This window comes from Oscillibacter sp., assembly GCF_031978065.1.
Taxonomy (GTDB): domain Bacteria; phylum Bacillota; class Clostridia; order Oscillospirales; family Oscillospiraceae; genus Oscillibacter.
Window position 1 is genome coordinate 1 of the sequence record NZ_DALZCH010000012.1, and the last position, 49,492, is coordinate 49,492.

General features: G+C 57.3%; 39 protein-coding genes. 4 read left to right on the top strand and 35 right to left on the bottom strand.

Features of this window, described 5'->3' with window-relative positions; translation table 11 throughout:
- The 6 genes from RTK01_RS03230 to RTK01_RS03255 form a co-directional block, all read right to left on the bottom strand.
- A partial coding sequence (locus tag RTK01_RS03230) for a peptidase U32 family protein (RefSeq protein ID WP_312279599.1) occupies window positions 1–480 on the bottom strand: 480 nt, incomplete at its 3' end.
- On the bottom strand, window positions 467–1,639 hold the full coding sequence (gene mltG / locus RTK01_RS03235) for an endolytic transglycosylase MltG (protein ID WP_312279600.1): 1,173 nt from the start codon (window positions 1,637–1,639) through the stop codon (window positions 467–469). The genes mltG and RTK01_RS03230, both read right to left, overlap by 14 nt.
- Before the next feature lie 342 nt (window positions 1,640–1,981).
- Window positions 1,982–2,647 (bottom strand): thymidylate kinase, encoded by a 666-nt coding sequence (locus RTK01_RS03240; RefSeq protein WP_312279601.1) that lies wholly within the window; start codon window positions 2,645–2,647, stop codon window positions 1,982–1,984.
- Complete coding sequence (locus RTK01_RS03245; protein WP_397352232.1) at window positions 2,644–3,390, bottom strand: WecB/TagA/CpsF family glycosyltransferase; 747 nt, start codon at window positions 3,388–3,390, stop codon at window positions 2,644–2,646. The genes RTK01_RS03240 and RTK01_RS03245 overlap by 4 nt, the downstream gene beginning before the upstream one ends.
- A 155-nt stretch (window positions 3,391–3,545) precedes the next feature.
- Window positions 3,546–4,637 (bottom strand): helix-turn-helix domain-containing protein, encoded by a 1,092-nt coding sequence (locus RTK01_RS03250; protein ID WP_312279602.1) that lies wholly within the window; start codon window positions 4,635–4,637, stop codon window positions 3,546–3,548.
- Window positions 4,638–4,781: 144 nt separating this feature from the next.
- A complete protein-coding gene (locus tag RTK01_RS03255; protein ID WP_312279632.1) occupies window positions 4,782–5,510 on the bottom strand; it encodes a pseudouridine synthase in 729 nt (242 codons plus the stop codon).
- A 165-nt stretch (window positions 5,511–5,675) separates the two neighbouring features.
- Between RTK01_RS03255 and RTK01_RS03260 the strand changes: the two genes are divergently transcribed.
- Window positions 5,676–6,137, top strand: coding sequence for a DUF4830 domain-containing protein (locus RTK01_RS03260; RefSeq protein ID WP_294854515.1), 462 nt, complete (start codon window positions 5,676–5,678; stop codon window positions 6,135–6,137).
- 101 nt (window positions 6,138–6,238) lie between these two features.
- Here RTK01_RS03260 and lpdA read toward each other — a convergent pair whose 3' ends face one another.
- The 7 genes from lpdA to RTK01_RS03295 all read right to left on the bottom strand — a co-directional run bounded on the left by lpdA (window position 6,239) and on the right by RTK01_RS03295 (window position 14,693).
- The gene (gene lpdA / locus RTK01_RS03265) at window positions 6,239–7,990 is read right to left on the bottom strand and encodes a dihydrolipoyl dehydrogenase (RefSeq protein ID WP_312279603.1); all 1,752 of its coding nucleotides are present in this window, start codon (window positions 7,988–7,990) and stop codon (window positions 6,239–6,241) included.
- Between the two features lie 209 nt (window positions 7,991–8,199).
- Entirely contained in the window at window positions 8,200–9,540 is a 1,341-nt protein-coding gene (locus RTK01_RS03270) for a dihydrolipoamide acetyltransferase family protein (RefSeq protein WP_312279604.1), read from the bottom strand.
- A 25-nt stretch (window positions 9,541–9,565) separates the two neighbouring features.
- Window positions 9,566–10,540, bottom strand: coding sequence for an alpha-ketoacid dehydrogenase subunit beta (locus RTK01_RS03275; protein ID WP_312279605.1), 975 nt, complete (start codon window positions 10,538–10,540; stop codon window positions 9,566–9,568).
- A gap of 21 nt (window positions 10,541–10,561) precedes the next feature.
- Window positions 10,562–11,554 (bottom strand): thiamine pyrophosphate-dependent dehydrogenase E1 component subunit alpha, encoded by a 993-nt coding sequence (locus RTK01_RS03280; protein WP_294854520.1) that lies wholly within the window; start codon window positions 11,552–11,554, stop codon window positions 10,562–10,564.
- Window positions 11,555–11,744: 190 nt separating this feature from the next.
- Window positions 11,745–12,788 (bottom strand): DctP family TRAP transporter solute-binding subunit, encoded by a 1,044-nt coding sequence (locus RTK01_RS03285; protein ID WP_312279606.1) that lies wholly within the window; start codon window positions 12,786–12,788, stop codon window positions 11,745–11,747.
- A 76-nt stretch (window positions 12,789–12,864) separates the two neighbouring features.
- Window positions 12,865–14,175, bottom strand: coding sequence for a TRAP transporter large permease (locus RTK01_RS03290; RefSeq protein WP_312279607.1), 1,311 nt, complete (start codon window positions 14,173–14,175; stop codon window positions 12,865–12,867).
- Entirely contained in the window at window positions 14,175–14,693 is a 519-nt protein-coding gene (locus tag RTK01_RS03295) for a TRAP transporter small permease (protein ID WP_312279608.1), read from the bottom strand. Before RTK01_RS03295 ends, RTK01_RS03290 begins: the two co-directional genes overlap by 1 nt.
- Window positions 14,694–15,075: 382 nt before the next feature.
- Here RTK01_RS03295 and RTK01_RS03300 point away from each other — a divergent pair, with 382 nt between their 5' ends.
- Entirely contained in the window at window positions 15,076–15,789 is a 714-nt protein-coding gene (locus RTK01_RS03300; protein ID WP_312279609.1) for a hypothetical protein, read from the top strand.
- A 34-nt stretch (window positions 15,790–15,823) separates the two neighbouring features.
- Here RTK01_RS03300 and RTK01_RS03305 read toward each other — a convergent pair whose 3' ends face one another.
- From RTK01_RS03305 to RTK01_RS03335, 7 genes are all read right to left on the bottom strand, one after another.
- Window positions 15,824–16,330 carry an E3 binding domain-containing protein gene (locus tag RTK01_RS03305; protein WP_312279610.1) on the bottom strand — a complete coding sequence of 169 codons (507 nt, stop codon included), beginning with the start codon at window positions 16,328–16,330 and terminating at the stop codon, window positions 15,824–15,826.
- Between the two features lie 10 nt (window positions 16,331–16,340).
- Window positions 16,341–17,315, bottom strand: coding sequence for an alpha-ketoacid dehydrogenase subunit beta (locus RTK01_RS03310; RefSeq protein WP_312279611.1), 975 nt, complete (start codon window positions 17,313–17,315; stop codon window positions 16,341–16,343).
- Window positions 17,312–18,310: a thiamine pyrophosphate-dependent dehydrogenase E1 component subunit alpha gene (locus RTK01_RS03315; protein WP_312279612.1), complete on the bottom strand. Its 999-nt coding sequence runs from the start codon at window positions 18,308–18,310 to the stop codon at window positions 17,312–17,314. The genes RTK01_RS03310 and RTK01_RS03315 overlap by 4 nt, the downstream gene beginning before the upstream one ends.
- A gap of 15 nt (window positions 18,311–18,325) precedes the next feature.
- The gene (locus tag RTK01_RS03320) at window positions 18,326–19,333 is read right to left on the bottom strand and encodes a lipoate--protein ligase (protein WP_312279613.1); all 1,008 of its coding nucleotides are present in this window, start codon (window positions 19,331–19,333) and stop codon (window positions 18,326–18,328) included.
- 186 nt (window positions 19,334–19,519) lie between these two features.
- Window positions 19,520–20,212, bottom strand: a complete 693-nt coding sequence (locus tag RTK01_RS03325) for a FadR/GntR family transcriptional regulator (protein ID WP_294854536.1) — start codon at window positions 20,210–20,212, stop codon at window positions 19,520–19,522.
- A 164-nt stretch (window positions 20,213–20,376) separates the two neighbouring features.
- On the bottom strand, window positions 20,377–21,111 hold the full coding sequence (locus RTK01_RS03330) for an SdpI family protein (protein WP_312279614.1): 735 nt from the start codon (window positions 21,109–21,111) through the stop codon (window positions 20,377–20,379).
- Between the two features lie 176 nt (window positions 21,112–21,287).
- Entirely contained in the window at window positions 21,288–22,271 is a 984-nt protein-coding gene (locus RTK01_RS03335; RefSeq protein ID WP_312279615.1) for a DMT family transporter, read from the bottom strand.
- A gap of 217 nt (window positions 22,272–22,488) precedes the next feature.
- Here RTK01_RS03335 and RTK01_RS03340 point away from each other — a divergent pair, with 217 nt between their 5' ends.
- A complete protein-coding gene (locus tag RTK01_RS03340) occupies window positions 22,489–23,127 on the top strand; it encodes an HAD family phosphatase (RefSeq protein WP_312279616.1) in 639 nt (212 codons plus the stop codon).
- Window positions 23,128–23,247: 120 nt separating this feature from the next.
- Here the strand turns inward: RTK01_RS03340 and RTK01_RS03345 are convergent, their stop codons facing one another.
- Both RTK01_RS03345 and RTK01_RS03350 read right to left on the bottom strand, forming a co-directional pair.
- Window positions 23,248–24,126 (bottom strand): MBL fold metallo-hydrolase, encoded by an 879-nt coding sequence (locus RTK01_RS03345; RefSeq protein ID WP_312279617.1) that lies wholly within the window; start codon window positions 24,124–24,126, stop codon window positions 23,248–23,250.
- On the bottom strand, window positions 24,119–24,706 hold the full coding sequence (locus RTK01_RS03350; protein ID WP_312279618.1) for a CDP-alcohol phosphatidyltransferase family protein: 588 nt from the start codon (window positions 24,704–24,706) through the stop codon (window positions 24,119–24,121). Before RTK01_RS03350 ends, RTK01_RS03345 begins: the two co-directional genes overlap by 8 nt.
- Before the next feature lie 190 nt (window positions 24,707–24,896).
- Here RTK01_RS03350 and RTK01_RS03355 point away from each other — a divergent pair, with 190 nt between their 5' ends.
- Window positions 24,897–27,452 (top strand): UvrD-helicase domain-containing protein, encoded by a 2,556-nt coding sequence (locus RTK01_RS03355; RefSeq protein WP_312279619.1) that lies wholly within the window; start codon window positions 24,897–24,899, stop codon window positions 27,450–27,452.
- 74 nt (window positions 27,453–27,526) lie between these two features.
- Here the strand turns inward: RTK01_RS03355 and RTK01_RS03360 are convergent, their stop codons facing one another.
- The 13 genes from RTK01_RS03360 to RTK01_RS03420 all read right to left on the bottom strand — a co-directional run bounded on the left by RTK01_RS03360 (window position 27,527) and on the right by RTK01_RS03420 (window position 49,359).
- Window positions 27,527–29,269, bottom strand: a complete 1,743-nt coding sequence (locus RTK01_RS03360; protein WP_312279620.1) for an NFACT RNA binding domain-containing protein — start codon at window positions 29,267–29,269, stop codon at window positions 27,527–27,529.
- Between the two features lies 1 nt (window position 29,270).
- On the bottom strand, window positions 29,271–29,678 hold the full coding sequence (locus RTK01_RS03365; RefSeq protein ID WP_294854552.1) for a Mini-ribonuclease 3: 408 nt from the start codon (window positions 29,676–29,678) through the stop codon (window positions 29,271–29,273).
- A 286-nt stretch (window positions 29,679–29,964) separates the two neighbouring features.
- Complete coding sequence (locus RTK01_RS03370) at window positions 29,965–31,596, bottom strand: GH25 family lysozyme (protein ID WP_312279621.1); 1,632 nt, start codon at window positions 31,594–31,596, stop codon at window positions 29,965–29,967.
- Between the two features lie 357 nt (window positions 31,597–31,953).
- Window positions 31,954–34,212, bottom strand: a complete 2,259-nt coding sequence (locus tag RTK01_RS03375) for an S-layer homology domain-containing protein (RefSeq protein ID WP_312279622.1) — start codon at window positions 34,210–34,212, stop codon at window positions 31,954–31,956.
- Between the two features lie 17 nt (window positions 34,213–34,229).
- Window positions 34,230–35,513 carry an ABC transporter permease gene (locus RTK01_RS03380; protein WP_312279623.1) on the bottom strand — a complete coding sequence of 428 codons (1,284 nt, stop codon included), beginning with the start codon at window positions 35,511–35,513 and terminating at the stop codon, window positions 34,230–34,232.
- A complete protein-coding gene (locus tag RTK01_RS03385) occupies window positions 35,510–36,205 on the bottom strand; it encodes an ABC transporter ATP-binding protein (RefSeq protein WP_312279624.1) in 696 nt (231 codons plus the stop codon). The genes RTK01_RS03380 and RTK01_RS03385 overlap by 4 nt, the downstream gene beginning before the upstream one ends.
- A 5-nt stretch (window positions 36,206–36,210) precedes the next feature.
- Complete coding sequence (locus tag RTK01_RS03390; RefSeq protein WP_312279625.1) at window positions 36,211–37,923, bottom strand: HlyD family efflux transporter periplasmic adaptor subunit; 1,713 nt, start codon at window positions 37,921–37,923, stop codon at window positions 36,211–36,213.
- 277 nt (window positions 37,924–38,200) lie between these two features.
- A complete protein-coding gene (locus RTK01_RS03395) occupies window positions 38,201–40,216 on the bottom strand; it encodes a TRAP transporter permease (protein WP_397352242.1) in 2,016 nt (671 codons plus the stop codon).
- Window positions 40,217–40,310: 94 nt separating this feature from the next.
- The gene (locus tag RTK01_RS03400; RefSeq protein ID WP_312279626.1) at window positions 40,311–41,336 is read right to left on the bottom strand and encodes a TAXI family TRAP transporter solute-binding subunit; all 1,026 of its coding nucleotides are present in this window, start codon (window positions 41,334–41,336) and stop codon (window positions 40,311–40,313) included.
- 356 nt (window positions 41,337–41,692) lie between these two features.
- Complete coding sequence (locus RTK01_RS03405; protein WP_312279627.1) at window positions 41,693–45,106, bottom strand: pyruvate carboxylase; 3,414 nt, start codon at window positions 45,104–45,106, stop codon at window positions 41,693–41,695.
- A 286-nt stretch (window positions 45,107–45,392) separates the two neighbouring features.
- The gene (gene thrS, locus RTK01_RS03410) at window positions 45,393–47,156 is read right to left on the bottom strand and encodes a threonine--tRNA ligase (RefSeq protein WP_312279628.1); all 1,764 of its coding nucleotides are present in this window, start codon (window positions 47,154–47,156) and stop codon (window positions 45,393–45,395) included.
- A 369-nt stretch (window positions 47,157–47,525) separates the two neighbouring features.
- Window positions 47,526–48,215, bottom strand: coding sequence for a tRNA (N6-threonylcarbamoyladenosine(37)-N6)-methyltransferase TrmO (gene tsaA / locus RTK01_RS03415; RefSeq protein ID WP_312279629.1), 690 nt, complete (start codon window positions 48,213–48,215; stop codon window positions 47,526–47,528).
- A 73-nt stretch (window positions 48,216–48,288) separates the two neighbouring features.
- Window positions 48,289–49,359, bottom strand: coding sequence for a hypothetical protein (locus RTK01_RS03420; RefSeq protein ID WP_312279630.1), 1,071 nt, complete (start codon window positions 49,357–49,359; stop codon window positions 48,289–48,291).
- Between the last annotated feature and the right edge of the window lie 133 nt (window positions 49,360–49,492).

Here is a 49,492-nt window from a genome sequence, read left to right on the forward strand (position 1 = left end):
CGGCGTTTTTGCCCGGATTTCCCGGACTTCCTCCAAGCTCAGCTCCCGGGCCAGAATCACCCGCTTTGCGCCCAGATCGTGCCACGCCCGGGCGCTTTCATAGTTGGCGATACCAGCCTGTGTAGAGACGTGCCGTTGGCAAAGGGGGGCATATTTTCCCGCCAACGCAAACACCCCCATATCCGCCGCAATCAGCGCGTCCACCCCGGCGCTCTGGAGCGTTTCCAGATGCGCCGGGAGACTGGCAACCTCGTCATTGTGGGGCACGGTGTTCACCGTGCAGTGGACCTTCACGCCCCGGCTGTGGGCGTATTCCACCGCGTCGGGAAGCTCTTCGTCCGAAAAATTCCCGGCAAAAGAGCGCATTCCAAAACTGGTACCCGCCAGATATACCGCGTCCGCCCCGTAGGCCACAGCCATTTTTAGCCGCTCCATATCCCCTGCGGGGCAAAGCAGCTCAGGAAGCTTAATTTCCGACATACTGATCGCTGTTGATAAACTGGTTGTGCTCCTGAAGGGTGGCGGAGAAAAAGTGCGTTCTGTCCTTGCCCAATGCGTAGAAATAATAGCCGGTAGTTTCGGGGCTCAGTGCCGCCTGCAAAGATTTCAGGCCCGGGTTTGCGATGGGCGTGGGCGGCAGGCCTGCGTATTTGTACAGATTGTATGGAGAATCCACCTTTTTGTCGTCATTCGTAATGACGCCCTCATGATCCGGGATGGCATACAGCAGCGACGCGTCCACCTGAAGCATTTTATAGGTTCCGTGACTCCCGGTATCCGCCAGCCGGTTGTAAATGACGGAGGCAATGGTGGCCTGATCACCGCCAGCCGTTTCCTTTTCAATGAGGGATGCGATGGTGACAATTTCCTTGAGACTGTGACCCGAGGCTTCCACCTGCGCCATCATATCCTCGTCCATCTTCGCGGAGAAGTTGGAAATCAGGCGGCGCAGGGCGCTTTCGGGCTTCTCGTTCACGTAGAAATCATAGGTGTCCGGGAACAGATATCCCTCCAGCCGGGAAAGCTCCTTGGAGGTGTTGTCGATAAAATCATAATTGAATGTGCCGTTCTGTGCGGCCTCGGTGAGGGCCGCTTCCGTGTTAACACGGTTTTTGACCAGCAGAGCAATAATCTGCCGGACGGTGTACCCCTCGGGAATGGTGACGCGGACGGTGTCCGTGTTCATGCCGCCGGAGGAGTTGTGCATGGCGTTGATCAGCGCCATGTAATCCATCTCGGTACTCAGCTCATAGTTGCCAATACCAATTTTTTCGTTGGCGTCGGCAAATCCGCCGAAAAGCCGGAAGAACCACTTGTACTGAATGAGCCCCGCGTCCTTGAGCTTGTTGGAAACGGTTTTCAAATTGTCGTCCGCCGTGATTTCAACAGTGGTAGTGACATCCGGCTTGCTGAAGGCGCAAAAATCATTCACCAGCAGCCAGCCAAGGCCCGCCACCAGCACAGAAGTCAGCAACACAAACAACGCATATTTCCACCCGCTGAGAAACCGCCTGCGGCGGCGACGGCGGCGAGGACCTTCTCCCCGCTCTCCATGACCGGAAGACGACGGACGGCCGCCTTCCCGGCGAACCTGCTTCGCATCCCAGCTTGCGGTTTCCTGATTGTTATATTCGGACATAACCTGTCATACCTCCTGTGATTTTGCCGCGTTTAGAAAATTTTAATGGCCAAGTCTCCCTTTTGCAAACCCGTGCATAGACTATCACAAAGACTTTAAGTGAGGTGACAAATCCATGTGCTTTAACTCGGGGAATGGCAACAACTCCTGCTGGTGGATCATCATTATCGTTCTTCTCTTCTGCTGCTGCGGGAACGGATTCAATGGAAACAGTTGCGGAAACAGTTGCGGAAACAGTTGCGGAAACAACTGCGGCTGCAACGACAACTGCTGCTGATCCACCTCCACGGGCAGACGGGACGCACTGCGTCCCGTTTTCCCAGCACGTAAAGAGGACAAGCTTTACAGATATTTCTCCATCTTACTCCATACCTCTTCGTGAATTTCCTCCACGGAGCGAATCTGGCCCTCTCTGGCGCAGTTCACCACCGTCCAGTCAAGGTCCCGGGCAATCTTGCGGGCATTCTCCCGGCATTCTTGCAGATATGCGTCGTCCTGCTCATGGATGTCTGCCTTGATCCCCGTGCTGCGCTCCCTTTGACGGAGCATCTGTTCCGAAAGTTCCGTAGGCAAATCCAGATAGAGCACCAGATCGGGCCTTGGCAGACCCAGACGGCAATACTCCAAATCAAACAGCCAGTTTAAAAAGTCCGTCCGCTCGGCGGGCGGAAGTTTCGACGCCTGATGCACCGCGTTGGAGGTGGTGTACCGGTTGGCAAGAATCAGCCCTCCGGCCTCGTAGGCCGCGCCCCAGTCCTGCTTATAGGAGGCGTACCGATCCACCGCAAACAGCGCAGAAGCAGCACAGGCGCTGACATCGCCGGGGTTTTTCCCAAGCGCCCCATCTAAATACAGTCTGGCAGGCTCGGCAAAGGGGTTTCCGTACCGGGGAAAGTCAATCTCCAAAAAAGGTACGCCCATTTTTTTCAGTCTTTCTCCCAGCAGCCGGGCCTGTGTGGCTTTGCCGGACCCGTCGGTCCCCTCAAACACAATCAGCTTTCCGTTCATTTCCGCCGTCTCCTTTCTGCGCGCACATGAATCAGAAACAGAGGCAGCTTCATCATGCGCCCAAGGCGGCGGGGTTCTTTGCACAGTCTGTAAAACCACTCCAGCCCGTGGCGGGACCAAAATTCCGGGGCGCGCTCCACCCGGCCCGCAAATACGTCCAGACTTCCTCCCAGGCCGCACAGCAGACGTGCTCCTGTGGTCTCTCCGTTTTTCGCCATCCACATCTCCTGCTTCGGCGCGCCAAGGCACACAAACACACAGTCCGCACCACTAAGGCGGATAGCGTCCACCACAGGTGCGTCCTCTTTAAAATACCCGTCGTGGGTCCCGGCAATTCTCAGGCCGGGATAGCGGGCCGCAAGGCGGGTCCCCGCCTCCTCCGCAACCCCCGGCTTCGCCCCCAGCAGGTAGAGAGACTTCCCCTCCTCCGCCAGTTTCCCCATCAAACGCTCTGCAAATTCAATCCCCGGCGTTTTTTCCTTCAGGGGAGTCCCCAGCATCGCCGCACCCTTAATGACGCCGATGCCGTCCGGCAAAACCAGCGCCGCGCCGTTCACGACGCTTAGAGCCGTCGGGTCCTCCCGGCAAAGCTCTATAATTTCGGGGTTGGGAGTCGCGACATAATGCGCTCCCTCCGTATTCAAAAGGCGCTGCCCTTCCGCCACGGCCTCCGCCATGGTCACATTGTCAAAGCCCACGCCCAGCACATCAATCCGCATGGAAACACCTCGTACATTTTTCACACTCATACAGCTCTGTATTATATCATATCCGGGGACCTTTGTCCAACGCAAAAATTCCTGAATTTGTCCGCGCTTTCCACTGGGACAGCGGGCAAAACGCACCTCGCCACAGAAAAAAAGAGCGGACGCAGCGTCCGCTCTTTTTACTATTTCAATCAGGCGTCGATGCCCCGGGAGGTCAGGTATTTCTTGACCATCAGTGCCACCTTAAAGGTGATGGCGTCGTCAAATTCCCGAAGGTCCAGCCCCGTAAGCTTTTTGATTTTCTCCAGCCGGTACACCAACGTGTTGCGGTGGACAAACAGCTTTCTGGCGGTTTCGGAGACGTTGAGGTTGTTTTCAAAGAACTTGTGGATGGTGAACAGTGTCTCCTTATCCAGCGCATCGATAGGATTTTTCTTGAATACTTCCTGTAAGAACATCTCACACAGTGTGGTGGGAAGCTGATAAATCAGACGGCCAATGCCAAGGTTTTCATAATTGATGACGTATTTCTCCGTGTCAAAGACCTTGCCCACCTCAATGGCGATCTGCGCCTCCTTATAGGACTTGGCCAAATCACGCAGATGAGTTGCCACGGTGCCGATGCCCACCACGGCAGAGGGCTCGCCGGTTACCTGAAGTGCCTCTTCAATGGAAGCCGCAATCTTGTTCAACTCGCGGACGCCGGCCCCCTCAGGAAGCTGGCAGATCAAAACCACGTTCCCTTCGCCCACAGAGAGAACAAAATCGTTCTGCCGGTCGGGATACAGGGTTTGAATCGCGTCCGTGGGGACGGACTCGGTCTTTTTCAGGGAACGAATGACAAACACGCCCCGGGCCACGTCACTGGAAACCCGCAGCTCCTTGGCACGCATATAAATGTCGCCCAGCATGATGTTGTCGGTGATAATATCCTTAATAAAGGAACCGCGGTCGTGCTTTTCCTCGTAATAGGACTTGGCGGAATTCAGCGCCACAGCGGCAAGAGCGCAGACTGTTTTGCTGATTTCGTTGTCGCCGAAGGCAAACGCGGCATAGTCAAACTGCGCCCCCCAGCCGTTCAGCGCCTTGAACGTCTTTCCGGAGGAAACCACCATGCTCCCCCCTGCGGTATTGATCGCGGGGACAAACTCCGCCCACCGCTGCCCGATCATGGAAAGCTCGCTGCACGCGATGACGATTCCCTCTCCGTCGATCACGCCCACCGTCCGGTCCGCGTTCTCCTTGAGCTGCAGGACTACATTCTGAAAAATTCTTCCCGACATTGCCGGCCCTCCTAGCGCACATTCTGCGTTTTTCTTTGTGCATTTTGTCAATGCCCATATTATATCGACATTTTTGTGAAAATGCAAGACTTTTTTTCTTTTTTCAACAAAATTTTAGACGGCTTTTTGTGTGATATTCAGCTTTCAACTGATTCCGCTTTCGCCGTTTTGTAACATCTGCCGCTCCCCCTCTGTCAGAAGGCGAAAGCCGCCGGAGTCCAGCGCCGCATCCAGAGTCAATTTGCCCATGGACAGCCGTTTGAGATACAGCACAGGCTTTCCCCGAAACGCCAGCATACGCTTCACCTGATGAAACTTTCCCTCCCGAAGCGTCACAAGACACTCGCTCGTATCTCCCGCCGACAGAATTTCAAGACCCGCAGGCAGGCAAACAAGGCCGTCTTCCAGTGTCATGCCCGACTCGAACGCACGGCTGTCCGCTTCCTCCAGACTCCCAGCCGTTCTTGCGTAATACACTTTGTCCACATGATATTTCGGGGAGAGGAGCCGATGGGCGGTCTGCCCGTCGTTTGTCAGCAAAAGCAGACCCTCTGTGTCCTTGTCCAGCCGCCCCACCGGAAACATATCCAGCCTTTGCAGCTCGGTTGGCAGAAGGTCCAAAACGGTTTGGCCCCGCCCGTCCTCCGTTGCGGAGAGAACGCCCGCAGGCTTGTTTAGCATCACCCATATGTATCGGGACAGCACAACAGGCTCCCCATCCACCGCCAGAACCGCAGTCTCCGGGTCGTACTTCGTCTCTGGCGAGGGCGCGGGCGCACCGTCTGCCAAAACCCGTCCCTGCTTCACCAGCAACTTTACCTCACGCCGGGACCATTTCCCGGTTCCAGAAAGCAGCTTGTCCAGTCTCTGCATTTCCACGGCTCACTCCCCTCTTTCCATTGCGATTGTCCTTAATTTTAGCATATCCCAGCGGCGAATGGAATAAGGAAATGACGGAAGGGTAGGAGAGTTTGTCCGAAGTGTCATGGTTTTGCGCGCGGCTGCTTGCGGCGCGCGGGGAGAAAGGGATGGTTGTTTATGTTCATCTGGACGGCGCATCTGCGAAAGAAACGGGTGCTTGCGGCAGTGGTGCTGCTTGCCGCGCTGGCAATTCTGCTGGTGGTGCTCGGCGGTATTTTCCGCAGTCCGGCGGAGAACGGCGCCGCGCGGCTGGACACGGAGGAGGCCCGCAACGGCTACTTAAAGGAGCTGGGCTGGGAGGTTTCCCCCGACCCGGTATCCACCCTGCAAATCCGCATTCCGGACCCCCTGACAGAGGATTACGAGGCTTATAACGATCTTCAACGGGAGCAGGGCTTTGATTTGGCGGAGCTGAAGGGCCAACAGGTCACCCGCTATACATACAGCGTTCTAAATTATCCGGGGCATCCTGATGGCGTGCAGGTAAATCTGTATCTCTGCGAGGGGCTTCCGGCGGCGGGGGACATCATTGTCACCGGGGCAAATGGTTTTCAGGCGGGTTTGGACTTTCCTGAATAAGCGCTCTTTAAATTTCCCGCTCCGAGCCAAAAAAATTCCACATGCCGCCGCCCGCCGTAATTTTACGGCGGGCGGCATCGTTTTTTAAGAGGGGTACGCGCTTAATTTTTGGTATGGATTGCTCGCTTTTCCACGTTCAAAGCCGCCTCGCGCATTGTTTCCGTGACGGTGGGATGACTGTGAATCGTGGAGATCAGCTCCTCCACCGTGGCCTCCAGCCGCAGGGCCAACGCACCCTCGGCAATGAGGTCCGTGGCCCGGGGCCCGATGATGTGCATACCCAAAATCTCGCCGTGTTTCTCATCGGCGATGATCTTCACCAAACCCTCTCCATCGTTGAGAATCAGAGCCTTTCCGTTGGCGCTCATGGGGAATTTGCCAACCTTATAAGCAATGCCCTTCGCCTTGCACTGTTCTTCCGTGAGGCCCACTCCGGCAGCCTCCGGCTCCATATACACGCAGGTAGGATTGGTCTTCTCGTCGTACACCGCCGGCACGCCGCAGATATTTTCCGCAGCCACCTCGCCCATGGCGGAGGCGGTGTGGGCAAGCTGGGCATAGCCCATCACACAGTCGCCGATGGCATACACGCCGGGAACGCTGGTTTCCATCTTCTCATTGACGATGATGCGGCCCCGGTCGTTGTTCAGCCCGGCGGCCTCCAGATTGAGCGACGCGGTGTTGGCGCGGCGGCCGATTGCCACCAAAACCTTCTCTGCTTCAAAGCTGACGGTTTCGCCCACCTTATTTTTGCAGACGACCTTCGCACCCACAGGAGATGCTTCCACAGCCTGCACGGGGCACTCCAAATGGAACTCCATGCCCACCTTCTTCATGTGAGCCACGCCGATTTCCGTAAGGTCGCCGTCCAGCATGGGCAGCATGTGGTCCAGCGCTTCCACCACCGTGATTTTCGTGCCAAAGGCGGAGTAGGCACAGGCCAGCTCCAGTCCGATCACGCCGCCTCCGATCACCACCATGCTCTCCGGCAGCTTCTCAAGACTCAGTGCGCCGGTGGAGTCGATGCAGTTGGGGTTCTCCTTCAATCCGGGGATGGGCGGCGCGAAGTTGACGGAGCCGGTGGCCACGATGATCGCGTCGGCAGTCATGGTTTCGGAAGACCCGTCAGCCTTTTTCACCAACAGGGTCTTGGGTGCGGTGAAGGTAGCCTCGCCGTCAAGCTTTGTCACCTTATTCAGCTTCAGAAGACCCGCCACGCCGGAGGTTAGTTTCTTGGAAATATCATTTTTGTGGGAAATCACCTGTGGAAAGTCCACTGTAACGCTATCAACCTTTACACCAATTTCCGCTCCCTGCTCCTTAATCTGAGAGATCAGCTCCGCACTGTGGAGCAGACACTTGGTGGGGATACAGCCGATGTTCAGGCATGTGCCGCCCAAATGCTCCCGCTCGATGAGCGTGACCTTTGCGCCCAACTGCGCGGCCCGGATGGCGGCAACATAGCCGCCGGGGCCGCCTCCCACCACGAAAACGGTCTTCGCGCCAACCGTCGGTGCAGCTGCCACCGGAGTGGATGCGGGTGCGGCAGCAGTGGGTTTCGCTGCGGGGGCAGCGGATGCGGTGGCTGCTTTGCCCGGGGCGGGAACCGCTTCGCCGGGCTGGCCGATGTAGGCCACCACGGTCTTGCAGGCCACCGTCTCTCCCTCACCCACCATAATTTTCAGAAGCGTGCCGTTGGTGTCGCACTCCACGTCGTTGGTCAGCTTGTCCGTGGCCACGGAGTACAGAATGTCCCCCGCTTTTACGGCGTCACCCTCTTTTTTCTTCCACTCCTCGATGGTGCCCTCGGTCATCGTCAGGCCCATTTTCGGCATCAGAACTTCAATTGCCATAATAAATGTCCTTCTTTCTTCAATCAGGCAGGGGGCCCGGCCTCAGCCAGGCCCCCCTGATTTCTCCGCCTTGCGGAAAACTAACTCAAAATATCTTTGTCAGGACATGCGCCTGACAAAGATACATAATTCCAGCCGCCTTGGGCGGCGTTCACCAGTGGCCGGTGTCACTGGTGTGGGGGAATCTAAAGGGGGACGAAGTCCCCTCTTTACACCAGAAGCATATACGGATTTTCCAGCAGCTCGCAGAGGCGCTGGAGGAATTTGGAGGCCATCACGCCGTCCACCACCCGGTGGTCGGCGGTAAGGCACAGGTTCATCATGGGACGAATCACAATTTCCCCATCCCGCACCACCGGGGTATCTACCATGTCGCACACGCCCAGAATCGCAAGCTCCGGCTGGTTGATGATGGGGGAGAAATTGGTGATTCCATAGGGCCCCAGCGAGGAAATGGTAAACGTTCCGCCGGTCATGTCCTCCATCGAAAGCTTGCCATCCCGCGTGGCGGCAATCAGGCCCTCCGTCTCTTGCGCGATCTCCGCCAGAGACTTGGCCTCAGCGCTCTTCACGTTGGGGACGATCAACCCCGTGCCCTTGGCAACGGCAAGGCCAATATTCACATGGGTGTGGTGGGTCAGCATGTTGTCCGCAAAGCTGGAGTTGATATCCGGGAACTCCGTCAGGGCCTTGGCAGCCACCTTCATCAGAATGTGGTTGTAGGTCAGCTTGATTCCCCGCTCCTTCAACCCGTCCTTCAGCTTGGCGCGCAACTCCTTCATGGCGGTGGCGTCCACCGGATGCGTATAGGTCACGCGGGGAGAGGTTAGCCACGAGACGGTCATATTGGCGGCAATGCTGCGGCGCAGCGGGTCCACCTTCTTGGGGGCTTCGTCGTTGCTGCCCTGCACACCCACAGGCACATTCCGTGTCTCGGCGACAGCCTTTCCGGCGGCGGCCAGCACGTCGGCCTTCATCACCCGTCCGTCCGCATCCAGACCGGACAAATCCACGCCCAGCTCCGCCGCCAGCTTTGCGGCCATGGGGCTGGTCTTTGGACCTGCGGCGAAGGACTCCACATCCCTTGCCACCACAGTCCCCTTGGGGCCGGTGGCGGAAATCCGGGACAGGTCATAGCCCTTCTCCTTTGCCAGCTTTCGGGCGTAAGGCGTTGCCAAAACAAAGCCGCCGGGAGTGCGTTCCGCGGTCTGCGCAGTGGCCTGCGGCGCCTCCGAAGATACTGCGGGCGCAGCGGGTACCGCAGCAGCAGACGGGGCCGCAGAGGCGGCGGGTGCGCCGAGAACAGCCTCACCCTGTGCGCCGATCCATGCGATAACGGTTTTGCACTCCACGGTTTCGCCCTCGCCAAAGAGAATCTTCAGAAGGGTTCCGGTTGTGTCGGCTTCCACGTCGTTGGTCAGCTTATCCGTAGCCACGGAGAACAGGATATCGCCCGCCTGAACGGCGTCGCCCTCCTTCTTCTTCCACTCTTCAATGGTGCCCTCGGTCATGGTCAGACCCATTTTAGGCATCAATACTTCAGTTGCCATATTTGAAAATCTCCTTTTTCAGGCATTAAAACATGCCCTTGATGCCCTTGTACAGGTCCTCCGGATACACGCGCACCATCTTCTCCAGCGTGGGAGCGAAGGGAATGGGGCAGAACGGAGCGCCGTACCGCAGAATGGGCGCGTCCAGGTATTCCATTGCCTCCTCGGCCACGGTGGCGGAAATCTCCGCGCCAAAGCCGCCCTGCTTCACCGCCTCGTGAACCACGCACAGACGGTGAGTCTTCTTCACGGAGTTCAGCACCGTCTCCTTGTCCCAAGGGGACAGGGTGATGAGGTCGATGACCTCGGCCTTAATGCCGTCCTTCGCCAAAAGGTCCGCAGCGCCCCGGGCGTTTTTCATGCCGATGGAGTAGGACACGATGGTCACGTCGCTGCCCTCCCGCTCCACGCGGGCCTTGCCCAGCGTATAGGGCACCTGCTCCGCAAGCTCAGGCAGCTTGCCCTTTTCCTTATAGAGAATCTTATTCTCAAAATAGATGACGGGATCGTCGCTCTCAATGGCGGCAATCAGCACCATCTTTGCGTCATAGGGGTTGGAGGGAGCGACCACCTTGATGCCGGGGATGTGGGGGAACCAAGCCTCCACGCACTGGGAATGCTGAGCCGCGCCCTGAAAGGTCATGCCGTCCGGCGCGCGGAGCACCAGAGGAACCTTGGCCTGACCGCCGAACATATAGCGGGCCTTGGCCATCTGGTTGAACACCTCGTCCATGGCAACGCCGACGAAGTCGGCAAAGTGCATATCCACCACGGGCCGTGCTCCGGCCAAAGCCGCGCCCACGCCGCCGCCGATGATGAACGTCTCGGAGATGGGGGTATCGATAATCCGGCCGGGGAACTTTTCGGGCAGGCCCTTGAACTGACCGAAGATGCCGCCTTGGCGGGCGAGATCCTCGCCCATTACAAAGATTTTGTCATCCTTTTCCATAGTCTCGGCCATTGCTTCGCAGGTGGCCTGAGAAAACGTTAATTCACGCATTGTTGTCATCCTCCTCAGTTCTTAGTCCACGTAGACGTATTTCATAAACTCGCCGGAATCGGGATACTCGGACTCCATGGCAAATTTCTTGGCTGCCTTGATTTTCTCAACGCAGTCCGCGTCCACGGCTTCGCATTCCTTGGCGGTCATCAGCTTCAGCTTCTCAGCTTTCTTGCGGAACATTTGGAGAGGATCGGTGTCGTGGAAAATTTTCTGGGTTTCCTCTCTCGTGCGGTACATCTCGGGGTCGCCCACGAAATGGCCCTCGATACGGTAGGTCTTGGCCTCAATGAAGGTGGGACCCTCCCCTCTCCGGGCGCGGGCAACGGCCTCCACGGCGGCGTCATATACGGCAAAAACGTCCTGTCCGTCCACAATCACGCCGGGGACGTGATAGCCCGCCGCGCGGTCGGAAATGTTCTCAAGGTTACAGGTGGTGCGGTAAGGCGTGGTGGAGGCCCAGCAGTTCATCTCGTTGATAAAAATAATGGGCAGCTTCCACGCGGAGGCCACGTTCATGGCCTCATGAAAGGTTCCGCGGTTGGATGCGCCGTCGCCGAAGAACACCACGGAAACCTTGTCGTTTTTCAAAACTGTTTTGTTGGCCAGCGCTGCGCCGGTGGCAAGGTTATACCCGCCGCCCACAACGCCGTTGGCCCCCAGCATACCGACGGAGAAGTCCGCAATGTGCATGGAGCCGCCACGGCCCTCGCACAGACCGGTCTTCTTGCCAAAAATCTCGGCCATCATCCGGTTGACATCGGCGCCCTTGGCGATGCAGTGGCCGTGGCCCCGGTGAGTAGACTCGATAGAGTCGTCGTTTCTCAGGGCGGCACACACACCGGTGGCAATGGCCTCCTCGCCGATATACAGATGCACAAAGCCGGGAATCTCGCCGGCCAGAGAGTCATGCTTAATACTCTCCTCAAAATGGCGGATCGTGGACATTGTCTCGTAAAATTTCCTGGCCTGGTCCTGGGTATATGCTGCCTTTGCGGCTTTTGCTGTTGCCATAGGAAAAACTCCCTTCTGCCGACAGTTGTCGGTTTGTTGTATAAATTGTATAATTATCCAATTGATTTTGACCGAACTGTCAAAATTTTCACGCGAATGATTCTGAAAAAGCGTGGCGACAGACCACTGTAGCCACGCTTTTCCAGTGAACGCAACTTAAAATCTTTTCGATTTTTACGGAGAATAGGTTTTACTTCGTAAAGGCGGCAATCAGCTCGGGGGTCAGCTTGTCGGCGAATTCATCGTACAAAGGCGCGGAAGCAGTCTTGAACTCCTCGACAGCCTCGGGAGTCAGCTCGGTGACGGTGACGCCTGCGGCCTTCCACTTCTCCAGAATTTTCTGGTCCTCTTCCCGCTCACGCTTGCGCTGATTCTGCGCGGCCTTCTGCCCACAATCGTCAACGATGGCCTTCAGCTCGGGAGACAGAGAATCGTACAGCTCGCCGTTCATGGTGAAGAAAATGCAGTCATACACGCCGGTCCAATAGGTAACATTGTTCTGAACCTCGGCGATGGAGGCGCCATCGGCGGTGGGCAGAGGGTTCTCCTGACCGTCATAGGTCTTGGTCTGCAAGCCGGTGTAAACCTCGGACCAGTTGGCGTTGGCCCAGTTGGCGCCCCACTTGCCATAGGCGGCGCTCAGCAGCTCAGAACCGGCCACGCGGAGCTTCAGGCCCTTCATGTCGGCCAGAGACGCGATGGGACGGACGCTGTTGGTGGGATGACGGAAGCCGTTTTCACCGATGCCCAGCAGGTGCAGGCCCATGCTCTCAACGACTTCGCCCAGTGCCTTGCCGCCCTCGCCGTCCAGCTTCGCGTCAACGTCCTCGAAGGAGTCGAACAGGAAGGGCAGGGAGACAACGTTCAGCCGCTGGTCAAACGCGGAATAAATCAGGTTGGAGTGGGCAGACAGCTCAGTAGTCCCGTCGATGGCGGCCTGAATGCCCTCGGACTGGTTACCGGCAGTCAACTGGTCGGCGGCGTAAACCTGCACGGTGATGGCGCCGCCCGTGGCGTCGGACACCATCTGTCCAAAGTCGCGGCCCATATCCGCCCAAACGGTGTTCTCCGTGGCGGAGCAGGCAAACTTCCATGTCGCCTTTTCAAAGGTGGCGTCGCCGCCAGCGGTGGAACCGGAACCTGTGCCGGAAGAGGCAGGCTTGTCGCCGCCACAGCCGGCCAGCAGCGTCGCGGTCATAGTCAGTGCCATGGCCAGTGCAAGAAACTTTTTCATAATGTTCCTCCTCAAATTTTGATGGCAGGTCAAGTTGCGTATCTGAAATCACTCTTGTGATGGCAGATTCCTTCAATCAGGTCGTTGCGCCCAAAAACGCGGTGGAGAAGAAAGGCACATAGGTGACTATCAGCAGCGCAATCACGCAGGCGACAATCATGGGCCACACGGCCTTGGACATGGACACAATGGTCACTCTGGTCTTGTCCTTGATGTTTTTCAGCTTGTCGCTGACGCCAATGGCCACGAAGAGATTCACGCCCACAGGCGGAGTCACCTGACCAATGGCCATGTTCACGGTGGACAGCACGCCGAAGTGAACCGGGTTGATGCCCAGCTTCACTGCCACAGGATACATGATGGGGATGAAGATATACATGGCGGAGTTTGCGTCCACGAAGCAGCCTGCGATCAGGAAAATCACGTTGACAATCAGCAGGAACACGTACTTGCTGCCGGAGATATCCAGAAGCAGCGTCTGGGCCGCGCCTGCGATGCCGTGGACCGTGCAGATATAGGAGAACAGCGTGGCGCCACCGATAATTAGCATAATGCTGCCCGTGGTCTTTCCAGAATCCACCAGCAGGTCATACAGGTCGCGCCATTTCACCTCGCGGTAAATGAACACGCCGACAATCAGACCGTACACCACGGAGACGGCGGCAGCCTCGGTGGGCGTGAAAATGCCGCCGTAAATGCCGCCCAGAATAATCACGGGCATCAAAAAGCCCCAGAACGCGGAGCGGAAGGATTTCCAGCGGGCGCCCCAGGAGGCCTTTTCACGGGATGCCTCCAAGCCCTTCACGCGGACCTCGATCATGATGATGACCACCAGCGCAATGCCCATCAGGATGCCGGGAAGAATCCCGCCCATGAACATGTCGCCAACGGACACGCCGGTGATAGAGGCGTACACCACGAAGGAGATGGAGGGCGGAATGACAATGGCGATGGAGGAGGCCGCAGCCATCAAAGACGAGGAGAAGGGTGCGGAGAATCCGCCGCGGTTAATCATGGCGGGAATCAGAATGATGCCCAGTGCCGCCACGGTGGCGGGCCCGGAGCCCGAAATCGCGCCGAAGAAGCAAGCCACTACGACGCACACGATGGCAATGCCGCCCCGCCGATGCCCGATGCAGTCGTCAATAAACTCTACCAGACGGGTGGAAATTCCGGCCTTTGCCATGATGTTGCCGGAGAGCACGAAAAACGGAATCGCCAAAAGCAGAAACTTTGCCATGCCGTTGTAAACGTTGGTGGGAACCACGGAGAGCTTATCTCCGGCATAAACCATTGCAAGAATGGAAGAAAGGCCCAATCCCACGCTGATGGGTATGTTCAAAAACAGCATAATGAAGAAGGTGCCGAACAAAATCAGGTTGATCATCAGACGTTTCCTCCTTCATCCCCGGTTTTTACACAGTCCGCGTTATTGTTCATCACGTCGACAAAGAACTCTACGGTGTGCAGAATCAAAAACACGCAGCCGATGGGCAGGAAAATCGTGAATACCCACTCGGGCCAGCCCAGAGAGAAGGTACGCTTTCCGTTGGCCAACTGCACCGCCACCTTATCAAAGCCGGTCTTCATCAGCACCAGATAGAACGCGATATTTGCCACTGTAATAATGGAGACGAAGATTTTTTTGCCTCGGTTTTTCAGCGAATCAAAAATCAGGGAGAGGCTGATCAAGCTCCCCTCTCTGGCGCAGAGCGCACAGCCCAGCATGACCAGAAGAACAAACAGGTTGATGACCATTTCCTCGGTCCAGGCAAACTGGCTGTCCGTCATTTTCCGGACCACCACGTTCGCAAAGGTGATTGCCGTGATGAACGCCAGACCCACGCAGAGAATCAGCTTCTCAATCGTGGCGACGACATCCATGATCTTTTTGTAGACATTCATTCAATTAATCCCTCCTGTTAATACCGCGGTCCTTCCTTCCGAAACTTCTCCCGCTGCCTTCAAAGCATCAATCATGTGCTCAGGCGCCGGCGTAAAAGTTCTCTTCCGTCGGGGTTCCGCTCCACAGAAAATTTTAGTTTCTGCAAATGTGGACAAATCTATTAAAGACACACACAAACGCAATTTTTAAAAAGGCTGCCGTACCGTTCAGTATTCCATCTCTCGCGCAAAGTAAAAAGAACATTTATCATATATCGCGCCGTTTATGAAAAGGCACGGAATTTTATTGGCTTTTTTCAGCCGTCGTGCTATACTCAAGATCGGCCCTGTCCGTGAAATCGGAAAGACCCATTCAACGCTTTCTGCAAAGGAGTCCTGCGCCATGCCGTTGCGCCAGATCACATTCAGCGCCAACGCGGGGGTTGCCCTGCGTCTGGGGGACGTCCGCCTTTGGGTGGACGCTTTACACGAAGAGCCCGTCTCCGGGTTTTCCGTCCTCTCCCCCGCGCTTCAATCCGCCGTAATGGCACACCCGGACTTTCAGCAGCCAAACCTGATTTTTTGCACCCACTGTCATCCGGATCACTTTTCCCGCCGTCTGCTGGGTCAGGCGATGGAGCGCTGGCCCCTTGCGGAGGTGATTTTGCCGGAGCGGCAGTTTGAGCGTCAGCTCCTGCTCTCTCAGCCCCGTGAAAGGCTGGTGCTTCCAGATCTATCCGTCCAGTTCGTCCACCTGCCCCACGAGGGGAAGGAATACGCCACCGTGGCACATTACGGCTGCCTTCTGGAGCATGAGGGTTTTCGGATTTTAATTGCGGGAGACTGCGCCGTGGCCAGCCCCACTCTGCGGGGATTCCTGCTGGAAACCGGGCCGGTGGATCTGGCGCTTCTCAACTTTCCATGGATTACACTGAGCAAGGGGCGGCGGTTCATTGAGCAGTTCATCCGCCCCCGTCATCTGGCGGTATATCACCTTCCCTTTGAGCAGGACGATATTTACGCCTACCGCCGCGCTGCCCTGAGGGCTGCGGAGCAGGTCCCGGCCGAGGATGTGCGGCTGTTTCTTAATCCGCTTCAACAGGAACGCTTTTCATAAGTCTTGGGAACGCGCTTTGCGCGTTCCTTTTTCGCTAAAGCAACATCGTCAGCGGCTCCTCCAAAAAGCGCTTCATGGCGCGCAGGAGGTCTGCCGCCGCCCCGTCGATCAGCGTTGCGGGGTCATAGGTCAGGTGGATGCGCACGGTTTCATCCGCAGCCACATCCCCCACCGCCAAAACGACGCTCTCACCGGGACGCAGCGTGGGCATCACGCCCTCTACGCCGCGTTCCATCGGACGAAGCGGCACGCCCAATCGGATCGCCGCCCGTCCCGCAAACACAGGGAAGGTCAGCGCACCGCCCAGTGTGTTCAGCGCCGCCAACAACTCCCTCACGTCCGCCGTGGCGTAACATCCGGCAGACGTTTCCGTAAAAGTCTTTGCCGGAGCTTTGACTGCCGGTATTGCCGCAGCCTCTACATCCCGCCGGACAATTCGTCCGCCGGGGCCGGTGCCCGTAAGCGCTTCCAGCGCCACGCCCATCTCCCGCGCACCTTTGCAAGCATAGGGCGACGCGCGGAGTCTTGTTTTCTCAGCCATACGTGCCCCCTCAGCGGCCCAGCGTTTTTTTCACGCCGGCCACGATGTCCTCGGGATGGGGAAACTGCGCATCTTCCAGCACGGGGGAAAACGGAGAGACGACATTCATCCCCGCCACGCGGCCCACGGGGGAATCCAGCTCGTCGAACAGCTCCTCCGTAATCTGCGCGGACAACTCCGCGCCCACGCCGCCGCGCTTCACGCCCTCCTCCACAACCACCGCGTTGTGGGTTTTGCACACGGAGGCGCGGACCGCTTCCCAGTCCAGCGGGACCAGCGTCCGAAGGTCCAAGACCTCCGCGTCGATTCCCTCCATGGCCAAAGCTTCGGCGGCTGCCAGCGCAAACAGCACCTGCCGGGACCATGTGAGGATAGTAATATCCTTCCCCGGGCGCTTGATATCAGCCTTTCCAAGAGGAATGACGTACTCGCCGTCGGGAATCTCTTCCTTTCTGGCGTAAAGCAGCTTGTGCTCCAGAAATACCACCGGGTCGTCGTCCCGGATGGCGGCCTTCAGCAGGCCCTTGGCGTCCGCCGCCGTGGAGGGGCAGACCACCTTCAGTCCGGGAATGTGGGTGAACAGCGCCTCCAGACACTGGGAGTGCTGCCCCGCGTTGCGCCGTCCCGCGCCCATAGGCGCCCGGAACACCACAGGAATTTTCACCTGCCCGCCGGTCATATAGCGCAGCTTTGCCGCCTGATTCATCACCGGGTCGAGACACACGGAAATAAAGTCGTTGTACATCCATTCCACCACGGGCCGCAGCCCGCGCATGGCCGCGCCCACGGCGATGCCCGTAAAGCCGGACTCGCTGATGGGCGTGTCAATCACCCGGTCGGGGCCGAACTCATCCCGAAAGCCCGCGGTGATGGCAAACACGTTGCCCATGACGCCCACGTCCTCGCCCAGAAGAATCACGTTTTTATCCCGGGCCATCTCCTCATGAAGCGCCTGACCGATGGCCTTGCTCACAGTGAGCTTCATCGCAGCACGCTCCTTTCGTTGTCGGAAGAATACACGTTGTCGATCACAGCCGCAGGGTCCGGTTCGGGAGAACTTTTTGCAAACTGATAGGCGCTTTCGATTTCTTCCGCAACGCCTTGGTCAATATCCGCAAGCTCTGTCTCCCCAGCGCCCAGCGCCAAAAGCCGCATGCGTGCATTGTTAAGGGGATCCTTCGACTTCCCTTCCGTTAGATATTCCTTGGGCCGGTATGCGGCGGGATCTCCGCAGTAATGGCCCTGATATCGGTAAACCATCGTCTCCACAAGAGAGGGGCCGCCGCCGGAACGGGCGCGTTCCACCGCTTCGGCGGCGGCATGGAAAACCGTCTCCACGTCCGTACCGTCTACGGTGACGCCGGGGATACCGTAGGCCGCTGCACGGACGGATAGACGCTCGGTATTGGTAATGCGGTGAATTTCCGTAGAGACGCCGTATTGGTTGTTTTCAAGCAGAAACACCATGGGCAGCTTCCACACGGCGGCCATATTCAGCGTCTCGTGAAAGGTCCCCTGATTGGAGGCTCCGTCGCCGAAAAACGCCATGGTAACCGCCCCGTCGCCCTTGATTTTCGATGCAAGGGCGCTGCCCGCCGCCAGCGGGATGCCCGCGCCCACAATGCCGTTGGCCCCCAGAATTCCAAGGCTCACGTCCACGATATGCATGGACCCGCCCCGGCCCCGGCAGTAGCCAGTTTCTTTGCCGAACAGCTCCGCCATGGCAAGGTCCGCCCGGGCGCCCTTTGCAAGGCAGTGCCCGTGTCCCCGGTGGGTGGAGGTGATATAGTCGGATTCCCGCAGGGCAAGGCACGCGCCTACGCCGCTGGCCTCCTGGCCCATATACAGATGGATGTTGCCCGCCAGCTCGCTGCGGGTAAAGCAGTCGGCGGCCTTCGTTTCAAACACCCGAATCAGTGCCATCCTCCGATAAGCCTCGCGATACCAATTCGCTCCGCAAACCGTTTCCTTCGTTTTCAAGGAACCGCCCCCTTTTTATTCCGCGCGGAACATTGTATCCAGAATTTCCTCTTTGTGAATCCCGCCGAACAGCTCTGACAGCGGGAAGCGGTCCAGTACCGCACCAGCGTCCTCCCGCCGGAAGACGCAGCCCTTCAACGCTTCCGTCAGCTCGTCCAGTGAAGTGACAGAGAGAAAGTCGCCGTAAAACACGATCTCCGTGATCCGGCCCTTCTCCACCGCGATCCGTGGCTCCAGCGTCCCGCCGTCAAACCGGCGCTTGTCGGTAAAATCGTATCTGGGAGAGCGCCCGAAATTCCACTCCCATGTGTCGTACTTTGTCCGTTTCAGCTCCTTCACGGCAGCCAGCTCCTCTTCCGTGAGGGAATCCGCCGTGAGGCCGCCGCCTGCCAGAGCCGTCTTGAGGTACTTCCAGAAATCCGCCATATCCATAGGTTCTGCCAAAAACTCCCGGATATTCCCGATGCGGCTCTTGACCGATTTTGCCCCCTTGGACTGAAACTTCGCCGGGTCCACGTTCAGCGCGCCAGCCACCATGCCGGGATTCGCGTCAAACAGCAGCGTCCCATGGTGCAGAATGCGTCCCTTCATCATCCGCTGGGCGGTGCCGGACACCTTGCGCCCCTCCACCAGAATGTCGTTCCGGCCGGATGCCTCCGCGTTCAGGCCAAGGCCCTTCAGCGCCGCCACTACGGGCTTTGTAAATCGCTCCATGGCCAGCTCTTCAGAATTCCCCGCGTCGGTGATGAAGGAATAATTCAGGTTTCCCAGATCGTGATACACCGCGCCGCCGCCGGTGGTACGGCGAACCACATGGATGCCGTGCTCCTCCACAAAGGCGCGGTTAATCTCCGCCTCGGCATTTTGGTTCTGACCGATCACGATGGTGTTGTCATTCTGCCACAAAAGCAGATAATCTCCCGACCGTCTGCGCTCCAGCGCAGTCTCCTCAAATGCCAGATTATAATAGGGATTCAGCGACCCCGTCTCCATGTATTTTGTCAGACTGTTAATGATCAACACACGCCCCTTTTTATTATTTTGGTCTTATCAATCTCTGTATGACGGTAAAACGGTATGTTGGTCCTACCACTCAGGTTATAAGACCACCATACCATTCAGCTTCTTTATAGTCAAGTTCAGACTGGGGAAACGCCGTCCAAATCTTCCCTTGTTTTATTAGTGCAATTGCACAATATTTTAAACGAATCAGTCCCGCTCCGGGTACTTTTGCAAAAACTCATCCACAATTCCGAGGTGTAGCGTCATTTCCCGCTTCGCCAACTCCGGATCCCGGGCCTTCACCGCCTCATAAATGGCGTGGTGAGAATCCTGCGTGCGCTGCTGATAATCGGGCAGGCCAAAAAACCGCCGCCGCACATCTGCAAGCAGGCTGCCCACAAGATGGATGGTGGCAGCCAGCATGACATTGTGGCTGGCCTCAGCCAACGCGTCGTGAAACGCCACGTCGTTCATATAATTATCAGGCTCGGCGTCCAGATTGCGGACTGCCTCACGAATGGTGGCCATATCCTCTTCCGTTGCCCGCTGACAGGCCAACTCCACAATCGCCACCTCGTTAATACGGCGGAACTCGTTAAAATCCTGCCGGATATCCGTCTGGTTGGACAGACGGACAAAGGACATCGCCTTTTGAATATAGTCCGCATCCCGCACCACAACCTTCCGGTTTCCCCGGTTCTCAATGGCGCCCAAAAACTCCAAAATGGCAAAGCACTCCCGTAGGGAGCCTCGCCCAACACCCAGCGTCTCCGCCAGATCACGCTCTGAGGGCAGTTCCTCCCCCACGCGAATATGGCCGCTGTCAATCGCGGCGAGGAGCGCTTTCATCACAAGCTCCGGAATTTTGGGCGGTACGTATTGAATCTTTTCCAACTGCATTGCTGTGCCTCCTTGTTTGGTAATACCATGCTACCATCGTCTTTTTTTGCCGTCAATGAACTACGCATAGAAAATAATCGCTCTTTTTTGGAATAACCGTCAAAAATCAGTCATAGAACTCCGAAAAGCGCCGTACCCGCGGACGGCGCTTTTCGGAAATCTTTTTACAATTGATCTGCGTCCCCGCGCCGCGACGCATAAATCGCGGGGGCCAGCAGCGCCGCCGCAATCAGCGCAGCGGTAAGCACAGTGGAGGTAGAGGTGACCATCACCCCGGCGATGACCAGCAGTCCCGCGGCCATCCAGACGCGGGCGGCAAACAGATGAACCGCCCGCCATGCATCGTCGCTGTGCTCCGTGGCGGAAAACCGCAAGGCAATCCGCGCGTCTCTGGGACAGTCCCACATGTGGCCGCCCAGAATCATCAACAGCAGACCCAGCAAGCAAGGGGTCACAAACGGCAGCGTCAGGTCCCCACCGGAGGACTGCAAAATCATGCCGCTGCAAAACAGGACGGAAATCAAAGGAAACCCCCACCTGCCCACCATGCGTACATAGGGCTTCGGGAGCGTCATGCGCTTTTGATTTGCCATAAGCTGTCCGTGACCAAGCAGGTCCATCAGGCACATAAAGCCCGGCAGACCGAAAGCCACCACCCAACGGGGAATGGAATCATCCTTACCACCGCTTCCGATCAGTCCGCTGGGCACAAGTTCCGGGATGCTGTTCCACAGGCGGGCGCCCAAAATCATGGGCAAGGCGCAGGCAATCAGCGTCACCGCCAGCAGAGCCGCCGCCTTCTCCTTTGAAATCTGCTTGCCGAGAAGCTTCGCGGCGGCAATCTCCGCCTCTCGCTCCATGGCGGACTGCCTGTTCTTTTTGGGCTTTTGACTGCTCATGATAAAAACAATCCTCCTTCAGGCCCTCCGGGCGCAATCTGCGACGGGGGCATCATATCACACCTCCAACGGCTTGTAAAGCAAGCCGCTGCCTGCGTGCGGTTTTTCTTCCTTTCCCGAGATGAGGTTATGCATGGCCGCACTCAGCTTTTCTCTTCGGAATTCCGCTGTAACCTTCAATCCTCCTGAATACGCGTTTGCCCATTTTCCTCCGTCGGTAACGCAGTGGCCTTTTCCGGCTCCCCGGCGGGTAAGGTCTTTTTCGCCCCCCACGGAATCTGCGCCAGCACCACCGCCGTCAGCATCAATCCACAGCCGAAATACTCCCGTCCGCTCATGCGGTCGCCCAGCAGCAGCGCCCCCGCCAGAACGGCAAAAACGGCCTCAAGGCTCAGCAGCAGCGACACCACCGTGGGGTTGGAGTCCCGCTGGGCCAGAATTTGCAGTGTATAGGCCACGCCGCTGGAAAAGATGCCCACATACAAAATGGGCCATACGCACGCTTGCAGCGCTTCCCATGAGGGCTGCTCCGCAGCCAGCATGCCCACGGCAGAAAAAACAGCCGCCACCAAAAATTGCGCGCAGGACAGTTCCACCCCATCCACCTTTTCGGTAAAATGGTCTATCATGAGAATGTGGGCGGAGAAGCAGAGGGAGCAAAGGAACATGAAAAAGTCCCCCTCGGAGATGGCGAAGCCCTCCCGGATGCACAGGAAATAAAGCCCCACCACAGCCAGCGCCACGCTGGCCCAAATCCCCTTGCCCACTTTCTTTTTCAGAAAAATTCCCAGAATGGGAACAATCACGATATACAGCGCCGTGATAAAGCCCGCCTTGCCGGAGGTGGTGGTTTCAAGTCCTCGCTGCTGAAGATTGTTCCCCAGTGTCAGCGCCGCACCGCAGCAAAGGCCGCTGACCAAAAGCTCCCGGCGGTAATGGGGCTGGGGCTTTGCCTGTTCGCCAAAGTCCCGCTTTCGCCGTGCGCGGAACAGGACCGCCAGTCCCAGTGTAAACACAAAGGCAATGAAAAACCTTGCGGCGTTGAAGGTGAAGGGCTGCACAAACTCCGTGCTGACGCTTTGGGCGACAAAAGCCGTTCCCCATATGAAGGCCGCCAGAATCGGAAAAACGTTTTGGCGAATGAATCTGGTTTTTTGCATGGCTCTTGCTCCCATCCTATAAAAATGATAAAATACCCGTATTATGCTAAGAAGGGCGGAGTCTCTCCGCCCAAAAGAACCGTAAAACCCAATTATTTTACCATCAGGAAGAAAAAATGGCAAGTCTTCCCCGAAATATTCTCCGGACGAAGCGGCAAAGCCCGCCCGGAAGCTGCCGGAAAGCCCTGCAACTTTGACCGGAAAGAAAGGATCGCATATGTTTTTATTTGATATGGACGGCACGCTGATCGATTCCAACAGCATCTGGAAGGATGTGGACCGGGAATTTCTGGCCCGGCGCGGTCTGCCCTATACCCACGCGTTTTACGAAGGCGTGGCCCACACCATCATGCCCAAGGCGGCAATCTTCACCAAGGCCCACTGCCATCTCCCCGAGTCCCCCGAAGAAATCATCAAAGAGTGGATGGAGCTTGCCGGAAGTCTCTATGAGCGCGTGTCTGTCAAGCCCGGCGTTCGGGCATATCTGCGCCAATGCAAGGGGGAGGGACGACGGATGGCGGTGGTCACCAGCAGCGTGCCCACCCATTGCCGCACGGCGCTGGGGCACTTGGAACTGGATAAGTATTTCGAGCGCATTGTGCTGGCCCACGATTTGGGCCTTGAAAAGAAAGACCCCGACGTCTGGCTCCATGCCGCCGAAGCCTGCGGCGTAGAGCCGCAGGAATGCACCGTGTTTGACGACAGCATCGCCGCCTGTAAAGGCGCCCGCGCCGCGAAAATGCGGGTGGTCGGCGTTTACGACGGCTATTTCGCAAAGGACGAAGCGGAGATGCGGGGTTTTTGCGACGTGTATATCAAAAGCTTTGAAGAGTTACTCTGGCCGCTGAAAAAATAAGCGGTCGGCTCTTCCCCACACAAATGGACACGCGGGCGACACGGGAATTTCCGTGCCGCCCGTTTCAGTGTCCAAGCGCTGCTGGTTGGTCTGTGCGCGGGGCATATTGCTGTAAAAGGTTCATGCTCTATGCCAAAGAAGCCTGCACGCGGAAAACTCCGCCGCCAACTCCCCTTTGTCGTGGAGATAAGAAAGGTAAGAGCGGACGGTGCTCCCCACCAGCACGTATTGATTGAAATCCATGGTCAACTGATAGTGCTGGAAAATTTTCTGCAAAACCTCCTCAAAGCAACTCGGTTCCCCGCACAGCTGCAAAATCAGCCCGCAGATTTCCAGCACCTTGGCCCGGTTCAACTCCGCCAGAGGGCGGATATCCTCCGCAGGCTCGGCGTGAGCGGGGATAAAGAGACTGCCTTCCAGCGTCCCCAGCAAATCCAAGGTTTGAAGATAGCCCGCCACATCGTAGATGAAATTAACATGGTACTTTTCCAGAATGTTTGCGCCAAAAAGACAGTCTGCCAGAAACCACCCACCGTCCTCCGTCTGCCAGCCGCCCATGTCAACAACATGGCCGGGCCGCGGCAGCCTGGTCAGCCCTTTCGGCAGAGTTTCTGCCGTCAGGGGCCGGAAGTCGCTGGGCTGGGCCAGCAAAAATTTGTTGCGGAGTTCCTTGCAGGGATATCCGCCATATAAAAACGACGGCTCCAGAATCGGATACGTGGTGATGGCCGCGTCAATCCCCGGCGCATAGGAGGGAACGCCCAGCCGGGCTTGCAGCAGATTGTTGCCGCCGTTGTGATCGGCGTTTGCGTGGGTATTGAGGATGCACCCCAGCGTCCAACCCTGCGCTTCCAGAATTTTTTGGATTTTGCGGCCCGCGTCCTTGTCTCCGCCGCTGTCAATCAGCACCGCGTCGCCGCCGTCGGGCTTCCAGATTCCCATTTTGGCAGGGCTTTGGATATAGTACGTGCGCGGGGCGGCCTGAATCAATTCATACATGGAAATCCCTCCTCCTTGAATCAAATACACTTTGTGTATCCGGATGATACCGCCTGCTCAGCAGTTGAATCAACAATTCCTCCCCGGCGGAAACGCATGCCACAGCGCACAGCACCGCCCAAAGTTCCTCCGTATTCTGCCAAAACGGCAACAGATAGGGCGCGCAGAACAGCGCCGCCCCGGCGAGCTTGTTCAGCCGCGTGTGATACGCGGCAAAGCGGCGGTACTTATAAAAACCAACGACATAGGCCCCGCACCGCAGCGCAGCCGCCACCACAACCGGCCAAAGTCCCCAATTCGGGCAGCGCTCCCTCAAAACCGGAAAAAGCGCGATGAGCGCCGCCGCCAGAAACACGGCATCCGCAATACTGTCCAGCATGGCCCCTTCCCGGCTCACGGTGCCGGTTCTGCGGGCCACCGGGCCGTCCAGCATGTCCGTGACGCCCGCCAGCGTATAGAGAACATAAAATGCCGGAGACAGGGGCGCGGCCCAAGCCAGAGGAAAAGACAGCAGGATTCGACCCGCCGTCAGAACGTTTGCGGAACTCTTCATCAATGAACTCGCGCGAAAATTGTCCACAGATTCCCCTCCCGCTCCTTTTCCATCAGGATAACACTCCCGGCAAGCAGCGTCAACAAAAACGGGATTTTATGCCTTCGGTCCAATGCACAGCCTGCACCGGGCAAGCGCGAAATATGAAACCCACAGTTGACCCCGGCCCTATTTTGTCCTAAAATAGATGTTGAGATTATAGAAAACTGGTGAACATATGACTGACTTCAACAAGCGTTTTATTGCCGCCCGGAAAGCCTTTATTTCCCGGGACCTTCGGCGGCTGAATCCCATGCAGCGGCAGGCCGCCATGACCACCGAGGGGCCACTTCTGCTGCTGGCGGGAGCCGGGTCCGGCAAGACCACCGTGCTCATCCAGCGGGTGTATAACCTGCTGACCTATGGCCGGGGCGGCGACTGTGACGAGGTTCCCGAGGACGCGACGGAGGAGGACCTTCTGTTTTTGGAGCACTTTTCCGACGACCCGGAGCCGGAGGAACAGCGGCGGGCAATACGTCTTTGCGCAGTGGACCCGCCCCGGCCCTGGGAGATCATCGCCATCACCTTCACAAACAAGGCGGCGGGTGAGCTGAAAACCCGGCTGGCGGACCGGCTGGGGCCAGAGGCAAACGACATCTGGGCCTCCACCTTCCACTCTGCCTGCGTGCGCATTCTGCGAAGGGATATTGAGCGCATCGGCTTTCAGAAGGACTTCACTATCTACGACACTGACGATTCCAAGCGGGTCCTCAAGGACATTCTCAAAGAGCTGGGCTATGACGAAAAGGCCTTTCCCCCCAGAGATTTGCTGGGCATTATCAGCAAATCCCGGGACCGCTTCGAAACCCCCAAGGAATTTGCAGAGCAGTATCAGAACTCTGGCGACTGGAAAATGACCCGCATTGCCAAGGTCTACGCCCGTTATGTGGAGAAGCTCCGCTCCGCCAACGCGCTGGATTTTGATGATATTATCTTCCACACCGTGACCTTGCTGCAAAAAGACAAAGAGGTGCGGGAGTATTACCAGCGGAAATTCCGCTACGTACTGGTGGACGAGTATCAGGACACCAACCATTTGCAGTATCTTCTCACTTCCCTGCTTGCGGGCGGGCGAAAAAATCTCTGCGTGGTGGGTGACGACGACCAGTCCATCTATCGATTTCGGGGCGCGAACATCGAGAACATCCTGAATTTTGAGCAGCAGTACAAAAACGCCCGCACCATCCGGCTGGAGCAAAATTACCGCTCCACGCAGAACATCCTGGACGCGGCCAACGCGGTCATCAAAAACAACTCTGGCCGCAAGGGCAAAACACTCTGGACAGACAACGGCAGCGGCGACAAGGTGGTGATCCGCACCAGTTACAGCGAAGCGGACGAAGCGAATTTCGTGGTGGGCGACATTATGATGCAGGTAAACCGGGGCCGGAAATTTTCCGAGTGCGCGGTGCTCTATCGCATGAACGCCCAGTCCAACGCGCTGGAATACGCCCTTCGGCGCAACGGAATGCCCTATAAGGTGGTGGGCGGCACCAAGTTCTACGATCGGGCAGAAGTGAAGGACATGCTGGCCTACCTCTGCGTGCTGAACAATCCGCTGGACGACCTACGCCTGCGGCGCATTGTCAACGTCCCCGTGCGGGGCATCGGCAACACCAGTATAGATAAAGCCTCGTCCGTCGCAGCCCAGCAAGGTATTTCCCTTTACGAAGTAATGCGCAATGCGGACTTGTTTCCCGAGCTGAAAGCCCCCGCCCCGAAGCTTTTGAAGTTCGCGGATTTGGTGGACGGGCTGCGAAAGCTGGGCAGCAGCCTTGCCCTGCCGGAATTTTACGACGCGGTGTGCGACCAGACCGGCTACGTCCGGGTGCTTGAGGAAAAAAACGACATGGAAAGCCGGGGCAGACTGGAAAACGTGCAGGAGCTGAAATCCAGCATTGCGGCTTTTCTGGATGGAAGTCCCGAGGACCCCACTCTGTCGGGCTTCTTGAATGAAATCGCGCTGTACACGGACTTGGACTCCATGGACGGCAGCGACGACTGCGTGACCCTTATGACCATTCACGCCGCAAAGGGTCTGGAGTTCCCCAGCGTCTACGTGGTAGGCATGGAGGACGGCATCTTCCCCGGGATGAACGCCCTGTTCGAGCAGGACGAGCTGGAGGAGGAGCGGCGGCTGTGCTATGTGGCCATGACCCGGGCCAAGGAACGGCTGACCCTGACCAACGCCCGCCAGCGGATGCTGTATGGCCGCACCAGCGCCAACCGCGCTTCCCGGTTCTTGGACGAGCTGCCGGAGGAAACCTACGAGTGGTTCGGAAAGCCGGAGGTCCGTGCCGCTTCTTCGGAAAGCGGCGGGAGCTGGGACAATTTGGGCGACTCCCCTACCGGTTTTGGCGACAGCTTTGGCGGCGGATATTCCGGGCGCGCGGACGGGCGATCCGGCGGCTTTGGCGGCGGCTCCGCACGCCCCGGAGGGTATTCTGGGCGGTCCGACAGCTTCGGCAATACCTCCCCCAAAAGCGGGGGCATTCGCACCTATCGTGACGGCGGCACACCGACCCCGCCTGCGTCGAAAAGAGCAACAGCCCCGTCAGAGCCTTTGATGGCGGTGGCGCAGGGCGACACAGTGGAGCACACCGCCTTTGGCAGAGGCGCGGTGCTGTCCGTGCGGCCCATGGGCGGCGACGCGCTGGTGGAAGTGGAATTCGAGGAAAAGGGCGTGAAAAAGCTAATGCTGAAATCCGCCGGTGCGCATATGAAAAAGCTTTAATTCGGTGAATCTGATTTGATTTCCCGCACAACAAAGGGACCCTCCGCGCGATGCGCGGAGGGTCCCTTTCCTTTTTATTTCACGCTCAGCCGCTTCACTGTCTCTTCCTCCGGCGTGACGTGCACCGTCTCGCAGGTGGTGTAAATCACCATGCCGGGCCTTGCCCCGGCGGGCTTTTTTACGTTTTTTACCTGCGTAAAATCCACCGGCACATTGCCGCTCTCCCGTGCCTGAGAGTACCACGCGGCAAGCTTTGCCGCCTCCACAATGCTCTCCCGGTCCGGCTCCGCGCCGTCCGTGCGGAGAATGACGTGGGAGCCGTGGATTTTCTGAGTGTGAAGCCAGAGATCCCGCCGGTCCGCGTCGTGGGTCAGTCTGTCATTCTGCCGGTTGTTCCGGCCAACCAGCACCCGCAGTCCCGCCGTGGTGCGGAATTCCCGGGGCTTTGCGGGACGCTGAAGGCCCCGCTTTTCCTTCCCCTTCTGGCGCAGAAAGCCCGCGTCCTTCATCTCGGCCCGAATGTCGTTGAAATCCTGCTCCGTCTCCGCTTCCGCGATTTCCTCCAAAACGCTCTCCAGATATGCCGCGTCATGCCGCGCGATTTCCATTTGCTCTTTCAGATATTTTTCGGCGGTTTTTGCCTTGGCATATCGCTTGAAATATTTTGCCGCATTTTCCTGCGGCATCAGCAGCGGGTCCAGCAAAATCTCGATTTCCCGGCCCTCATCGTAATAGTTTTCGCATGTCAGCTTTCGCTGTCCCTTTTCCATGCGGTAGAGATTGGCGGTGATCAGTTCGCCGCTGAGGCGCAGCGCGTCTCGGTCCTGCGTTGCCGCATAGTCCTTTTCCTGCATGGCCAGCTTTCGGCGCAGCCTGTCCCGGGCGTTGGTGGCAGCCCGAACCAAATCGGCCCCCCGCTGGCGAATCCGCTCCTGCCTCTCCCGTGACTCGTAAAAATCATCCAACAGGTCGGAAAAGGTGGGATAGAAGCGAGTCTCCGCCATTGGGCCGTATTGCTCAATGGGAAAACAGGAAAATTCCATAGGTTTTCCGTCCCGCCAAACAGAAGTTGGTGTAAACTGGTTTCCATTGACATTCATTTGAAATAAGGAGACTTCCTCCCAAAAACGACGCTTTCCGGAAGCATCCAGAGAAAAAAGGCGGCTGTCCGTCTCCCCCGCCGTGCGAAAAGCCAGCTCCCGTGTAAGCAGCGGAGAAACGCCAAAATAACCGTCCATCAAAAACTCATCCAACCGCCGCTCCGGGCTGGCGGCCGCCAGACGGGAAAAAAAGTCGTCCTCCTCCGCTTCCAGCAGGCTGGTTTTTTCCACGACGGGCGGATACTGGTAAAAAAGTCCCGGCAGCACAGGCCGCTGGGCGGACATCTCCGCGTCCACCCGGCGCAGGCACTCTACAATCCGCCGCTCCCCATCCAGCAAAATCAGGTTGGAATTGCGGCCCATGGCTTCCAGAACCAACGTCCGTTTTCCCGGCTGACCGAAATCGTCGGTCACACTCATCTCCAGCTCCACCAGCCGCTCCAGTCCCGGCTGTGTCAGGGCGGCAATCCGCGCCCCTACCAAGTGCTTGCGCAGGAGCATGCAGAACATGGGCGGCTCCGCCGGGTTATCCCGAAGTCGACCGGTAAGCTGAATACGGGAATTGTTCCCGGCTGTAAGCAGCAGCCGCAGACCGCCCCGCAAAAGTAAAACCACCTGATCCTTTGCAGGCTGCTGCACCTTATCCACCCGCACGCCCAAAAGCTGCCCTCGCAGCTCCTCCGTCACTGCCCGCAGACAGACCGCGTCCAGCGCCATATCAGCTCTCCCCTTCCATCATCAGGCCGAACAGCTCGCTGACCCGGTCCTTTTGTCCGGACAGGTACAGCCAGCCCAGCAGCGCCTCCAGCGCCGTGGCCTCCGCGTATTGGGCGCGGCTGGCATGGCTGGGGACAGTGTGAACATTGGCATTGCGTCCCCGGCGGAACACTCCTGCCTCCTCCTCCGTCAGAACAGGCAAAATTTTCTCCGCCCGCGCCGCCTGAGACTCCGCCCGGACAATGGCCACGGTGGCACGGTGCATTCCTTTGGCGGTGGCCTTTCCCCCGGCGCAGAGCCAGGAGCGGACCAGCAGCTCGAACACCGCGTCCCCCACATGGGCAAGGCCGATACTGCTGACGGTCTGGAGCCGCCCCGTGGTCATACGAATTTCAAAATGATTTTCCATCTGCTCTCCTTAACGTAAAAAAGACTTGCAATTGTGCAAATCCCCGTCTGTTTTCTGAATGATGCTATCACAGATAGAGAAAAAATTCAAGTCCCACGCCAAGCAGCGCAGCGCCTGTCCCTTGGGCGGAAGGGCATGGCCTGCGAGATCTGCTTTCTTCTCCGCAAAAAGCCCCTGAAAAAACCGGCTGGGGCAAGCGCTTCGGTTTTGGCGTTTTTTTCGCGTAAAGAAAAGCGCAGGAGCAGCCTTCAGCCGCTCCTGCGCTTCTCATTTTTACTTCAAGCAATCAATTGGAAATAAACTGCAAATTGCAGTCCACGTTGCCCGCAAGACCCGCCACACAGCCCTTGCTGGTAAACTGCCAGTAGTCGGGCCGATAATAGAGTTGGGGATACAGCGCCGTGGATTCATTCGATTTATACTCCGGATACCAGACGGGGTAGCCGGACAGCACAGATAGGTCGAATTTGTTGTAGGCTACATAGCTGCTGGTGTAGACCATGGCCCGATAGCCCGCCGCCTCGATGGTTTCGCTGAATGCCTTGGCGCAGGCCGTTGCCATCGCCGCGCTGGTTCCGTACACCCGGTAAGTACTGTCGTGCATCTCCCAGTCATAGGCCACCGGGCCGGTCAGGCTCCGTCCGCCCAGAAGGCTGATGATATAGTTGGCCTCCTCCACGGCCTCCGCCACCGTGATGGCCTGAGAGAAGAAGTAAACGCCGGTATCGATGCCCGCCGCCATGGCCCCATCGACATTCCGCTCGTAAAACGCATCCTTGTTCAGCGTGCCGGAGCCGGTACCCCGGAAGCCAATCCGGACAAAGGCAAACTCTACACCGTCGTTTCTGGCGGCGTTCCAGTCAATGTTGTTGCCGGAAATCGCGCGGTTTTGATAGGCGGAGACGTCGATGCCGAAGCGGGTGATGAAGTCCGTTCCGCTGTACACCAGCCGCCCCACGTTGTTCCAATAAAAGCTGCCCTGCCCAAAAGGATTTACCGGCACGCCAGAGAAATTTGGGATTTTTTTACCATTCCGGTCAGTGGTGTAGCTCCAGTTTAGAGACGGAACATTTTCGGCCGGGACAGTGGTATCGGGGACCTCCACGGGCGTGGTGGAAACCTGGTCCACGGTTGCGCTGCCTAGGTTTCTGACAGTCCCGCTCAACGTCACGTCCTGTAGCACCACACCGCCGGTCACGCCGGGGGCGATGATCAGGTCGCCTTTAATGCTCATATTTTGCAGCGTGGCGCCGTCGGCGGCGTTTACCATCAGCGTCCCCGCAGAGTCGGCGGAATAATCTCCGCTTTTTTGAATGAGGGTGTCAATCATATTGTTCAGCAGATTCACCAGTTCCGCCCGGGTGATCGGCTCCGTGGGGCGAAAGCGATTGTCTGTCCCCACGTCGGTAATATAACCCCGCTCCGCCATGGCGCTGAGATAGCCTGTGGCGTAGATTTCAATGTCTCCCGCGTCCACATAGGGCAGCGCCGTTTGGGACTCGGTCAACTGAAAGGCCCGGCCCACCATGGTGACTGCCTGCTGGCGGGTAATATTGGCAGTGAGGCGCGCCGCGCCGTCGGTTCCCAGATACACCCCCGCCGCGTGGAGCCGCAGAATCGCGTCCTCCCAATAGGCCCCTTTGGTATCGTTGAAGGCCCCTGTGGGAGAACATGCCTGATACTGTAAAAAGCGGTTCAAAATCCCCGCGAACGCGCCCCGGGTAATGGGGTCGTCCGGGTGAAACGAGCCGTCCTCATATCCATTGAGCACACCGTACCGCTCGCTCCACTTTTCAATGGCGCTCTGCGCCCAGTGTCCGGCTGCATCCGGAAACCCGGCGGCAGCCATGGGCTGCGTCAGCAGGGCGGCGGACAGCGCCAACGCGGCGGCGGCGCGGTAAACACGAAATTTCGCCATAGGCTCTCCCTTCACACTCGTCGAAATCTGTCGAATCTAATTTTAAAAAAGAAGCTTTGGACCGGTGCGTACCGGCTCAAAGCCGTTTTTGCTTTTATCTGATGGGAAGAGGACACGGCGCGGACGGCAAAGCCGTTCTCTTCGCCCGGATTGGCCCAAAATGGGCGGAGCCGTATTCCCATGGGACATCCAGATATTGCCTGTCCCCCGGCTATTATAACAAAGACTGTTTGCTTTGGTCAATCCAAAATTTTATGTAAACTTTTCCAGCACCGTCAAATTTCTTATTGAGATTTGACAATATAAAGAAGGGGGTCCGCCCGCGGGCGGACCCCCTCTTACAGGCTTTTGGGTCGGTTATCGGACTTCCACCACCCGGACATAGCCGGAATTGTCCGTATAGACCGTGGAGGAATTGGCAAAGGCACGGGCCACGTCTTGCGTAATCCACTCTCTGGTGGTCCTGTTGTAATACAGGGCATCAGAGGGCACGGTGTAGCTCCGTCCGCCCAGATTGACGGAGGTAAGACTGCTCCATGCGCTGTTGGCAATATTCTCAAATTTGGTCAAATTCACGATCTCGCTCACAGAGCCGTCTTTCTCAAGCTCCACGCCCACGAAGGTTCCGCTCGTAACGCCCCCGGAGATGTTGGAGACGTGAGTACCATTGGGTCCAACGATCTCGATGTACGTCCTCACGACGTTGCCGTCACTATCCAACTCTTCTCCATACTGCGCAATTCCATACACATAGTCGCTACCCGTGACGTTGGAGAGCACCAGCAAGTCCACGCGCCCAGCCCAGTTCGTTCGGGCATACAGCACACCAGAGGACGGAATACGAGAGCTCGAAAGCTGGCTCAGGCTGATAGCCTTCACGCCATCCAATGTGGACTGATAAATAGTCACATTTTCCGTCAGCAGCGCACTGCCCAGCTTCTTTGCGGACACGTCCAGATCACCGGTAGTACCACCGGATAGATATGTCAGTCCGATTTCTCCCTTGTTGATAGAGCTAACCGCGGCCACCTGGCCCTTCAGACGGCTCACTTCACTTTCCTTCAGGGATACTTTCCCTGTGACGGTCAGTCCACATAGGAGATTGATGGTGGCAGAGGTGCTGCTGATCTCCTTCACAATACCCATGGCGTTGCCCATGGCCCCGGAGGTCCCCGCCGCCACCGCGCCCGCCACCTGATTATCCTCGGTGAGCAGCAGTGTAATGGCCTGACCCAGCTTCAGCTTGGACATAGTGTCCGCCGCAGTGGGCAGAACGGAAAACTCTGTCCCCATCAGCGTAATCTTACTGGGGTTTGTGAGATTGGGCGAGGCGTTTTCATACACACCCGTAATGCGGGTGTCACACACCCGGATAGAGTTCTCCGCAGGGTTGTAAATCGCCACGTCATAGGGGCGCATATCACCGGCTGTGGCGGAGGACCCGTTTTTATAGATGGAATAGCGGGTGCTGCCATTGGCAAGGCCGCTGAAGCCCGCCGTGGACCCCTTTTCATAAACCACCACTGCGGCGGAGGACGTGGCGCTGACGCCCACGAAGATATACTCCACGCCGCCGCTGCCGCCGATATACAGCGTCACGGACGTACCGGAGTGCAGCATTGTGTAACCGGTTTCCCAAGTCTTCTGCTCTCCGTTCACTACCATAGCCGTATCGCCCTTGATTGTAAAGCTCTCGCCGGAGGCGGTTGTAAGCTTTACGGCGGTGCCAGAGGCAAAAACCACGGTGCGGCTGGAACCGGCAATCTCCGGAACAAAGGTCATGACCTTCCCTGCTTTGTTCAGAAGAAGAATTCCCTTCATGCCGTTCATCGCTCCGGTGGAAACCTTGCCCCCCGCGATGGAGTAGGAGGTGGAGTTGCCCAGCCGCATGGCGGTGTCGCTGCCGTCAGGCGCGGTGGCGCTGGAGGTGGTAAGCATTCCCTCCACGGAGCTGGCGGCGATGGAAGCGCCGTAGGACCCTCCACCTTTCGCGTCACTGCGCAGAAGATTCACAAAGAGCCGTGCCGCCGTCGCACGGGTAAGGGGCACAGAAGCGGCGATGCTCACCCCGTCGGTAAGCCCCACGGTGGACGCTGCAGCCATGTAGCCGTCCGGCCAGATGCCGCCCATGTCGGCATCGGTATAACCCAGCAGCCGCATCAGAATGGTGACGGCCTGGCCCACGGTGACCACCCGCTCAGGGTGGAACTTTCCGTCCATAAAGCCCTTGATAATGGAATTGTCCGTTTTGTCCTCACCAGTGGCGCCCCGACCTGCGTCGGACGCCAGATTGATGTAAGGCGCGGCCCAATGAGAGGGCTTCACATCCGGAAACACCGTGACAGTGCGGTAGCGGCTGAGCTGGCTCTCTCCGTCCTTGATGACGAAGGTTGCCATTTTACAGAACTGGGCACGGGTGACCTGCCCCTCCGGGCTGAAGGTTCCGCCGCCGTATCCGTCCATGGCACCCAGCAGCCGCAGGCATTCTGCCGCCACGGCGGTGGTGTGGTCACTGATATCGCTGAAGCTCACCGTCGTGGATGCGGCGGCAGGCAGCGTCAACAGTGACGCAGTCATGCACACGGCAAGCAATAGGGATAAGATTCGTCTCTTCATTCTCTGCTTCTCCTTCTTTATTCCGCCCGCAATGCTTCTACGGGCTGGAGCTTGGAGGCCTTCGCCGCCGGATAAATACCGAACAAAATGCCCAACGCCACAGACAGGACAAACGCTCCCACGGTGATATTTACCGAAGGCCAGATATCCATTTGCATCAGCAGCTTTCCAGCAATCCTGCTCCCCAGCGTACCGATCAGAATACCGATGATACCGCCGATTCCGCAGATCATGGCGGCTTCGATTAGAAACTGGGTGACGATGGATTGGCGTTCCGCACCGATGGCCCGGCGAATGCCGATTTCCCGGGTTCGCTCGGTGACGGTGACCAGCATGATGTTCATAATGCCAATGCCGCCCACCAGCAGACTGATGGCAGCGATGCCGCCCATCACCAGACTCATCATCATGGCGTATTCGTTGCTGCTCTGCTGCCACTGGTTTTCATTCTGGGCCTGATACCAGCCTTTTTCATTGTTCTGACCCATCAGCCCCGTCAGAAAACCGATAATACGGGAGGTGGCCTCCACCGCCAGATCGGCACTTTTCGCCTTTACCGAGAACTCGCTCATTTGAGTGCTTGGAGCCAGAGTCCGGCTGACAGTATAGGGGAAGACGATGATGTTATCCATGGACCACTGGCTGTCCGGGTCCTTTTCCTTATAAACGCCCACCACGGTAAAGGGCAGGCCGTTGACCTGCATCTCTTTTCCCACTGGGTCCACGTAATTGAAAAAGGTCTGGGCCGCCCGTGCCCCCAGAACGCAGACCTGCTTATACTCCTGAATGTCAAGCAAAGACAGGTCGCGGCCTTTTTCCAGCTCGAAATTATTGCAAATCGAATACTGGTCGCTGCCGAAATATAGAGTAGGGGGCATTTCCGTGTTCTGGCTGCCGCCCCCGCTGCCCCCGCCGACGCCGCTGGCCACCGCCATGCCGCCGCCGGAATAATAGCCTCTTTCTCCGCCCATCTTGCTGCTGTTTTTGGTCCCATAAACCACGGTTGCGTCAAACTGGCTGTTGGGCGTCACACCGTCCACGCTGTCGTTAAGCTGCAAACAAAAATCATACAGGTCTTGAAACACATCCTGCCCGTTGTTGTAGCTGGCATAGACGGTAATCTTGTTTGTGCCCATGGCCGCCATCATTTCCATGCTCTTCTGGTTGGACCCGTTGATAACAGAGACAATGGTCATGACGGAGGCAATGCCGATGATGATACCAAGCATCGTCAGTGCGGACCGGCCCTTGTTTCCCAAAATAGATTTCAGCGCCATTTTCAGCGCCTGCCCGATTTTCATAGCCAATCCACCTCCTGGGGACGGTCTTCAATCTTCTTTCCATCCGTCAGGCGCACCACCCGGCGGGCCGTGGCGGCAATGCCGTTGTCGTGGGTGATGAGGATGACAGTGCTGCCGTCCTTATTAAGCTGCTGAAGAAATTTCAGCACTTCGCTTCCCGTGTGGGAATCCAGTGCGCCGGTGGGCTCGTCGGCCATCACGATGGGGGGCTTGGTAGAGATGGCCCGTGCGATGGCAACCCGCTGCTGCTGACCGCCGGACATCTCCGATGGTTTGTGCTTGGTGCGGTCCGCAAGACCCACCTTCTCCAGCGCCTCCAAGGCAAGCACCCGGCGCTTTTCCAGCCCGATGCCCTGATAAATCAAGGGCAGTTCCACATTTTCCAGCACACTGAGGTTTTGCACCAGATTGTACTGCTGAAAAATAAAACCAATCTGCTTATTACGGATGTGGCTGAGCTCTTTGTCGCTGAGTTCTCTTACGTTCACCCCGTCCAGCAGATAGTCTCCTCTGGTGGGAATGTCGAGACAGCCCAGCACGTTCATCATGGTGGACTTTCCCGAGCCGGACTGGCCCACGATGGCCACAAACTCTCCCCGCTCAATGTTCAGAGAAATACCGTCCAGCGCCCGAACCTCACTTTCAAGGCCCTCCGCATAGATTTTATAAATTTCTTTCAATTCAATCAGCATGGGCCTTACCATCCATAGGAGTTTTCCATCTGGGTGGTGGTGAATACAACGGTACCCTCTTCCACGCCGGACTTAATCTCCACGTTATAGTTGTCGGAAATGCCGATTTCCACCGGCACCGGATAGTATCCTTCCGGGATACCGTCCACGGGGACTGCCAGCTCCGCGGCATTCTCCGGAGCCTTCGACGCCTTGACGAACACCACATAGCCGGAGGAACCATCCACAAATTGGGCGTTTTTTACGCTTTGGATGGGAAGCGTCAGGCAGTTGTCGTTCTGGCTGGCAACCAGAGTGTAGGTGACGTTGCTGCCGCTCATAAGCGAACCGTCAAGGTTGTCTACGGAAACCACCATGGGATAGGCCGCCACACCGTTTTCCACCTTGCTGTTGAGACTGACGGACTGCACCATTCCCATAAACGGGGTTCCCCACTGGTCCAGATCCACCGACATTCCCGCCTTTACATAGCCGATGTTCCGCTCGTCTACCGTGGCGTCAATCAGGATGGTGGTGGTGTCGGCAATGGAAATAACCGTAGTATTTGCGGCAACCTCCTCCCCGGTAGTAAGCGCAAGCCCCATGACCGTTCCGTCGATGGGAGCCACCGCGTTGCAGTTATCCAGATTCTCCCGGGCAGTTTTCAGCGTCTTCTGCGCGTCCGTCAGGCTTTGCTCCAGAGAAAACAGCTCGTTCTCGCTATTTTCACCGTCAATCTGTACCAGTACCTTTCCGGGGGTCACATCCAGATAGTCCAGCAGCCCGGTAGATACAATCGTTCCGTTGACGGTGGTCTTCAAATCAATAATGCGGTTGTATTCCAGCTCTCCGGCCTCATAGGGATACACGCTTTCGCCCCCCGCCGTAAGCACGGCGGAGGCAACCATATCCCCGGTCAGCGTGCCGGGATTCTTGATGGAAAATTCCACCTCGAACAGCCGAGAGCCCTCCGAAGAAATCCGATCCACCATATGTACTGCGGAGACGGTGCCGGTGACATTCCCCATCAGCGCGGGAATGGATACGTCGGCAGTCTGCCCCACCCGGATGTCACCCTCATAGGCGTAGCTGTAATACTGCTGGAGCTTCATGGTACGGTCGTCCACCAGCGTGGCCACCTTTGTGCCCTTGCTGATATCCTCGCCCACGTTCAGTTTCACGATGTCCTTCAGCTTCCCGGCGAAGGGCGGGGTCAGATTCAAGCCCGCAATATCTTTCTGCATGGCGTTGAGCTGCTTCTGAAAGCCGTCCACATCCTTCCGGGCCTTCTCCACAGCGGTACGGGCAGTTTCGGAATCAATCACAAAGAGCGGTGTTCCCGCCGTGACCTGCTGTCCCTCGGTGACGAAAACCTCCTGCACCGTGCCAGAGGTGGTCAGGGTGATGGTTTTGCTCTCCTTGGCTTTGGTAATACCGCTTCCCTGCACGGTGGACGTGATGGAATTGTACATCACCGTGTCCTCCACCACCTCTGCCTCCGCCTGTGCGCCGCCCCCCAGGCGCTTTGCCAGCGCCATTCCCACAACCAAAGTCACACCGCCGATGATTCCCCAGCGGATCAGCTTCTTTTTCTGCTTTGGCGTCATAGGCGGGCGTTTGGGCTTCTCCCTGCCCGCCGAAACCTCGCCTGCGGGTACGCTTTCACTCCCAGACGCCGAGGCTTCAACCTCTTCCGGTGTTGCCTCCCCGCTTTTCATCGGATCTTTCACTTCTGCCATTTGCTGTTCCTTTCCCACAGAGCCGCCTGTGACAAAAAATAACTGTATCAATCAGGTTAATACAGTATGACGCGCAAATCAACAACAAAACAGTTACAGTTCAGGTATCCGGCTGTTTTCAGGACTGATCTGCCGCCCGCAGTTTCTTACATTATTTATATGACGCAGGACCGATCAAAAAAGTTTCCAAAAATCAGCTTTTTTTGCGCTTTTATGTTTGCATGAAAAAGGCCCCGCCGATGAACGGCAGGGCCTTCTTGAAAAAAATTTTTAAAGATCAGGCAATTGTGGCCTGGTCCTTCTTGGCCGAGAAACGCTGATAAGCAACCAGCGCAGCCATAATCGCAAGGCCGGAGACGTCTGTCACCGTTCCGGGAATCATCATGCCCAGACCGCCAAGAATAAACAGGATGCGGAGCACCCAGTTGATCTTTTTGTACAGGAATCCGCCAAGGCCCGCCGCAATACCGAACATCCCCAGCAGAGCGGTGATCACGATAATCACCATGTCGTACCACTGTGCGTCGATTCCCAGCATTACAGGGCTGAAGGCAAAGATATACGGCACAACGAACGCCGCGATAGCCAGCCTCGTTGCATTGACTCCGGTTTTCATGGGGTTTCCCTTCGCAATGGCCGCACCGGCATAAGCAGCCAGCGCCACGGGGGGCGTAATGTCCGCCACAATGCCGAAGTAGAACACGAAGAAGTGCGCCACCATGATGGGGAAGCCCATCTGCACCAGAATCGGCGCGCAGGTGGAGGCCATAATGCAGTAGTTTGCCGTGGTGGGGACGCCCATGCCCAGAATGATGCAGGCAATCATGGTCAGGAACAGGGCGATCAGCGGAATACCCATAGACGCGGCCAGAATGCCGCCCAGCAGCTTGGATGCAAGGCCGGTGACGGTGATGCAGCCGGCGATCATGCCCGCCATGGCACAGGCCACGCCCACAGTAATCACATTTCTGCCGCCGTTTTCCAGCGCATCAATAATCTTTGTAAGATTCAGCCGCTCGTCCTTATTGATAAAGCCCACCACAATGGCGATGAGGATAGCCACGGCGGCGGAGAACTGCATGGTGTAGGTGTTGGTGGACACCAGCACCACCAGAATCACCAGCGGCAGCAGCAGATACATCTTCTTCATCAGGATGCCGAACTTAGGCAGCTCGCTCTTGGCAATACCCCTCAGACCCAGACGCTTTGCTTCCAGATGGACGGCAATGTAAATGCCGGCGAAATACAAAAATGCGGGAAGAATTGCCCGCAGGGCAACCTGAGCATAGCTCACGCCGATATACTCCGACATCAAAAACGCGGCGGCGCCCATGATGGGAGGCATAATCTGTCCGCCGGTAGAGGACGCAGCTTCCACCGCACCGGCAAATTCCGGCGCATAACCGGTCTTCTTCATCATCGGGATGGTGACGGAGCCGGTGGTAACCGTATTGCCCACGGAGGAGCCGGACACCATGCCGCACAGCGCGGAGGAAATAACCGCCACCTTCGCGGGACCGCCGGCGGCAGCGCCGCAAAGGGAGTTCGCAACTTGAATAAAAAAGTTTGCGATGCCCGTCCGCTCCAAGAATGCGCCGAAGATGATAAACACCACGATGTACTTGGCGCAGACGTTAATAGGCGTGGACATAATGCCGGAGGAGGTATAGAACAGGGTGTAGATCACCCGGCGAATGACCATAAAGCCCGTCGCGTTGGGGGTTTGAAACATATTATAAAAAGTGTAGATCAGAAGGAGGCTCAACACAACGAGGATGGGGAGGCCGACGCTTCGGCGGCACAGCTCCATTAGAGCCACAATCGCAACCAGACCCAGCACAATCATATACGGCTCGATTCTGGCGGAAAGCTTGATGATCTGCACGGCGTTGGCTGCATAGTAAAAGAACGGCAGGGAGCCGCACAGCATTAAAATCAAATCGTACCAGGGCAGGCTGTTGACTTTCACGCTGCCCTTCTTCGCGGGATAGGTCAGATAGCCCATAATGGCAATCAGACCCACAAAAATGGTCAGCCGCTTTTCCGGCATGGCATTGCTGAATAAGGTCACCCAAATGCTGTATACCGAGAACGCCACCATCAGCCAGCGGATCACCTGTTTGGGCATGCCCTCCCAGACCCGGACGTTGGATTCACGGTCATATTTTTTCATGACGGCTTCAACGTCCGCCGCGGTGCCTACATCCACATTCTGGGGAATGTTCATGGCGGAGGTATCCTCTAAAGGACGTTTCTGATTCTCGTCCCCGGATTTGTCTTTAAATAAACTCATACCTTCTCCTTAACTCATGAGGTAAATACAGAAAGCGGCCGCGGCGGGCGGATGCCCGCCGCGGCCACTTGCGTTTAATTGCTATTTCCGATGTTTACTTCGTGGGAACGGTGATGCCCTTCTCGGCAAAATACTTGGCAGCGCCGGGATGATAAGGAACAGAAGTTACGGAAGCGGCAAACTCCACATTCAGTTCGGTGCCCTTGGCATGCTGCGCGGAGATGGCGTCCAGATTCTCAAAGATGGTAGAGACAAACTCATAGATGGCCTGCTCGCTGACGTCGTCGCGGGCGACGACCACGGCACCGACGGCCACAGTCTTGGTATCCACGTCCAGCCCCTCATAGGTGCCGGCGGGGATGGTGTACTCGGTGTAATAGGGAGAGGTTTCCAGAAGCTTTGCAATATGCGCATCATCCAGACTCACCAGATACACGCTCTTGGCGGTGGCCAGAGAGGTGATGGCGGTGGTAGGAGCGCCGGCCACGACGAAGGCCGCGTCCAGCTTGCCGTCCTGCAGCGCGTCGGCACTGTCGCCGAAGCCCTGATAGGTGGGGTTGATGTCCTGCTCGGTCAGATCATAAGCGCCCAGAAGGTCAATGGCGTTGTAGAACACGCCGGAACCGGCGGCGCCGATGGAGACGTTTTTGCCCTTCAGGTCGGCAACAGTCTTGATGTCGGGGTTGGTGGTGACAATCTGCACCTGCTCCATGTAGAGGTTGGCCACGGTGGAGATGTCGGAAACAGCGCCGGTCTCGGCAAACAGGTTGGTGCCCGCATACGCATAGGACATGACGTCGGACTGGGCAAAGGCCAACTGAGCGGCGCCGTCCTGCAAGTTCTCAATGTTATTCTGAGAGCCGCCGGACTCGATGGCGGTCACGCTCATACCGGTATTGCTGGTGACATACTGGCTCAGCACGCCGCCAAAGGCATAATATGTACCCTGAGAACCACCGGTGGAGAAAATCAGCGAGTCGGTGGAACCGGCGGCCGCGCCGGAGGAAGCAGCTCCGCTGCCGGATGCCGCCGGAGGAGTGGTTCCTCCGTTGTTGCCGCAGCCGGAGAGGACAGAGGCCATCATCAAAGTGGCCAGGAAAAGAGACATTAGTTTTTTCATCACAATACTCCTTTTCTTTCATTCAATCTGCTTGGGACTTGTTATATTGTAGCGTAATAATTGGAAAGTTTCAACATGCTTTTCGGCGATTTGTGCAAATTTTTTTCAAGACTATGAATTTTTCCTTGCAAAACGCCAAATTTATTCTTGCATGACTTCAATTAAAATACAGCTTGAATTTTTCTTATAAATCATCTATTCACAAAAAATTCATTAAATACGTAAAATATGTGTTAAAAGTGTAGAAATAAATGCAGGACGGGACGTGAAAAAAAATTTTCGCGTCCCGTCCAATTTCTTCAAAATGCCAGGAATCTTCTTTGTGCATTTTGACTGTTTTTACCGTTATCAAACCGTTATCGTATGGTCAAAAGCAATTGTCCGCCCTTCACAGTCTCTCCCTCGGCCACCTGAACAGCCTCCACCGTGCCCGCCATGCGGGCAGTGATGGCGGTTTCCATCTTCATAGCCTCAATGGTAATGAGGGTCTGGTTCACCTCTACGGTGTCCCCCGCCTTCACCTGCACCTTGCTCACCGCGCCGGGAATAGACGCGCCTACCTGGCTCTTGTCCTCCGGGTCGGCCATGGGAACCTTGACGATGTTCCTCTGGGCTTCCGCGTCGGGAACCTGCACGTCCCGGCGGATGCCGTTCAGCTCAAAGCTGACGGTGCGCATCCCCTCGCCGTCCACCTCGCCAAGGCCAAGATACTTAATCATCAGGGTCTTGCCGTCGGCAATGTTGACCTTGTGCGTCTCCCCCACGGCCAGACCGTGGAAAAACACATGACTGCCCAGACGGGTGACGTAACCGTACTCTTTCTGATCCCGCTTATAGTCCCTATAAACCTTGGGATACAGACAATAAGAGATGATGGACCGGTCAGCCGGCTCTGGGTCGAATTCCAGCATTTCCTTGCGCACCGCCTCAAAGTCCACCGGCTCCAAAAGCTCGCCGGGGCGGCAGGTGACAGCCTTCTTCCCCTTCAGAACCGCCTTTTGCAAATCCTTGGGGAAGCCCCACGCGGGCTGACCCATCATGCCGGAGAAATAGCTCACCGCGCTGTCGGGGAAGGCGAGGTTTGCTCCCTTTTGAACAATGTTTTCCGGCGTCAGGCCGTTCTGGGTCATAAAGATAGCCATGTCGCCCACCATTTTGCTGGAAGGGGTTACCTTTACAATGTCGCCCAGAATATCGTTGACCTTCCGGTAGTTCTCTTTTACGTCCCGGAACCGGTCCCCCAGCCCCAAAGATTCAACCTGCGGCTTGAGGTTGGTATACTGTCCGCCGGGAATCTCATAGCGGTAAATATCGGTGGCGGGGCATTTAATGTCCGCCTCAAAGGAATCGTACCGGGTGCGCACGTCCTCCCAATAGTCCGTCAGATACTGGAGCCGCTCCAAATCCATGCCGGTGTCCCGCTCGGTGCCCTGAAGCGCGGCAACCACGGCGTTCAGGGACGGCTGGCTGGTAAGCGAGCTCATGGAGGAAATGGCAAGGTCCGCCACGTCCACGCCAGCCTCCGCCGCCATCAGCACCGCAGCCACCTGATTGCCAGAGGTGTTGTGGGTGTGAAGCTGAATAGGAATGCCAATCTCCTGCTTCAGCTCGGAAACCAGCTTTTTGGCGGCATAGGGCTTCAGCAGGCCCGCCATGTCCTTGATGGCCAGCATATGTGCGCCCCGCTTTTCAAGCTCCTTTGCCAGATTGATATAATATTTTAAGGTATACTTGTCCCGGGCCGGGTCCAGAATGTCCCCGGTGTAGCACACGGCGGCCTGACAGAGCTTGCCTTGCTTCAGCACCTCATCCATGGCAACTTCCATGCCGGGAATCCAGTTCAGAGAGTCGAATACCCGGAACACGTCCACGCCGTTGATGGCGGCCTGCCGCACAAACTCCCGGATCACGTTATCGGGATAATTGGTATAACCCACGGCGTTTGCGCCCCGCAGCAGCATTTGCAGCAGCAGATTGGGGGCCTTTTCCCGCATCATGTTCAGCCGTTCCCACGGAGATTCGTGGAGAAAGCGGTAGGCCACGTCAAAGGTCGCGCCGCCCCAGCACTCCAAAGAAAACGCGTCCGCCTCGATTTCAGAGGTGGCCTCCATGCTCTTTACAATGTCCCGCGTGCGCACGCGGGTGGCAAGCAGGGACTGGTGGGCATCCCGGGTGGTGGTGTCGCAGATCAACAGTTTTTTCTGCTCCAGCACCCATTTTGCAACGACTTCGGGGCCTTTCGCGTCCAGCATCTGCTTTAATCCGTCGGGCCGCTCTCCGGTGACGGGAGGATAACGGGGATCTTCGTAGAGCTTCTGGGGACCCTGCTCTTTCACAACGATGTTGGCGATGTATTTCAGCATCTTGGTGGCCCGGTCCTGCCCCTCGTCCAGCTCGAACAGGCTGGGGGCTTCGTCGATATACTTGGTGTGGCAGCCGCCCGCGCGGAACACCTCGTCATGGAGAATGTTCAGAATAAAGGCAAGGTTGGTTTTCACGCCCCGGACGTGCACCTCCCGCACGGCGCGGATGGCCTTGCGGCACACGCCCTCGAAGGTGGAATCCCAAGTGGTGACCTTCACCAGCAGGGAATCATAATAAGGAGAGATTACCGCGCCGGCATAGGCGTTTCCATCCAGCCGGACGCCAAAGCCGCCGCCGGAGCGGTAGGCCGTGATTTTTCCGGTGTCGGGGGCAAAGCCGTTGGCCGGGTCCTCGGTGGTGACGCGGCACTGGATGGCGTATCCGTTCCGGTGCACGTCGGACTGCTTTTTGATACCGATGCGGGGGTCGCTGAGGGGGCAGCCCTGCGCAATCAAAATCTGAGAGCGCACAAGGTCCACGCCGGTGACCATTTCGGTGACAGTGTGCTCCACCTGAATGCGGGGGTTCATTTCGATAAAATAGTGATGCCCCTCCCTGTCCACCAGAAATTCCAGCGTTCCAGCGTTGGTATAGCCCACCCGCTTGGCGATCTTCACCGCGTCGTCATACAGCGCCCGACGCACCTCCTCTGATATGGAGAACGCGGGGGTGAACTCCACCACCTTCTGATACCGCCGCTGGAGAGAGCAGTCCCGCTCGTAGAGATGGACCACACTTCCATGCTCGTCGCCCAGCACCTGAATCTCAATGTGCTTGGGCTGAACCAGAAACTTTTCCATGAAGATGTCGTCGTTGCCAAAAGCCTTTTTTGCCTCGGACTTCACAAGGTCGTAGTTAACGCCCACTTCCTCCACGGTGTCGCACCGGCGCATACCGCGCCCGCCGCCGCCGGCAGCGGCCTTGAGAATCACTGGGAAGCCAAACTCCATGGCAAGCTTCTGTGCTGCCTGCCGGTCAGGAATCGGTTCCTTGGTCCCGGGGGTGGTCGACACGCCGCACTCAATGGCCAGCGCCTTGGCGGACAGCTTGTCGCCCATCATGTCCAGCACCTTGGAATTAGGCCCGATAAACTTGATGCCCGCTTCCTCACAGGCTCGGGCAAAATCGCCGTTCTCACTCAAAAAGCCATAACCGGGATGAATCGCGTCCGCCCCGTGCTTTTTGGCCAGTTCGATGATGCGGGGAATGTCCAGATACGCCCCCAAGGGGCTTTCGTTCTCCCCGATGAGATAGGACTCGTCCGCCGCCGTGCGGAACAGGCCGTACATATCCTCGTTGGAATAAATGGCAATGGTCTGCAAGCCCAGATCGTGACACGCGCGGAACACGCGCATGGCAATTTCACCGCGGTTGGCCACCAGCACCTTTTTAAATTCTCTTCCCATGGTTTTCCTTCCTTCCCTCCGCGCACCTCAGGCGCGGGACGGCTTTTTCCATTCTGAAAACGCCGCGAGCCGCTGCGCGTCCGCAAATTTTTATTTGACTCAGTATACTACCCCGCGAAGCTCCGCCGCAACGAAAATCCGGCGGTTTCTTTCATTTCGGAAAACGCCACAGCTTTTACGTAAATTTTTCTTCCGTTTCCGGCAGTTTCTACAAAGCCCTCTACATCTCCCTGATTTTCCAGAACGCCGCGTCCGGTTTGCGGACGCGGCGTTCTTCTCAAATTCCTTACTTGGCGGCTCTGCTGTCCACCAATTCCTTTAGCTGCGCGGTAAACGCCTCCAACGACATCACGCCAAGGTCGCCGTCGGCCCGGTGACGAACCGCCACCTGACCGCTTTCGGCCTCCTTGTCGCCCACCACCAGCATAAAGGGGTCCTTCTCCAGTTGGGCCTCGCGAATTTTTTTGCCGATTTTTTCGTTCCGCAGGTCCATCTCCACCCGGAAGCCCTGCGCCTCCAGCGCGTCGGCCACCTGCTTGGCATATTCGTCCGCCCGCTGGGTGATGGTGAGAATCTTCACCTGCACGGGGCTGAGCCAAGTGGGGAACGCACCGGCAAAGTGCTCGGTGATGATGCCAATGAATCTCTCCACAGAACCCAGCACCACCCGGTGAATCATAACGGGGCAGTGCTTCTGCCCATCCTCGCCCACGTATTCCAGGTTGAACCGGCCCGGGAGCTGATAGTCCAATTGAATGGTGCCGCACTGCCAGGTCCGGCCCAGAGAGTCCTGAATGTGGAAGTCCAGCTTCGGTCCGTAGAATGCGCCGTCGCCCTCGTTCACAACATAGGTCTTGCCGATGCTGGTAATGGCGTCCGCCAAAGCCGCCGTCGCCACGTCCCAATCCTCATTGGTTCCGATGTGGTCCTCGGGCATGGTGCTCAGTTCGATTTTATAAGGCAACTGGAACAGGCTGTACACCTCGTCGAACAGCTGCGCAATCCGCACCACTTCGTCCTTGATCTGGTTCTTCGCCAGCATGATGTGCGCGTCGTCCTGCGTGAAGCAGCGGACGCGGAACATACCGTGGAGCGCACCGGACAGCTCGTGGCGATGGACCACGCCCCTCTCCGCGAACCGCAGGGGTAGCTCCTTATAGGAGTGGGGCTCCATGTCGTACACCAGAATGCTTCCGGGGCAGTTCATGGGCTTGATGGCAAAGTCCTCTTCGTCGATGACGGTGGTGTACATATTGTCTTTATAGTGATCCCAGTGGCCGGAGGTCTCCCACAGGGAGCGCTTCATAATTTGGGGCGTGGAAATCTCCACATAGTCCCACTTCTTATGCACCTCGCGCCAGTAGCTGGTGAGGGTATTCTTCAGCACCATGCCCTTGGGCAGGTAGAAGGGGAAGCCGGGAGCCTCGTCCCGGAAGGCAAACAGGCCCAATTCCTTGCCAAGCTTGCGGTGATCCCGGCGCTTGGCCTCTTCAATGCGCTCCAGATATGTGTCCAGCTCTTCCTTTTTGGGGAAGGCGATGCCGTAAATCCGCTGGAGAGTCTGGCGGTTGGAATCGCCCCGCCAATAGGCGGCGTTGCAGGCGGTGAGCTTGATGGCGTTGCCCTTGATGCGGCCGGTGGAGTCCAGATGGGGGCCGGCGCACAGGTCGATGAACTCGCCCTGCCTGTAAAAGGAAATCACCGCGTCCTCCGGCAGGTCGTTGATCAGCTCCACCTTATAAGGCTCGCCCTTTTCCTCCATGAACTTGATCGCATCAAGCCGGGACATCTCAGAGCGCTCCAGCTTCAGCTTTTCCTTGCAGATTTTCCGCATCTCGGCCTCAATCTGCTCCATCATCTCAGGAGTGAAAGGAACGGGAGAATCCAGATCGTAATAAAAGCCCTCGTCGATGGAGGGGCCGATGGCCAGCTTCACCTCGGGATACAGGCGCTTCACCGCCTGCGCCATCACGTGGGAGCAGGTGTGCCAATAGGTTTTGCGATAGGCCGGGTCTTCAAAGGTAAACTGCTTCTCGTTTGCTTCAGACATTTCAATTCCTCCTCAAATTGGGGCCGGGACGGCACGCGGACGCGCCGCCGGAGATTTTTGACGACAAAAAATCTCACCCCTGAAAAATCAGGGGTGAGATACGAATTCGTATTCCACGGTTCCACCCTGCTTGCGCCCAAATAGACGCCGCTCGTGTCCTCTGTAACGGGAGGTCCCGTCCCGTTCTACTTGGGTTTCCCCTTTCGGCGGGCGGCTCCAAGGCGGTGTCGCTTCGGTTCCGGCAAGGGCCGCTTACAGCAAGCGCGGCCCCTCTCTGGTGTCTTTCCCGAACGATGTCCTTTTCCAAGCCTTTTGGTATGATTATTGCTAATATAGCACCTGAAATTGCGTCTGTCAAGCCGCCGTGTGTTAATTTTTTATGACAGACAGCACCCTCAGCCGATTCCCTTCCACGGTGAATTTCACCTCGGCCCCGGCAAAGCCGAAGCCGTACACCCGTCCCGGATCGTCCTGATAGGCGGGCCGGGGATCCTCCGCCAAAATGCCCATCAAGGCCGCCCTGCTCCCTTCCGGGAGAAGTTCCAGCGCCTCCGGCGGGCACTCCACCGTCAGCTTCCTCTCCGGGGCAGAGGGTGCAAAGCCACCCGTGGCCTCCGGGTGGGCGTCCACATAGGGAACATAGGGCTTGATGTCCAAAATCGGCGTGCCGTCCATTAAATCGGCTCCCGCCACCCGGAGAACACAGCCGTCAGCCCCGCTCTCCTCAATGCCCAGCAGCTTTACGCAAGAAAGGCCAATCGGATTGGGGCGAAAGGGCGACCGTGTGGCAAACACGCCCATGCGGGCGTTTCCCCCCAGCCGGGGCGGACGCACCGTGGGCGACCAGCCCTCCCGCACAGATTCGGAAAACTGCCAGATCAGCCACAGGTGGGAAAAGCCCTCCAGCCCCCGCAGCGCGTCGGGGTTGCGGTACTCCGGGAGAAATACCACGCGGCTCTCCAGCTCTTCCACCAATCCGCTCTGGCGGGGAACGCCAAACTTTGTCTGAAAATCGCTGCGGATACGGGCGATAAATTTTACAGAGAAGCCTTCTTCCACAAAACCACTTCCCTTTCCTTCGTAAATCTCTTGTCGTATTAAGTATAGCGGACATACGCCGCTTTTGCAACACCTACCGGCGGCTCTGCCAGCTTAAAAGCCGTCCCGTTTCAATAGCTGCCAGCGCCCGGACACCGTCGAAGTCCACATAGGGGTTGTAAATCGCCTCCAACACATCATGAGTGTCCTTGGCGTCCCGCAGGGCGGAGACGGCTTCTTCCCGCAGGGAAGCGGACATTCTCCGCAGTAGCCGCTCCCTCCCCCGCTCCTCCGTCCGGGTCAACGCGTCCAGACGAATGCGTCGGAAGGGGTTTCCCTCGTACTCCATTCCGGGCCGGGAGGTGACAAAGCCAAGTCCCAGACCGGGAATCAACAAATGCTCCAGCCGTCCCGGCTCTTCGGGAGACGGACAGGCAATCGTGTCCCAGCCTTGGTCCGACGCGGTCTTGTGCAGCCGCCCCAAAAGCGGGCCCGCCAACTCCCATCGGTCTGCCAGTTCATAGACCTTGGGACAAAGAGCCTCTACGCTGTCAAACCGCCATACGGTCCCCCGGAAGGTAACTCCACCCAAAAAGCGCCAATCCGTCTTGCCGGACTGATTTCCCTTTTTGCGCAGCTCCCGGGCAATAATCCCGTCCAGCCGCCGGTTTGCCCGCTGGAGGTCAAAACATCGCCCCGCATCTGTTACCGTCTCCAGCTCCACTTCCCTTGCCGCCTTCAGGCAGCGGTAAGCCCCGGCCACAGCTTCCTTGTTTTTCCGAATCAGGGTCACGATTTCTTCCCGAGCGGCCTTTGCCGCCGTCAGGTCGTAGAACCGGCCCAAATCCACAATTCGCTCCACCGCCGCCGCATAGCGGGGCTCCATGGTGTGGGGCGGCGTGCCGTCCACCGCCGCGCAGCCCATGTCAGGCAGGTAAATTCCGTCCAGCGAATCCGGGTCGCCGCTGCACAGCAGATACTCCACCCGCTCTCCGGCCCCCTCCATTGCCTCTCCCAAAATTCTTAAAAACGTTGATTTTCCAACGCCGGGTCCCCCTTTTAATATCATCAGGTCATATGTATCTTCTCCGACCAAGCGGTCAAACAGGCTTTGAAATCCGGCTCCTCCATTGGCGCCGAGAAAAAAATTGGTAACAGTAGCCATATTGTCTCCTCCAAATCTGTTCTCATCCACAGATTATGCGGAAACAGCCTGACCCGACACAAAATGAATCCGCTTCCTGATCGGAAGCGGATTCATCCAAAAAGAGATAAAAAGATCCCAGCTTCGCCCTACG

Excerpts from the sequence above, each read along its gene's own strand:
- RTK01_RS03360 (WP_312279620.1), bottom strand. The coding sequence starts at position 29,269 with ATGGCGCTGGACGCGGTCTGTCTGCGGGCAGTGACGGAGGAGCTGCGA.
- RTK01_RS03400 (WP_312279626.1), bottom strand. The coding sequence starts at position 41,336 with ATGAAAAAACTAATGTCTCTTTTCCTGGCCACTTTGATGATGGCCTCT.
- RTK01_RS03390 (WP_312279625.1), bottom strand. The coding sequence starts at position 37,923 with ATGGCAGAAGTGAAAGATCCGATGAAAAGCGGGGAGGCAACACCGGAA.
- RTK01_RS03255 (WP_312279632.1), bottom strand. The coding sequence starts at position 5,510 with ATGCAGAGACTGGACAAGCTGCTTTCTGGAACCGGGAAATGGTCCCGG.
- RTK01_RS03340 (WP_312279616.1), top strand. The coding sequence starts at position 22,489 with ATGTTTTTATTTGATATGGACGGCACGCTGATCGATTCCAACAGCATC.
- RTK01_RS03250 (WP_312279602.1), bottom strand. The coding sequence starts at position 4,637 with ATGTCGGGAAGAATTTTTCAGAATGTAGTCCTGCAGCTCAAGGAGAAC.
- RTK01_RS03240 (WP_312279601.1), bottom strand. The coding sequence starts at position 2,647 with ATGAACGGAAAGCTGATTGTGTTTGAGGGGACCGACGGGTCCGGCAAA.
- RTK01_RS03270 (WP_312279604.1), bottom strand. The coding sequence starts at position 9,540 with ATGGCAACTGAAGTATTGATGCCTAAAATGGGTCTGACCATGACCGAG.
- RTK01_RS03355 (WP_312279619.1), top strand. The coding sequence starts at position 24,897 with ATGACTGACTTCAACAAGCGTTTTATTGCCGCCCGGAAAGCCTTTATT.
- RTK01_RS03310 (WP_312279611.1), bottom strand. The coding sequence starts at position 17,315 with ATGAAGCTCACTGTGAGCAAGGCCATCGGTCAGGCGCTTCATGAGGAG.
- RTK01_RS03305 (WP_312279610.1), bottom strand. The coding sequence starts at position 16,330 with ATGGCTGAGAAAACAAGACTCCGCGCGTCGCCCTATGCTTGCAAAGGT.
- RTK01_RS03345 (WP_312279617.1), bottom strand. The coding sequence starts at position 24,126 with ATGTATGAATTGATTCAGGCCGCCCCGCGCACGTACTATATCCAAAGC.
- RTK01_RS03395 (WP_397352242.1), bottom strand. The coding sequence starts at position 40,216 with ATGAGTTTATTTAAAGACAAATCCGGGGACGAGAATCAGAAACGTCCT.
- RTK01_RS03405 (WP_312279627.1), bottom strand. The coding sequence starts at position 45,106 with ATGGGAAGAGAATTTAAAAAGGTGCTGGTGGCCAACCGCGGTGAAATT.
- RTK01_RS03380 (WP_312279623.1), bottom strand. The coding sequence starts at position 35,513 with ATGAAAATCGGGCAGGCGCTGAAAATGGCGCTGAAATCTATTTTGGGA.
- RTK01_RS03420 (WP_312279630.1), bottom strand. The coding sequence starts at position 49,359 with ATGGCTACTGTTACCAATTTTTTTCTCGGCGCCAATGGAGGAGCCGGA.
- RTK01_RS03290 (WP_312279607.1), bottom strand. The coding sequence starts at position 14,175 with ATGATCAACCTGATTTTGTTCGGCACCTTCTTCATTATGCTGTTTTTG.
- RTK01_RS03285 (WP_312279606.1), bottom strand. The coding sequence starts at position 12,788 with ATGAAAAAGTTTCTTGCACTGGCCATGGCACTGACTATGACCGCGACG.
- RTK01_RS03330 (WP_312279614.1), bottom strand. The coding sequence starts at position 21,111 with ATGAGCAGTCAAAAGCCCAAAAAGAACAGGCAGTCCGCCATGGAGCGA.
- mltG (WP_312279600.1), bottom strand. The coding sequence starts at position 1,639 with ATGTCCGAATATAACAATCAGGAAACCGCAAGCTGGGATGCGAAGCAG.
- RTK01_RS03260 (WP_294854515.1), top strand. The coding sequence starts at position 5,676 with ATGTTCATCTGGACGGCGCATCTGCGAAAGAAACGGGTGCTTGCGGCA.
- RTK01_RS03385 (WP_312279624.1), bottom strand. The coding sequence starts at position 36,205 with ATGCTGATTGAATTGAAAGAAATTTATAAAATCTATGCGGAGGGCCTT.
- RTK01_RS03370 (WP_312279621.1), bottom strand. The coding sequence starts at position 31,596 with ATGGCGAAATTTCGTGTTTACCGCGCCGCCGCCGCGTTGGCGCTGTCC.
- RTK01_RS03300 (WP_312279609.1), top strand. The coding sequence starts at position 15,076 with ATGCCGTTGCGCCAGATCACATTCAGCGCCAACGCGGGGGTTGCCCTG.
- RTK01_RS03295 (WP_312279608.1), bottom strand. The coding sequence starts at position 14,693 with ATGAATGTCTACAAAAAGATCATGGATGTCGTCGCCACGATTGAGAAG.
- RTK01_RS03375 (WP_312279622.1), bottom strand. The coding sequence starts at position 34,212 with ATGAAGAGACGAATCTTATCCCTATTGCTTGCCGTGTGCATGACTGCG.
- RTK01_RS03325 (WP_294854536.1), bottom strand. The coding sequence starts at position 20,212 with ATGCAGTTGGAAAAGATTCAATACGTACCGCCCAAAATTCCGGAGCTT.
- lpdA (WP_312279603.1), bottom strand. The coding sequence starts at position 7,990 with ATGGCAATTGAAGTTCTGATGCCGAAAATGGGCCTGACGATGACCGAG.
- RTK01_RS03280 (WP_294854520.1), bottom strand. The coding sequence starts at position 11,554 with ATGGCAACAGCAAAAGCCGCAAAGGCAGCATATACCCAGGACCAGGCC.
- thrS (WP_312279628.1), bottom strand. The coding sequence starts at position 47,156 with ATGTCTGAAGCAAACGAGAAGCAGTTTACCTTTGAAGACCCGGCCTAT.
- RTK01_RS03335 (WP_312279615.1), bottom strand. The coding sequence starts at position 22,271 with ATGCAAAAAACCAGATTCATTCGCCAAAACGTTTTTCCGATTCTGGCG.
- RTK01_RS03275 (WP_312279605.1), bottom strand. The coding sequence starts at position 10,540 with ATGCGTGAATTAACGTTTTCTCAGGCCACCTGCGAAGCAATGGCCGAG.
- RTK01_RS03365 (WP_294854552.1), bottom strand. The coding sequence starts at position 29,678 with ATGGAAAATCATTTTGAAATTCGTATGACCACGGGGCGGCTCCAGACC.